This window comes from Sphingomonas natans (genome assembly GCF_030546695.1).
GTDB lineage: Bacteria > Pseudomonadota > Alphaproteobacteria > Sphingomonadales > Sphingomonadaceae > Sphingomonas_I > Sphingomonas_I natans.
Genome location: NZ_JAUOTP010000005.1, coordinates 229,929 through 287,599, shown reverse-complemented (window position 1 = coordinate 287,599; position 57,671 = coordinate 229,929). Strand labels below are relative to the sequence as shown.

At 61.6% G+C, this 57,671-nt stretch carries 52 protein-coding genes (2 of these 52 cut by a window edge); 29 read left to right on the top strand and 23 right to left on the bottom strand.

The window, feature by feature from the left end; all coding sequences use genetic code 11:
* The 8 genes from Q4F19_RS13070 to pcaF all read left to right on the top strand — a co-directional run.
* Positions 1–685 carry the 3' portion of a Rieske 2Fe-2S domain-containing protein gene (locus Q4F19_RS13070; RefSeq protein WP_303543226.1) on the top strand. The gene continues 698 nt to the left of window position 1, outside the view, so the window shows 685 of its 1,383 coding nt (coding positions 699–1,383); the start codon falls outside the window, past its left edge; its stop codon occupies positions 683–685.
* A complete protein-coding gene (gene benB, locus Q4F19_RS13065; protein WP_303543225.1) occupies positions 682–1,170 on the top strand; it encodes a benzoate 1,2-dioxygenase small subunit in 489 nt (162 codons plus the stop codon). Before Q4F19_RS13070 ends, benB begins: the two co-directional genes overlap by 4 nt.
* A gap of 21 nt (positions 1,171–1,191) precedes the next feature.
* Entirely contained in the window at positions 1,192–2,226 is a 1,035-nt protein-coding gene (gene benC, locus Q4F19_RS13060; RefSeq protein ID WP_303543223.1) for a benzoate 1,2-dioxygenase electron transfer component BenC, read from the top strand.
* Positions 2,223–2,999: a benzoate diol dehydrogenase BenD gene (gene benD / locus Q4F19_RS13055; RefSeq protein ID WP_303543221.1), complete on the top strand. Its 777-nt coding sequence runs from the start codon at positions 2,223–2,225 to the stop codon at positions 2,997–2,999. Before benC ends, benD begins: the two co-directional genes overlap by 4 nt.
* A 124-nt stretch (positions 3,000–3,123) precedes the next feature.
* Positions 3,124–3,834, top strand: a complete 711-nt coding sequence (locus Q4F19_RS13050) for a CoA transferase subunit A (protein ID WP_303543219.1) — start codon at positions 3,124–3,126, stop codon at positions 3,832–3,834.
* The gene (locus Q4F19_RS13045; RefSeq protein WP_303543218.1) at positions 3,834–4,487 is read left to right on the top strand and encodes a 3-oxoacid CoA-transferase subunit B; all 654 of its coding nucleotides are present in this window, start codon (positions 3,834–3,836) and stop codon (positions 4,485–4,487) included. The genes Q4F19_RS13050 and Q4F19_RS13045 overlap by 1 nt, the downstream gene beginning before the upstream one ends.
* Positions 4,487–5,266 carry a 3-oxoadipate enol-lactonase gene (gene pcaD / locus Q4F19_RS13040; protein WP_303543216.1) on the top strand — a complete coding sequence of 260 codons (780 nt, stop codon included), beginning with the start codon at positions 4,487–4,489 and terminating at the stop codon, positions 5,264–5,266. Before Q4F19_RS13045 ends, pcaD begins: the two co-directional genes overlap by 1 nt.
* Positions 5,267–5,272: 6 nt before the next feature.
* Positions 5,273–6,475, top strand: a complete 1,203-nt coding sequence (gene pcaF, locus Q4F19_RS13035; RefSeq protein WP_303543214.1) for a 3-oxoadipyl-CoA thiolase — start codon at positions 5,273–5,275, stop codon at positions 6,473–6,475.
* A 128-nt stretch (positions 6,476–6,603) separates the two neighbouring features.
* On the opposite strand, the gene Q4F19_RS13030 is transcribed toward pcaF, so the two are convergent.
* The 4 genes from Q4F19_RS13030 to Q4F19_RS13015 all read right to left on the bottom strand — a co-directional run bounded on the left by Q4F19_RS13030 (position 6,604) and on the right by Q4F19_RS13015 (position 12,146).
* Complete coding sequence (locus Q4F19_RS13030; protein WP_303543398.1) at positions 6,604–7,443, bottom strand: DMT family transporter; 840 nt, start codon at positions 7,441–7,443, stop codon at positions 6,604–6,606.
* Between the two features lie 67 nt (positions 7,444–7,510).
* Positions 7,511–10,027 carry a TonB-dependent receptor gene (locus tag Q4F19_RS13025; protein ID WP_303543212.1) on the bottom strand — a complete coding sequence of 839 codons (2,517 nt, stop codon included), beginning with the start codon at positions 10,025–10,027 and terminating at the stop codon, positions 7,511–7,513.
* Between the two features lie 908 nt (positions 10,028–10,935).
* Complete coding sequence (locus Q4F19_RS13020; RefSeq protein ID WP_303543210.1) at positions 10,936–11,622, bottom strand: SDR family NAD(P)-dependent oxidoreductase; 687 nt, start codon at positions 11,620–11,622, stop codon at positions 10,936–10,938.
* Positions 11,623–11,792: 170 nt separating this feature from the next.
* Positions 11,793–12,146, bottom strand: a complete 354-nt coding sequence (locus Q4F19_RS13015) for a putative quinol monooxygenase (protein WP_303543208.1) — start codon at positions 12,144–12,146, stop codon at positions 11,793–11,795.
* A gap of 98 nt (positions 12,147–12,244) precedes the next feature.
* Between Q4F19_RS13015 and Q4F19_RS13010 the strand changes: the two genes are divergently transcribed.
* Positions 12,245–13,153: a LysR family transcriptional regulator gene (locus Q4F19_RS13010; RefSeq protein WP_303543207.1), complete on the top strand. Its 909-nt coding sequence runs from the start codon at positions 12,245–12,247 to the stop codon at positions 13,151–13,153.
* A gap of 12 nt (positions 13,154–13,165) precedes the next feature.
* Here the strand turns inward: Q4F19_RS13010 and fghA are convergent, their stop codons facing one another.
* Genes fghA through Q4F19_RS12995 form a run of 3 tightly spaced genes read right to left on the bottom strand, consistent with a single transcriptional unit; the run spans position 13,166 to position 15,739 of the window.
* Entirely contained in the window at positions 13,166–14,029 is an 864-nt protein-coding gene (gene fghA, locus Q4F19_RS13005) for an S-formylglutathione hydrolase (RefSeq protein WP_303543206.1), read from the bottom strand.
* A 1-nt stretch (position 14,030) separates the two neighbouring features.
* Positions 14,031–14,597 (bottom strand): S-(hydroxymethyl)glutathione synthase, encoded by a 567-nt coding sequence (gfa, locus tag Q4F19_RS13000; protein WP_303543203.1) that lies wholly within the window; start codon positions 14,595–14,597, stop codon positions 14,031–14,033.
* 32 nt (positions 14,598–14,629) lie between these two features.
* Positions 14,630–15,739: an S-(hydroxymethyl)glutathione dehydrogenase/class III alcohol dehydrogenase gene (locus tag Q4F19_RS12995; protein ID WP_303543201.1), complete on the bottom strand. Its 1,110-nt coding sequence runs from the start codon at positions 15,737–15,739 to the stop codon at positions 14,630–14,632.
* A 95-nt stretch (positions 15,740–15,834) separates the two neighbouring features.
* Between Q4F19_RS12995 and Q4F19_RS12990 the strand changes: the two genes are divergently transcribed.
* Positions 15,835–16,722: a LysR family transcriptional regulator gene (locus tag Q4F19_RS12990; protein ID WP_303543199.1), complete on the top strand. Its 888-nt coding sequence runs from the start codon at positions 15,835–15,837 to the stop codon at positions 16,720–16,722.
* A gap of 65 nt (positions 16,723–16,787) precedes the next feature.
* Here the strand turns inward: Q4F19_RS12990 and Q4F19_RS12985 are convergent, their stop codons facing one another.
* Together Q4F19_RS12985 and Q4F19_RS12980 are read right to left on the bottom strand one after the other, a co-directional pair.
* The gene (locus Q4F19_RS12985; protein ID WP_303543197.1) at positions 16,788–17,354 is read right to left on the bottom strand and encodes an NADPH-dependent FMN reductase; all 567 of its coding nucleotides are present in this window, start codon (positions 17,352–17,354) and stop codon (positions 16,788–16,790) included.
* 21 nt (positions 17,355–17,375) lie between these two features.
* Entirely contained in the window at positions 17,376–18,167 is a 792-nt protein-coding gene (locus Q4F19_RS12980; protein WP_303543195.1) for a DODA-type extradiol aromatic ring-opening family dioxygenase, read from the bottom strand.
* Positions 18,168–18,258: 91 nt separating this feature from the next.
* On the opposite strand from Q4F19_RS12980, the gene Q4F19_RS12975 reads away from it, so the two are divergent.
* The 7 genes from Q4F19_RS12975 to Q4F19_RS12945 all read left to right on the top strand — a co-directional run bounded on the left by Q4F19_RS12975 (position 18,259) and on the right by Q4F19_RS12945 (position 25,883).
* Positions 18,259–19,167 (top strand): LysR family transcriptional regulator, encoded by a 909-nt coding sequence (locus Q4F19_RS12975; protein ID WP_303543193.1) that lies wholly within the window; start codon positions 18,259–18,261, stop codon positions 19,165–19,167.
* A 57-nt stretch (positions 19,168–19,224) separates the two neighbouring features.
* Positions 19,225–19,926, top strand: a complete 702-nt coding sequence (locus tag Q4F19_RS12970; protein ID WP_303543192.1) for a YceI family protein — start codon at positions 19,225–19,227, stop codon at positions 19,924–19,926.
* A gap of 206 nt (positions 19,927–20,132) precedes the next feature.
* Positions 20,133–21,116, top strand: coding sequence for a glutathione S-transferase family protein (locus Q4F19_RS12965; RefSeq protein WP_303543190.1), 984 nt, complete (start codon positions 20,133–20,135; stop codon positions 21,114–21,116).
* Positions 21,113–21,730 (top strand): alpha/beta hydrolase, encoded by a 618-nt coding sequence (locus Q4F19_RS12960; RefSeq protein ID WP_303543188.1) that lies wholly within the window; start codon positions 21,113–21,115, stop codon positions 21,728–21,730. Before Q4F19_RS12965 ends, Q4F19_RS12960 begins: the two co-directional genes overlap by 4 nt.
* Before the next feature lie 831 nt (positions 21,731–22,561).
* Positions 22,562–23,371, top strand: a complete 810-nt coding sequence (locus Q4F19_RS12955; RefSeq protein ID WP_303543187.1) for a hypothetical protein — start codon at positions 22,562–22,564, stop codon at positions 23,369–23,371.
* Between the two features lie 11 nt (positions 23,372–23,382).
* Entirely contained in the window at positions 23,383–24,306 is a 924-nt protein-coding gene (locus tag Q4F19_RS12950) for a Nif3-like dinuclear metal center hexameric protein (protein WP_303543185.1), read from the top strand.
* On the top strand, positions 24,303–25,883 hold the full coding sequence (locus Q4F19_RS12945; protein WP_341850186.1) for a carboxylesterase/lipase family protein: 1,581 nt from the start codon (positions 24,303–24,305) through the stop codon (positions 25,881–25,883). The genes Q4F19_RS12950 and Q4F19_RS12945 overlap by 4 nt, the downstream gene beginning before the upstream one ends.
* A gap of 493 nt (positions 25,884–26,376) precedes the next feature.
* Here the strand turns inward: Q4F19_RS12945 and Q4F19_RS12940 are convergent, their stop codons facing one another.
* A complete protein-coding gene (locus Q4F19_RS12940; protein WP_303543182.1) occupies positions 26,377–27,828 on the bottom strand; it encodes an aldehyde dehydrogenase in 1,452 nt (483 codons plus the stop codon).
* A 161-nt stretch (positions 27,829–27,989) separates the two neighbouring features.
* On the opposite strand from Q4F19_RS12940, the gene Q4F19_RS12935 reads away from it, so the two are divergent.
* Together Q4F19_RS12935 and Q4F19_RS12930 are read left to right on the top strand one after the other, a co-directional pair.
* On the top strand, positions 27,990–29,117 hold the full coding sequence (locus tag Q4F19_RS12935; RefSeq protein WP_303543180.1) for an NAD(P)-dependent alcohol dehydrogenase: 1,128 nt from the start codon (positions 27,990–27,992) through the stop codon (positions 29,115–29,117).
* Between the two features lie 63 nt (positions 29,118–29,180).
* Entirely contained in the window at positions 29,181–30,254 is a 1,074-nt protein-coding gene (locus Q4F19_RS12930) for a serine hydrolase domain-containing protein (protein WP_303543179.1), read from the top strand.
* 27 nt (positions 30,255–30,281) lie between these two features.
* On the opposite strand, the gene maiA is transcribed toward Q4F19_RS12930, so the two are convergent.
* From maiA to Q4F19_RS12900, 6 genes are read right to left on the bottom strand one after another with little or no spacing between them, the layout of a single operon-like run.
* The gene (maiA, locus tag Q4F19_RS12925) at positions 30,282–30,908 is read right to left on the bottom strand and encodes a maleylacetoacetate isomerase (protein ID WP_303543177.1); all 627 of its coding nucleotides are present in this window, start codon (positions 30,906–30,908) and stop codon (positions 30,282–30,284) included.
* A 56-nt stretch (positions 30,909–30,964) separates the two neighbouring features.
* Positions 30,965–31,663, bottom strand: a complete 699-nt coding sequence (locus Q4F19_RS12920) for a fumarylacetoacetate hydrolase family protein (RefSeq protein WP_303543176.1) — start codon at positions 31,661–31,663, stop codon at positions 30,965–30,967.
* A complete protein-coding gene (gene gtdA / locus Q4F19_RS12915) occupies positions 31,660–32,712 on the bottom strand; it encodes a gentisate 1,2-dioxygenase (RefSeq protein WP_303543174.1) in 1,053 nt (350 codons plus the stop codon). The genes Q4F19_RS12920 and gtdA overlap by 4 nt, the downstream gene beginning before the upstream one ends.
* Before the next feature lie 36 nt (positions 32,713–32,748).
* Positions 32,749–33,066, bottom strand: coding sequence for a 2Fe-2S iron-sulfur cluster-binding family protein (locus Q4F19_RS12910; RefSeq protein ID WP_303543173.1), 318 nt, complete (start codon positions 33,064–33,066; stop codon positions 32,749–32,751).
* A gap of 33 nt (positions 33,067–33,099) precedes the next feature.
* On the bottom strand, positions 33,100–33,573 hold the full coding sequence (locus Q4F19_RS12905) for an aromatic-ring-hydroxylating dioxygenase subunit beta (protein WP_303543171.1): 474 nt from the start codon (positions 33,571–33,573) through the stop codon (positions 33,100–33,102).
* Positions 33,573–34,829 carry an aromatic ring-hydroxylating dioxygenase subunit alpha gene (locus Q4F19_RS12900; RefSeq protein WP_303543170.1) on the bottom strand — a complete coding sequence of 419 codons (1,257 nt, stop codon included), beginning with the start codon at positions 34,827–34,829 and terminating at the stop codon, positions 33,573–33,575. The genes Q4F19_RS12905 and Q4F19_RS12900 overlap by 1 nt, the downstream gene beginning before the upstream one ends.
* A 401-nt stretch (positions 34,830–35,230) precedes the next feature.
* Between Q4F19_RS12900 and Q4F19_RS12895 the strand changes: the two genes are divergently transcribed.
* Positions 35,231–37,807: a TonB-dependent receptor gene (locus Q4F19_RS12895; protein ID WP_303543168.1), complete on the top strand. Its 2,577-nt coding sequence runs from the start codon at positions 35,231–35,233 to the stop codon at positions 37,805–37,807.
* A gap of 300 nt (positions 37,808–38,107) precedes the next feature.
* Here Q4F19_RS12895 and Q4F19_RS12890 read toward each other — a convergent pair whose 3' ends face one another.
* Positions 38,108–38,908, bottom strand: coding sequence for an IclR family transcriptional regulator (locus Q4F19_RS12890; protein WP_303543166.1), 801 nt, complete (start codon positions 38,906–38,908; stop codon positions 38,108–38,110).
* 368 nt (positions 38,909–39,276) lie between these two features.
* On the opposite strand from Q4F19_RS12890, the gene Q4F19_RS12885 reads away from it, so the two are divergent.
* The 4 genes from Q4F19_RS12885 (at position 39,277) to Q4F19_RS12870 (ending at position 43,515) form a co-directional block, all read left to right on the top strand.
* Entirely contained in the window at positions 39,277–40,029 is a 753-nt protein-coding gene (locus Q4F19_RS12885; protein ID WP_303543164.1) for an HTD2 family dehydratase, read from the top strand.
* Positions 40,026–41,225: a CaiB/BaiF CoA transferase family protein gene (locus Q4F19_RS12880; protein ID WP_303543163.1), complete on the top strand. Its 1,200-nt coding sequence runs from the start codon at positions 40,026–40,028 to the stop codon at positions 41,223–41,225. The genes Q4F19_RS12885 and Q4F19_RS12880 overlap by 4 nt, the downstream gene beginning before the upstream one ends.
* 81 nt (positions 41,226–41,306) lie before the next feature.
* Entirely contained in the window at positions 41,307–42,818 is a 1,512-nt protein-coding gene (locus Q4F19_RS12875; protein ID WP_303543162.1) for a 3-hydroxyacyl-CoA dehydrogenase, read from the top strand.
* Between the two features lie 274 nt (positions 42,819–43,092).
* Positions 43,093–43,515 (top strand): VOC family protein, encoded by a 423-nt coding sequence (locus Q4F19_RS12870; RefSeq protein ID WP_303543160.1) that lies wholly within the window; start codon positions 43,093–43,095, stop codon positions 43,513–43,515.
* 131 nt (positions 43,516–43,646) lie between these two features.
* Here the strand turns inward: Q4F19_RS12870 and Q4F19_RS12865 are convergent, their stop codons facing one another.
* The 3 genes from Q4F19_RS12865 to Q4F19_RS12855 all read right to left on the bottom strand — a co-directional run bounded on the left by Q4F19_RS12865 (position 43,647) and on the right by Q4F19_RS12855 (position 47,826).
* Positions 43,647–44,411 (bottom strand): SDR family NAD(P)-dependent oxidoreductase, encoded by a 765-nt coding sequence (locus Q4F19_RS12865; RefSeq protein WP_303543159.1) that lies wholly within the window; start codon positions 44,409–44,411, stop codon positions 43,647–43,649.
* A 359-nt stretch (positions 44,412–44,770) separates the two neighbouring features.
* Positions 44,771–45,958 carry a hypothetical protein gene (locus Q4F19_RS12860; RefSeq protein ID WP_303543157.1) on the bottom strand — a complete coding sequence of 396 codons (1,188 nt, stop codon included), beginning with the start codon at positions 45,956–45,958 and terminating at the stop codon, positions 44,771–44,773.
* A gap of 530 nt (positions 45,959–46,488) precedes the next feature.
* Complete coding sequence (locus Q4F19_RS12855) at positions 46,489–47,826, bottom strand: MFS transporter (protein ID WP_303543155.1); 1,338 nt, start codon at positions 47,824–47,826, stop codon at positions 46,489–46,491.
* A 180-nt stretch (positions 47,827–48,006) separates the two neighbouring features.
* On the opposite strand from Q4F19_RS12855, the gene Q4F19_RS12850 reads away from it, so the two are divergent.
* The 5 genes from Q4F19_RS12850 (at position 48,007) to Q4F19_RS12830 (ending at position 53,735) form a co-directional block, all read left to right on the top strand.
* Entirely contained in the window at positions 48,007–48,606 is a 600-nt protein-coding gene (locus Q4F19_RS12850) for a nuclear transport factor 2 family protein (protein WP_303543153.1), read from the top strand.
* Positions 48,607–48,638: 32 nt separating this feature from the next.
* Positions 48,639–49,175: a nuclear transport factor 2 family protein gene (locus tag Q4F19_RS12845; protein ID WP_303543152.1), complete on the top strand. Its 537-nt coding sequence runs from the start codon at positions 48,639–48,641 to the stop codon at positions 49,173–49,175.
* A gap of 147 nt (positions 49,176–49,322) precedes the next feature.
* Entirely contained in the window at positions 49,323–49,685 is a 363-nt protein-coding gene (locus Q4F19_RS12840) for a nuclear transport factor 2 family protein (RefSeq protein WP_303543151.1), read from the top strand.
* Between the two features lie 256 nt (positions 49,686–49,941).
* A complete protein-coding gene (locus tag Q4F19_RS12835) occupies positions 49,942–52,224 on the top strand; it encodes a TonB-dependent receptor (protein ID WP_303543149.1) in 2,283 nt (760 codons plus the stop codon).
* An 80-nt stretch (positions 52,225–52,304) separates the two neighbouring features.
* Entirely contained in the window at positions 52,305–53,735 is a 1,431-nt protein-coding gene (locus tag Q4F19_RS12830; protein WP_303543147.1) for an alpha/beta hydrolase domain-containing protein, read from the top strand.
* Between the two features lie 378 nt (positions 53,736–54,113).
* Here the strand turns inward: Q4F19_RS12830 and Q4F19_RS12825 are convergent, their stop codons facing one another.
* The 3 genes from Q4F19_RS12825 to Q4F19_RS12815 all read right to left on the bottom strand — a co-directional run.
* Entirely contained in the window at positions 54,114–54,902 is a 789-nt protein-coding gene (locus Q4F19_RS12825) for an IclR family transcriptional regulator (RefSeq protein WP_303543146.1), read from the bottom strand.
* A 97-nt stretch (positions 54,903–54,999) separates the two neighbouring features.
* The gene (locus Q4F19_RS12820) at positions 55,000–57,195 is read right to left on the bottom strand and encodes a beta-glucosidase (protein ID WP_303543144.1); all 2,196 of its coding nucleotides are present in this window, start codon (positions 57,193–57,195) and stop codon (positions 55,000–55,002) included.
* A gap of 388 nt (positions 57,196–57,583) precedes the next feature.
* Positions 57,584–57,671, bottom strand: the 3' end of a protein-coding gene (locus Q4F19_RS12815; RefSeq protein WP_303543143.1) for a carboxylesterase/lipase family protein. The gene runs 1,331 nt beyond the window's last position; 88 of the gene's 1,419 nt are visible here — the last part of the coding sequence; the start codon falls outside the window, past its right edge — the gene reads right to left on this strand; its stop codon occupies positions 57,584–57,586.

The following is a 57,671-nucleotide window of genomic DNA, read 5'->3' as shown; positions in this document are numbered from 1 at the left end:
TTATGAAGCCGCTGGCACGCCCACGGTTGATGCCAACGGATGGTCGAAGAGCGTCGGCGGCGTTTACGCGTTCGATCATGGCCATATTCTGCTGTGGACCAACGTACTCAATCCGGAAGTGCGCCCCAACTATCCCCACCGCGCGGAAATGGCCGCCCGGCTGGGTCAGGAGCGTGCCGATCGCATTCTCGGTCAAACCCGCAATCTCGGTCTGTATCCCAACGTCTATCTGATGGATCAGTTTTCGACACAGATCCGTGTCGTCCGGCCCATCAGCGTCAATCAGACCGAGGTCACGATCTACTGTTTCGCACCGAAAAACGAGGCCGCGTCGGAGCGCGCGCTGCGGATCCGGCAATATGAGGATTTCTTCAACGTCAGCGGCATGGGGACGCCAGACGACCTGGAGGAATTCCGCGCCTGCCAGGTCGCGTATGAAGGTGCCGGCGACTTGTGGAACGATCTCAGCCGTGGCGCCGGACACTGGCTCCCGGGCCCGGATGACAATGCCAGGGCGCAGGGCCTCGAGCCACGTCTGAGCGGCTCGCGCAGCGAAGACGAGGGTCTTTTCGTCCGGCAGCACGAATATTGGGCGAGGGCCTTGCTGGCCGCCATCGATCGGAATGGGGGCGACAATGGCGGGAATGCCGTCCGGCCCGGCGGTGGGCTGAAGGTGGCCGCATGAAGCCGTCCTATCAGCAAATCGTCGATTTCCTGTATCGCGAGGCCCGGTTGCTTGATGATCGGGATTGGGAAGCGTGGCTGGACTGCTACGCGCCAACCGCTGTCTTCTGGATGCCGGCGTGGGATGATGACGATCGGATCGTGGAGGATCCGCAGCGGGAAATCTCGCTGATCTATTACCCGAACCGCGACGGGCTTGAAGATCGGGTGTTTCGCATCAAAACAGAGCGTTCAAGCGCGAGCATGCCCGAGCCGCGTACCAACCACCATGTCACGAACATCGAGGTGCTTGGCGAGCAGGGAGACGCGATCAATGTGCGCTTCAACTGGCACACTCTCAGCCACCGCTACAAGGAAACGCACAGTTTTTTCGGCACATCCTTCTACGCGATCGACGCTAGCGGCGATACGCTGCTAATCACTAACAAGAAGATCGTGTTAAAGAACGATTACATTCACCAGGTTATCGACGTTTATCACGTCTGATCGTCTGGTCGAGAGGTCGCCATGAGTTTTCGTATTGCTTTGAATTTTGAGGATGGTGCAACTCGCTTCATCGACTGCAACGCAGGCGAGAAAGTGCTGGACGCAGCATTTCGCAATAAGATCAACCTGCCGATGGACTGCTCGGATGGCGTATGCGGCACCTGCAAATGCCGCTGCGAGCAGGGCGAATATGAACTCGGCGATGAGTATATCGATGATGCCCTGACGGCAGCCGAGGCCGCCGAGGGCCTTGTGCTCACCTGTCAGATGGAGGTCTCCTCCGATTGCGTCATCGCCGTACCCGTGCCGTCCGGGGCGTTGAAGCTGAAGGCCGAGGATATTGCGGTCGAGATCGTTGCGGTCGATCAGCTTTCGAACCGCCGTCTCGGTCTGGCGGTCCGCGCGGCAAGCGGAAGCTTGCCGGACTTTCTGGCCGGTCAATATGTGAACATTGCGGTGCCGGGGGCCGCTGATGAGACGCGGTCCTACTCGTTTAGTTCGCGGCCCGGCGCCGATACTGGCACATTTGTGATCGGGAACGTCGCGGGTGGATTGATGAGCCGCCATCTGGAGAAGATGGCGAAGGCTGGCGACCGGCTGACGTTGCGCGGCCCGCTCGGCAGTTTCTACCTGCGTGCGCCGCAGCGGCCATTGCTGTTCGTCGCAGGGGGAACAGGCATTGCGCCGATCCTGTCGATGCTGGAGGTGCTGGCCGCTGAAGGGACCGCTGGGCACCCGGTCACCCTGATCTACGGCGTACGTAACGTAACCGATCTGGTCGGGATGGAGCAGATCGCCAGGCTTGCAACGCGCATCCCGGACCTCACCATCATCACGACCTGCTCTGGCCTGGGTGAGGTCCACACCCGCACCGGCCGGGTGATTGCGCATCTCGACGCAATGCATCTGGCCGAGGGCAACGTCGACATCTACCTGTGTGGGCCGCCCGAGATGGTAGAAACCGTTCGGCTGCATGTTGCGGAGCTCGGCGTCACGCCGGCAAACTTCTATTACGAGAAGTTCATCCCCGCACAGCCGAAGGTGGAGGTCGCATGATCTTTTCTGACCGGTTCACCGGGAAAGTCATCGTGGTCACCGGGGCGGCGCAGGGCATTGGCCGCGGCGTCGCTTTGCGCGCTTCCGCCGAGGGGGCTCACGTGCTCCTCGTCGACAAAGCTGGGTTCGTATCCGACGTTGCGGCCGAAGCCGGCCCGCGGGCCGCGTCGTTCTCTTGTGACCTTGAGGAAAGCGAGGGCGCGGCCGCCGCCATGCGCGAGGCCGTGGCGACATTCGGCCGGATCGACATTCTCATCAACAATGTCGGGGGAGCCATCCGGATGCGTCCCTTCGCCGAATTCACACCCGCGCAGATCGAGGACGAGATCCGGCGCTCGCTGATGCCGACCTTATGGGCGTGTCACGCGGTCCTGCCGATCATGATCAGCCAAGGCGGCGGGACGATCGTCAACGTCTCGTCCAACGCGACACGTGGCATCCGGCGCGTGCCATATTCAGCAGCAAAAGGCGGAATCAACGCGGTCACCCAGAGCCTGGCGATGGAATATGCCCAGCACGGCATCCGGGTCGTGGCGACTGCGCCCGGTGGAACGACCGCCCCGGCCCGCCGGGTGCCGCGAAATCCCGAAGGCGACAATGCCCGCGAGCAGGCCTGGATGGCGGAAGCGGTCGAACAGGTAACGAACTCGACCTTCGTCAAACGATACGCCACCCTCGACGAACAAGTCGCCCCGATCCTTTTTCTGGCCTCGGACGAGGCGTCCTACATCACCGGGTCGGTCCTGCCCGTGGCCGGCGGCGATCTCGGTTGACAGAGGGCGATGACAACCATCCCCGGACCGCGGCGGCCCCGCTGCTTCTCGGCGCAAGCCTGCTCGGGATAGTGCCGGTCAATCAATTATTCGTCGCCTTCCAAGGCGCGCGCGAGGACAAGCCATGAAGAAGAAGACCTATGACAGCCCGGCAGCGGCGCTTGAAGGCGTGCTTTTCGATGGCATGACGATCATGTCCGGGGGGTTCGGCTTGTCGGGCAATCCGGAGAGTCTCATCCCGGAAATCCGGGCAAGCGGCGTCAAAGATCTGACCGTGATTTCGAACAATGCCGGGGCGGACGGCTTCGGCCTCTGGATGCTCCTCGAAACCCGACAGATCCGCAAAATGATCTCGTCCTACGTCGGCGAGAACAAACTGTTCGAACAGCAATATCTATCGGGCGATCTCGAACTCGAACTCACGCCACAAGGCACGCTCGCCGAGCGCATCCGGGCTGGCGGCGCAGGTATCCCGGCTTTCTATACCAAGACCGGCGTCGGGACGCTGGTGGCAGAGGGCAAACCGGTCGAGACGTTCGACGGCGAGGACTATGTCCGCGAAACCTGGTTGCGTGCTGACCTCGCAATCGTGAAGGCGTGGCGCGCCGATCCGGCCGGCAATCTGATGTTCCGGAAGACAGCCCGCAATTTCAATCCGAACATGGCCACGGCTGGGCGCGTAACCGTCGCCGAGGTTGAGGAGATCGTCGAGGCCGGAAGCTTTGACCCCGACTGCATTCATACGCCAGGCATCTATGTCGATCGGGTTGTGTTGAGTACGATCAATGAAAAACGGATCGAGAAACTGACCGTACGTCAGCGGGAAGCCGCCTGATGCCATGGACACGCGAACAGATGGCGGCCCGCGCTGCCACTGAGTTGCAAGACGGGTTTTACGTCAATCTGGGGATTGGCATTCCGACCCTCGTCGCCAATTACGTGCCGGCGGGGTTGGACGTCACGCTCCAGTCGGAAAACGGAATGCTGGGGATCGGGCCGTTTCCGGACCGCGAGGCCGTCGATCCGGACTTGATCAATGCGGGCAAGCAGACGATCACGGCGTTGCCGACTTCGAGTTTCTTCTCGTCGGCGGACAGCTTCGCGATGATCCGCGGCGGGCATATCGACATGGCGGTACTGGGGGCGATGGAGGTCAGCGAGGCAGGCGATATCGCCAATTGGACCATCCCCGGGAAGATGGTGAAGGGGATGGGGGGTGCCATGGACCTGGTCGCGGGCGTGAAACGCGTGGTCGTCGTCATGGATCATGCCAACAAAGCGGGCGACCCGAAGATCCTTGCGCAGTGCACGTTGCCGTTGACGGGCAAGGCGTGCGTCGATCTCATCATCACGGATTTGTGCGTCATGGCGTGCGACAAGCCGGGTCTGCGGCTTCTCGAGCTCGCCCCTGGCGTGTCGCTCCAGGAGGTGCGCACGAAGACCGGCGTGGCCTTCGCGGCAGAGCCTGTTCCGGCGGACTCGGCCTGATGCCCTTCGTTCGCTCGCAGGGCGCAAATATCTACTGGAAGGTCGAGGGCGATCCGCAAAAGCGGCCCTTGGTCCTGCTCAATTCGATCGGAACCGACATGGATCTCTGGGCGGAGGCCCTGGTCCCGCTTCGGCGCGAATTCTCGCTCCTCCGCATCGATACACGCGGACACGGTGCCTCGGACGTGTCGATGTGCGATTACGAGCTGGCTCTGCTGGCGGCGGACGTGCGGGCAGCAATGGATGCGGCGGATGTGCGCGCCGGCGCTATCGCGGGCGTTTCTCTGGGCGGCATGATCGCGATGCAGCTTGCCCTCGACGTGCCAGGTCGGGTTACCAGCCTCGTTCTCGTCTGCACCTCGTCAACCATGGACAGATTCGCGTGGACAGCGCGGGTCGATAAGGTCCGCGCCGAGGGAATGGCCGGGATCGCGGATCTCGCAATGTCGCGCTTCCTGTCGCCGGACTTTGCAGCCGAGCGACCGGACGTCGCCGCGACGGTCCTGCGCGGACTGCTCAATATGGATCCGGCCGGCTACGCCGGGTGCGCGGCCGCCATTCGCGACATGAACCTGGCTGCCCGGCTCGCGAATATCCAGGTCCCGACGCTGACCGTGACCGGTCGGAAAGATTCCTCGACCCCGCATGACGGACATGGCGAACATCTGATCGCCGCGATTGACGGGGCGGTGCATGTCGCGCTGGATGCCGCACATCTGGCACCGCTCGAAGCACCGGACGATCTTGCCGCTGCGATAATCGATTTTCTAAAACCCTGAGGTTTCATGGCAGACGCCTTCATTTGTGACGCGATCCGGACGCCTATCGGCAAGCTCAACGGCGCGCTCTCGTCGGTAAGGGCTGACGATCTGGCGGCAATCCCGATCCGCGCCTTGATGGCGCGTAACCCCGATGTCGACTGGGCTGCCCTCGATGACACGCTGCTCGGCTGTGCGAACCAGGCGGGCGAAGACAATCGCAACGTAGCGCGAATGGCGGTTCTGCTCAGTGGACTGCCCGAGGCAGTCCCGGGCGCGACGGTGAACCGGCTCTGTGCTTCGGGCCTCAACGCCGTCGGGATCGCCGCCCAGGCCATTCGCTCGGGCGATGCGACCTTTCTGATCGCCGGCGGCGTGGAGAGCATGACGCGGGCGCCCTATGTGATGGGCAAGGCGTCGGCACCCTTCGATCGCACACAGACGATCGAGGACACCACACTCGGTTGGCGGTTCGTCAATCCGGCCATGCGTGCGGCCTATGGCGTCGATACGATGCCCCAGACGGGTGAGAATGTCGCCGAGCTGTGGCGGGTGAGCCGGGACGACCAGGATCGCTTTGCGCTTGCCAGCCAGGAAAAGGCGGCGCGCGCGATTGCCAGCGGGCGCATGGCTGCGGAGATTGTGTCCGTCACGCTCGCCCAGAAACGCGGCGATCCGATCATCTTCGACACAGACGAGCATCCGCGCGCGACGAGCGCTGAGGCGTTGGCGAGACTCAAGCCGGTCATACGCAGTGATGGAACCGTCACCGCGGGCAACGCCTCGGGTTTGAATGACGGTTCAGCCGCGATGCTGATTGCCTCGGAAAGCGCGGCCGCCAAGCAGGGCTTGAGCCCGCGAGCGCGTATCTTGGGGATGGCGGCCGCCGGCGTGGCGCCCAGAATTATGGGGGTCGGACCAATCGAGGCGGCACGCAAGCTGTCCCACCGCACCGGCATTGGCATCGACAAGCTCGACGTGATCGAGCTCAACGAGGCGTTCGCCAGTCAGGCGATTGCGACGCTACGTGACTTGGGCGTCGAGCAGGATGATCCCCGCGTCAATCGCAACGGCGGCGCGATCGCGCTCGGTCATCCGCTTGGAATGTCCGGTGCGAGGATTGCCATGACCGCAGTCGAAGAGCTGCACCGTAGCGGCGGGCGCTATGCGCTGGCCTTCATGTGCATCGGTGTCGGCCAGGGGCTCGCGCTCATGCTGGAGCGGGTCTGATCCACCCGCTGTCGGTCGTCCGCATCGCTGCGAGCGCCTCCGGCAGATCGAAGCTGTGGATCTGATCGAAGCGGTAGGAAAATTCCGTTATCACGCGCTGCTTCGCTGCTGAGGCCTGTCGCTGTGACTTATACGCGAGTCGCAACCGCAACCCCGATGGCCGCCGTCACGAGACCGCAGATCTGCAGGATGGTCAGGGCTTCGCCGAAGATCGCGAAGGCAATAATCGCGACGACCGGAGGGACAAGGTAGAACATCGACGCGACAGACGAGACCGCGCTGCGTCCGATCATGAGGAGCAGCAACGTCATGCCGCCGACAGACAGGCCGGCGACCGACCAGCCGAGCCCGACGATGGCCTGCCATGTCATGTCGAAGCGGCCCACCTCGGTCAGAGCAGCCAGCGCTCCCACGATGACCGCCGATGCACCAAATTGGATCGCGGCGCCGGCGCGAAGGTCGATCCGGCTGCCCGTATGCTTTTGCCAGATCGTGCCCAAGGTGATGGCGACCGTCGCGATGCCGGCGAGCGCGATCGTAATCGGCGCTGCAGAGTGAAGGGACGAGGCAAATTGCGGCACTAAGACCAAGCCTGCACCGACGAAGCCGATCAGGATGCCGAGCCATTGCTTGCGCGTGACGCGCTCGCCGAGCAGGGGCTCCGCCAAAGCGGCCGTCAGCAGCGGCTGCAGGCCGGTGATCAGCGCGCAGACAGCTGCAGGCAATCCATGGCTCACCGACCAAAAGACGCCCGCAAGATAGACACCCTGCATGAGGGCTCCGGCGAGGGCACAATCACGCCAAACCCTCGGCGACCTTGGCCAGGATATGCCCGCGGCCATCGTCAGCGCTACGAAGATGCAGGCCGTAAGCGCGAAGCGAATCGTCAGAAACGTCAACGGGTCGGCGTGTCCGCCGATGAGCCGTGCGACCAAAAAGCCGGTCGCCCAGATGCTAACGAACAGCATCGGGGCGGCCGTCTCGAGGCAGTGCGACGGCGAGGCTGGCCTCGTCGTCACCTGGAGGGAGATGTCTTCAGAAATTATAAGTGCCTTCCACCGTGAACATCCGCGGTGGGCCGTAAGTGACTTCGGCATAGCCGGAGGAGGCGGTGAGAGAGGAGTTGCCGCTGCCCCGATACGCCTTATCGGTCAGGTTTGTGATGCCGGCCGCCACGCTGAACCGATTTTCGGGTGCTTGATAGCGAATGCTGATATTGACCAGCGCGTATTTGCCCTGAGCGATCTGCTCGGTATTCGGCGCATCGAAGTAGGTCTTGCTCCGGAACGCGACGTCGGCCCGAGGCGTGATCGCGCCTTGCCCGACAGGGACGCGGTACGCGACGCCGCCGTTTAGGCTCCAATCCGGCGAATAAGCCTGCTTGTCATCGAGATCGACGACGCCCAGCGCATGCGGCGCCAACCCGATCTGACCGGCAAGGAGCGCGGGCGTAAAGCTGTCATATTCGAAATGCGTATAGCCGACGCCGAAGTTGATCAGCATCGGTGATATGGGGCTGAATGTGCCTTCGACCTCGAAGCCATTGATCGTTGCCTTGCCAGCGTTGCGTACCACGGGTGCGACACCCTCACGAACAACGATCTGGATATCGTCATATTTCGAGTGGAATCCGGCCACCGAGAGCCGCAACGTCCGACCGACCAACAATTTGCCGCCGAGCTCGTAGGTTGCGACCCTTTCCGGGTCAAACTCCGGCAGGAATTCGCGCCCGGTCGGCGCGTTCGCCGAAATCACAGGCTGAACGATACGCGTGTTGAACCCGCCGCTTTTGAAGCCCTGCGAATAGCTCGCATAAGTCATAAGCTCGGGTGTCCACTGATATTGCAGCGTCGCGGCAGGCGTCACCTTGCTGCTCGTCTTGGAGTTCAACACCGGATTGAACAGATAGATGTTTGACCCCCTGCAGGCGGCGGCCGGCGCACCGGTGCGCGGAGCGCCTAGGCATACCATCTGGGCATTTAACGGGGCGGGGTAGGCGACGTTGTAGCCGACATTCGTATAGCCGTAACCCGAGCCGGCAGCGGTCTCGTACGGAGTCGCCTCCTTTTTGTCCCGCGTGTAGCGCAGGCCGACCGTTACGTTCAGCTTATCCGTGACCGCGAACGACTCCTGAGTGAATAGCGCGATCGACTGGTTCTTGATAGAAGCGTTGTTGTTGAGGCCGCCGACCCGCAATTCCTCGCCGGTCGTGGCACTGATTTGGGAAGGCAGGAAGACCGGGTAGAACTGATAGTCAGTCTCGCGGAAATAATATGCACCAAATAGATACTTAAGGCGGCTGTTTGCAGTTTCTCCCACAAACTGAACTTCTTGCGTAAACTGCTTGATATTATCCTTGTTAACCGTCTCTAGGATCAGGAGTGGCGTATTGTCGGCATCTCGAATTGAAAAGGGCTTCGTCTTTCGATAGGCCGTTATGGACTTGACGCTTATCCAGTCCGCGGGCTCATATTTGAGTGTCAGCCCGGCGCCGTACATTTCGAGCTGTGACTTGCTGGGCGCCTCGGATGCGACCTTGTACGGCCCAAGCGCCAGATACTGGTTGTTGGCGCAACGGCGGTCATTATTCTCGGGGACGAGGGTGACAGGTGTCGTCAGCGCGAAACCGGGGCAGCCGGCGATTGCAGACGCAAACCGGACGAAGGCGGCGCTCGTGTTGATGCCGCCGAACACGGTCGGTGATCCGTTGACACTGTCGCGGGTATAGTCCCCGATGAGCAGGGCTTCGAATTTGTCGCTGGGCTTCCACAGGAGACTTGCGCGGCCGGCGAAGGTATCGACGTCGCCAAGATGGCGACCGCTCAAGATATTGGTCACGTAGCCTTTGCGATCACGCTTGGTTGCTGCGAAACGGAGCGCCAACGTATCGGTGATCGGAAGATTCAACACGCCCTTGACATCGCGCCGACTATAATCGCCCAGAGTAGCTCCGATGTTTCCCGACACGCCGTTGAAATTGGGGCGAGCCGAGAAAATCTGGATGGCGCCGCCGACGGTGTTGCGGCCGAACAATGTTCCCTGCGGGCCACGCAGAACTTCGACGCGGTCTACATCCAACAGCGAGATAGCTGTCCCACTCGCGCGGGCGAAATAGACTCCGTCAACATAGAAACCCACGCCTGGATCAGTTGAAGCGAGGAAGTCGGTTTGCCCCACGCCGCGGATGAAGATTGCGGACGAGGAGCTGTTGCCGGAGGCGGGGGCGACAGCGCTGAACTGCACGTTCGGCGCGAGTTGCGTGAGCTTATCGGCGGAATCAATCTGGCGCTCGGCAAGCGTATTGCCGCCAAAAGCAGCAACTGAGATCGGCACATTCTGAATACTTTCCTCGCGGCGCCGTGCCGTTACGATGATGTCGCCGATGCCACCGGCAGGACTGCCGTCCGTCGCGGCTGCAGGTGGCAGCGTCGCGGTCACGTCGGGAGCGCTTTGCGCCGATGCCACGGTTGGAGTACAGCCCAATGCGATGGCGAGCGAAGTTGCTGACGCTGTGCGTTGCAGCCGGGTCGCAAGGTTCGGCTTTTGGATCATTCTTCCCTCCTTTTCGCCCGGCCTGCGCTCAAGATGATGCGCGGCGCGGGGCGTTATTGTTGTGATGTTTTCGGATTGGCCGACCCAATACTGGAAGTCAGAGTAGACAACGTCCCGGCACAACGCCGACGCGCGTACAAGAGTGACGATCCTCTATTCGAAGGTTCGTCCGCGTGCCAATTTTCGTGAGACTGGATATCCAGTTGTTGTGGTCAGCCGATCGCCTCCTCTCCATTACTTACGATGTTGGTCATCGTGATATTGCGACCGACTTTGGACGGTTCAGCATTGGGGAAGGTAACGGGGGCCGTGAAATGCCGTCCAATACAGATCCCGTATGCGGCCGATACCTTCAAAGTGTCGATCGACGAGGACGGGGCGGGCGATGACGCCACTTGCCATCAGTAAATCCGGGGCAGCCGTCGGGTAAACGGTGCTGCAAAACATGGAGAGGTCGCGCCGGCTTTCGACACTGTTCGGTAAAAAAACTGCCGCTTTCGGGTCACGAATATCTCTCGCTCCGCGGCACGCGATCGGTTTTGAGCGACGTCGGTTCCGCCGGGTCTGAAACCGGCCAGATCAGCAACCCGATACCGGCAGGGTTGCTGCATTTGACGGAGCTCACATAGTACGATGCCGCGACGGCGCCCTCGGGCGGGCCGGACGCAACGCCTTGTTGGATGCGCAGCGGCGCCGCCCCGACCGAACTGGCCCAGCCCCCGGTTCAAACACGCGGCCCCGGGGCATAGATACCGCGCAGCTTCCGTTCGCTCATTGCGGCACGACATGTGTAGAGACGAGGGCGCGAGCGATCGCCACCTCCGCACGTCGGACCGGCCCGAATGACCGGCCCAAGGAGCAGGGCTACACCCGCCAGGCGCGGCGCATCGCGTTGGATTTGCCGGCTGTCACCACGGCAGAACGCTGTTCTGATAATCGATGAAGCAGCTGCCGCGGCTGCCGGCCCGAGCCTCGATCGCGTCCGCGATGCCGCGGACGCTCGTCTCGACCTCGAGCGGTGCCTGGTCGCCGCCCATGTCTGTCTTCACCCAGCCGGGCATAATCGCGAGCACGGCGCGATCACCACCAGCGCGGACCGCGTAGCCGCGCAAAAGGCGGTTCAGCGCGGCCTTGCTAGCGCCGTAGAGCTCGTAGCTGACGGCCGGTTCGACGGAGATGCTTCCGAGCGCTGACGTCATTGCGGCGATAGTCCCGTTTGGCCTCACACGATCGCTCAACTGTTCGATGACTCGCATTGGCCCCAGCGCGTTGGTGCGCATCACCCGGTCGAATTCTTCCGTGGTGACCTCTCCGATGGGCGTCGTGGGATCGTCGCTTACGCCGGCGTTCACAAACAAGAGATCGAGGCTCGTCGCCGACAGGCGCCCGGCGAGCGACGCGATGCTGGCCTCTTCATTGATGTCGAGCGCTTCGACGCGCAGTGCGTCACAAGCGAGCGCCGCCAGGTCTGCCGAAGCACCCGGCTGCCGTTCGGTCGCGACGACAGTCCAGCCGCGGCTCAGATACTCCCGGACAAGGCCCAGGCCGATCCCGCGTGATGCCCCCGCGACGAGGGCGGTCTTGAAATTGCTCATCCATTGTTCCTTTGTCTCGCAGAGTGTCGGCCGCAGGACGATAGCGCGACGACGATTCCACTGATGATGATGTTGGCGTGCCGGGCGTGCGCTGCTGCGACCTAAAGTTGATGTAGGTCATTGATCGGCTGCTGTGATCACGCAGCTTCCGCATTTGTAATTGCGGGATCCTATTTGGTGAAACCTGCGAACGGCGCAAAATAGATGGCTCCGAAACCATCGAGCTTCTTGCGGATCTCAGCGGTCGGCTCCCCGTAAACGAAGAGATAGTCGATCGTGGCAAACGCCAGGAATTCCGCAGCGTAGGGAGCGAACGTCTCTTCCACATGCGGCAGTACGCCGGCCATACGATAGCGCTCGACGATATGTACCGCCGTGCGGTCAGCGTTGACGACATATTCGTAGGTCAGGGTGTCCGGCTCCTCATGCGAGGCGGCGACAATCTTGTCGATCAAAGCCTTGAACTGATCGAATTCCTCCGGCCGGGTCGAGAGATGGTAGATGGAGAGAATCTCGTTTTGCATGGGGGTTATCCTATCTGAAGCTATGTTCGCCGCTTTACCGTAGAGCAGGGATCGTTAAAGCCGTGCGCGGGCGACAAATAGTATACCAGCGAGATACAATGGCTGATATTGATCCGTTAACCGGCGTTTCGGTTTTTGTTGCCGCAGCGCGGCTCGGCAGTTTCACGCTAGCAGCCGAGCGGTTGGGCGTGACGAAGTCAGCGGTCGGCAAAACCGTCGCGCGGCTCGAGGACCGTCTGGGGGTGAAGCTGTTCAACCGAACAACGCGCTCATTTCGGCTGACGGCCGACGGCGAGGCCTATCTTGCGGCGTGCTCGACGGCACTCGAGGAAATCAACGCCGCGCAGGAGGCACTTTCAACGAGCAGCCGGGTCTTGAGCGGTCGCCTCCATATCGACATGCCCGTCGCATTCGGACGGGCCGTGCTGCTTCCGATCCTGATCGATTTGACCCGAGCGCATCCGGAATTGACCCTAACGCTGAACTTCACGGACGCCACCAGCGACATTCTTCAGGACGATGTAGATCTCGCGATCCGCTTCGGTGTGCTCAGGGACAGTACCAACCTGGTCGCGCGGCATCTTGTGAGCCAGCCTCGCATCATCTGCGCCTCTCCGGCCTATCTGGCTCGCCACGGAGTCCCGACCAGCCTCGCCGATCTTCGTCACCACCGGTGCGTTCTGGGGGCGGCGAAGGGGCCACCCCTTGCATGGTTCGTAATAGAAGCCGGCGAGGAGAAGCGCATCAGCCCGCCTGTCACCCACCAGCTGAGTGACGGGCAGGCGATGGTCGACGCGGCGACCGCCGGATTGGGCATCTGTCAGGTCCCGGTGTCGATCGTTCGCAACCAGTTGGCGCGCGGGGAGCTGCAGCCGGTTCTTGAAGCCTTCGCAGGCGCCCTCGTCGACGTCCATGCGGTTTGGCCGCGCCGGGCTAGACTCAGCCCGCGCGTGCGCTATGTCGTCGACGAGCTGATCCAGCAAGCCGCGCTCGGGCATCTCGGGTGAGATGTCCGCTGTTCATGCGGGCGCGGCATTCAAACTCTTATCCAGCCGCTTCGCGTGCCACCGCAGATGATCGGTCATGAAGGTCGAAATGAAATAATAACTATGGTCATAATGCGGGCGGCGCGTGAGCGTGAGCGTGATCCCAGCGGACGCGCATGCGGCTTCCAACAGCTCCGGTCGCAGCTGCTGCTCTAGAAACGGGTCGGCCAACCCTTGGTCGACGAGGATGGCTTCAGCCCGCGCGCCATCCTCGATAAGCGCAACCGCATCATGGCGGCGCCATGTCTCTCGATCGCCCCCCAAGTAGCCCCCCAATGCCTTTTCGCCCCAGGGTACTTGGCTTGGGGCAACGATCGGAGCGAACGCTGAAATCGCGCGGAAGCGCTCAGGAAAGGTCAGCCCGATTGTCAGCGCACCGTGACCGCCCATCGAATGACCCATGATCGACTGCATCGCCGGGTCGGCCGGAAAATGTGCGAAAATAAGCGCTGGCAGTTCCTCCGTGACATAGGTCCACATTCGATATTGGCGGGCAAAAGGGGGTTCGGTGGCATCCACGTAGAAGCCGGCACTCAAGCCGAAATCATAAGCTCCTGCCGGGTCGTCCGGGACCGACTCACCACGAGGGCTGGTGTCGGGCGCCACGAAAATCAGCCCGAGTGCGGCGCAGGCCGCTCGGAACTCCCCCTTTTCCGTCACATTGGCGTGGGTGCAGGAAAGCCCCGAAAGAAACCAGACGACCGGCAGTTTCTGTCCGGGCTGATGCGGCGGCACGTAGACCGAGAAGGTCATCTCCGAACCCGTCGCGGTGGACGCGTGGCGGTAGACGCTTTGGGTGCCGCCGTGGGCCCGATTGGTCGAAATCGTCTCGAGCATCTCAGGCGGCGTGCCGCTGCCTGAAGGCATGCGTCGCGAGCGTATCCATCAGCACGGGATCGAGACAATCATAGGGCTCGAGACCGAGCCGCCTGATCTGTTCGCGCACGGCGTTCATCTCGCCCGGGTCGACGCCGCCCTCGATGATTGACGAGACGAAGGCGGCAAAGCCAGGAGGGGGTACTTCGCTTCCGTCAAGCAGTTCCGCATGGACGAAGTCGAGGCCGAAAAAAGCGTGGCTGGGGTCTTCGATTCGACCATACATATGCACGCCGCACGCGCGGCAGGCATGGCGCTGGATGGTCATCTTCTGGTCGACAATGGTCAACTTTTCTTGCCCCGCAACGACGGTTACCCCGTCGCGAGGGACGACGCCGATGACCGCGAAGACGGCGCCCTGCGGCTTCCAGCATTTGGTGCAACCACATGCATGGTTGTGGGCGATCGCGCTGTCGATTGTGACGCGTACCGGGTCGGCCTGGCAGTGGCAGCTTAACGCGCCGCCGGTGAACGCCGTAGGATGAAACGACAGATCCGCGTCGAGCGCGGGATGTAGTGCGATGGTCATGATAGGCTCCAAACTCTGCGTGGCGCGCTTAATCAGTAAACGACGACCGAGCGGATGCTCTCGCCGGCATGCATGAGGTCGAACCCCTTGTTGATTTCATCCAAGGTGAGGACGTGCGTGATCATCGGGTCGATCTCGATTTTCCCGTTCATGTACCAGTCGACAATCTTGGGAACGTCCGTGCGCCCCTTTGCTCCGCCAAACGCGCTGCCCTGCCACACCCGGCCGGTGACTAGCTGGAAGGGGCGCGTCGATATCTCCTTGCCCGCCTCCGCGACGCCGATGACCGTTGAGACACCCCATCCCCGATGGCAGGCCTCGAGCGCCTGACGCATAACCGTGGTGTTGCCGGTGCAGTCGAACGTGTAGTCAGCGCCGCCGTCGGTGAGCGAGACCAGGTGCTGGACGATATCGCCATCGATCTTGGCGGGATTGACGAAATGGGTCATTCCGAAACGGCGACCCCACGCTTCCTTATCGTCGTTGAGATCGACCCCGACGATCATGTCGGCACCGACCATCCGGGCGCCTTGAATGACGTTGAGACCGATGCCGCCCAGTCCGAAGACGATGACCGTATTGCCGACCTGAACTTTGGCGCTGTTGACGACCGCACCGACGCCGGTGGTGACACCGCAACCAATGTAACAGCTCTTGTCGAACGGAGCGTCCTCGCGAATTTTTGCGACCGCGATCTCGGGCAAGACGGTGAAGTTCGAGAAGGTCGAACAGCCCATGTAGTGAAATATCGGCTGGCCCTTGTAACTGAACCGCGTCGTGCCGTCGGGCATCACACCCTTGCCCTGAGTGGCCCGGATCGCCGTACACAGGTTGGTTTTTCCACTGAGGCACGACTTACACTGCCGGCATTCGGGTGTGTACAGGGGGATGACATGATCGCCCGGTTTTACCGAGCGGACGCCGGGGCCGACCTCACGGACAATACCGGCGCCCTCGTGACCGAGAATGCTTGGAAACAGTCCTTCGGAATCGAGCCCTCCGAGCGTGTAGGCATCGGTGTGACAAATCCCGGTCGCCATGATCTCGACGAGGACCTCGCCTGCCTTGGGGCCTTCGAGATCCACCTCAATGATCTCGAGCGGCCTTTTTGGCTCGAAAGCGACTGCGGCACGCGTTTTCATTTCAGTCTCCAATATCACCTGATGCGCTACATAAGCTCTGGCTCAGAACGGGATAACACCCCCAGAAAGCAATTCATTCGTGCTATGCGGGGACAATGACGAACTGGGATGGTATCGAGGAAGTGGTGGCTGTGGAGGCGGCGGGATCGTTCGCCGGCGCTGCTGCCGCGCTTGGCCTTTCGAGTTCGCATGTGAGCCGTGCCGTCGCCCGTCTCGAAGCGCAGCTTCAGGTGCAGATCTTCTATCGCACGACACGGCGCGTGGTTTTGACCGACGATGGCCGGACCCTTGTTGAAGGTCTCAAGCGCGTCATTGAGGATCGCGATGAAGCGTTCGCCCGCATGTCCGGCGCCGGCGATCCCCGCGGAGAAGTCAGGCTTACCTGCTCCATGGCGCTCGGCGAACGGTTCGTGGTCCCGATCGTTCGCAGCTTTGCGGCATCGCATCCCGGCATTAGCGTCCGGATCGAGCTCACCAATCGCCTCGTGGATCTTGTCGGCGAGGGCTTCGATGTTGCGATCCGGACCGGCGATCTAGCCGACAGCCGCCTCATTGCCACACGCCTGGCGTCGCGCAGGCTGCACGTCTGTGCTGCCCCTGGCTATCTGGCGCGGCACTCGCCGCCGCGCGAGATTCATGACCTTAAAGACCACGAGTGCCTGATCGGGACCAATGACGTCTGGACCTTCTCGGCAAAGGGCAAGGAAATCACGCATCGCGTGAAAGGCCGCTGGCGCTGTAACAGCGGTCTTTCGGTCATGGAGGCGGCCCTCGATGGCATGGGAATCTGCCAGCTCCCGGACTTTTACGTCCGCAGAGCGATCAAGGAAGGACGCCTGATGCTCCTCCTCGAAAGTTTCGAGGCCGGCAATGAGCCGATATGGGCCGTCTACCCTCAGCATCGCCAGCAACTCGCGCGCGTGCGGCTTTTGGTCGATCGCCTCAAGGCTCACCTGCAGGGCGCGCTCGACGCGGCCGAGTGAAGCGCGAGCCCCCATTGCGGCAAACAGATCCAGGCGGGCCGTGAGGCGAGCGGCGAGACAACCGCTCAGCCGTGGCGACGGATGAATTCCGCGAATGTGGCGATCTGGCCCGCCACAAAGTCGCGCGTCGGAGCGTCCGTCAGCATCGCGGGATCGCCGGCCACTTTGGTCGCCACCTGGCCGATCATGACTTCGGGCTTGTTGAGCATCATCGCGTCGAGAAAGATGAAGACCTGGCGAAGCTGATACTGGGCCCGCGAACCGCCCAGCAGGCCGGGCGAAGAGCTTTGCAGCGCGACCGGCTTTCGGGCAAATGGTGACGGCGAGACCCGCGATAGCCAATCGAGCGCGTTCTTTAGAACACCGGGGAACGAGTAATTATATTCTGGCGTCACGATGATGACGCCATCGGCGCCTTGGATCGCTTCAGCCATGGCGAGAACCGCTGCCGGAAATCCATCCGCCTGGGTGTCCGCATTATAGTGGGGAAGATCGCCGATCGATGCCAATGGCTCGATCACCACGTCGTCCGGAGCAAGCGCGGCGAGCGTTCGCGCGATCGCTGCGCTGTAGGAGCCTTGGCGCAGGCTGCCGACCATCGTTACGAGGCGGAGTGTTGGCTGCTCGATCATATGAGTTCCTCAAGTGAAGGATTATTGGAATCGATATCCGGAGAGCGCGGTTTGCATCACGCGCTCGGTATACACGCGCTCCCCCGGACCGTCGGCTGCGCCTGCGGCAACGAGCAGCGGCAAGAGATGTTCTTCGCGGGGATGAGACAGGCGCGCGGCAGGCGCTCCTTCCCATTCAATAAGTCGCGCGGTCCGCTCGGCCGGCGCCATCGCAACCGTTTCGCCCAGCCAGGCGTCGAAATCTTCTGACGGATGAGTGAAACGCGGATCGCCATAGCCGCGCATGTTGTGAAAGCTCATGCCAGCACCGATGATCAGCACGCCTTCATCGCGCAATGGCGCGAGCGCGCGTCCGAGCGCCAGATGACGGCTCGGGTCCAAACCGCGCTCAATCGACATCTCGACGATGGGAACCGCCGCATCCGGCCACATGACCTTGAGGGGTACGAAGACTCCATGATCGAGGCCGCGCTGCGGGTCCACCTTAGCAGAAAGACCGGCGGCGTTCACCAAGGCCGCGGCGCGCTCCGCAAGCGACGGCGCACCCGGTGCGTCGTAGCGCAGGGCATAGGTATGTGCCGGGAAGCCTGAATAATCGAAGATCAACTCCGGCCGTGAACGACCGGTAAACGCGAAACCTCCGTGCGTTTCCCAATGTCCAGACACGATCAGGATCGCCAACGGGGCCTCGCCGAGCGTGGCGGGCAAAGCGCGCAGAAACTGCGCCATCCCCGTCCAGGTTCCCTGTGGATCGTCCATGAAAAAGCATGGGCCGCCGCCGTGCGGAATGAAGAATGTGGGTTGGCGCTGCATCGGACTTCCTCTCCGCAGCGATATGGCGTGTTGATCCCTGACCGATAATAGCGCTTCTGAGACTATGCCCTTCAACCAGCAGTAGGAAGTCATGGCCGATCGATTGACCGGGATCGAAGTGTTCGCGCTCGCCGTGCGGCTCGGCAGCCTGTCCGCCGCGGCACGCAGTATGGGGATGTCGGCGGCCATGGCCGCCAAGCATCTGGGAGCACTCGAAGCGCGGCTGGGCGCGACGCTGGTCAATCGTACCACGCGTCGGCTGTCCCTGACTGAGGCAGGCGTGAGCTATCTCGACAGAGCCGAGCGTATCCTGGTCGATCTGCGGGAAGCGGAAAGTGACGTGTCCGCCCGGTCGATCACGATCGAAGGAACCCTACGGGTGAGCGCGCCCGCTTCGTTCGGCGTCATGCATCTCGCGCCTCTCATCGCGGAGTTCTGCGCCCGCCAACCGGGTGTGACCATCGAACTGGGCTTGAATGACCGTTATGTCGATCTGCTAGAGGAGCGATGGGATGTCGCCATTCGCATAGGGCGTCTGGCCGACAGCTCGCTCATCGCGCGCAAGCTGGCCTCCGCCCGCTTGAGCGTCTGTGCTGCGCCTGGTTATCTAGCGCGGCGCGGGACGCCGGGGTCGATTGATGAACTCGGTCAGCACAATTGCCTTGGCTACACGCTGGCGCCTTTGGTCGGAGCGACCCATTGGGGCTTCGAGCGCGATGGCAGCGTCAAGATACCGATCCGCGGCACGCTAAACGCCAACAATGGCGAAGCGCTCGTCAGCGCTGCGCAAGCAGGTCAGGGGATTGTCTACGCGCCCCGTTTCATGACGGCCGGTTTCATCGCGGCAGGTGATCTGGTCGAGCTGGAGATTGGCATGCCCTTGCTCGATCTCGGTGCGATCTACGCGGTCACGCACGCGACGCGGCGTCCTGCTGCAAAAACGCGCGCGTGGATCGACTTCCTCGCCGAGCGGATGCCGGACCTCGCCAAAGACTGGTGAGTTTAAACACTCCTGGTTGAAAGACATGCGCATAAAGCGCGGATTATCGCATCGCAGGTGAAATGCCATATCGGGCTCCACCCGGTCGGACGACGGCCTTCTCGTGAGCCTGTTGCTCACGGTCTGTCGGCCCGCTTTTGTCAGGAGCCAACCATGAAATCGATACCATTCGCCGCCATCGCCCTGAGCGCTGTGGCCTTGCCGACTTCTCTTCTCGCCGCACCGATCGCGCCGCAGGCGGTTCAAGCCGGCACGTACAAGGTCGAGACGAACCACACGCTGGCCGAATTCACGGTCAATCATTTTGGATTTACCGATTTCTTCGGCATCATCCCGCGTGCGACTGGGACGTTGGTGCTCGACCCGAAGGCGCTCTCGGGCACCAAGCTTGACGTCTCGCTTCCCGTGAACGGGATTTCGACGACCAATGCGACGCTCGACGGTGAACTGAAAAGCGCGGATTGGTTCGACGCCGCGAAATATCCAACGATCCGCTTTGTATCGCAAAAAGTCGTCGCGACCGGCGCGCGGACCGCCCGTATTTCAGGCACAATCACGATGCACGGCGTCACCAAGCCGATGGTGCTCGAAGCCACCCTCGGCGGTGCCGGCATCAACATGATGGACAAGGCCTACACGGTCGGGTTCAGCGCCGTGGGCACGCTCAAACGCTCGGACTTCGGAATCACGAAGTACGTCCCGGCGGTCTCCGACGAGGTGACGCTCAAGATCAGCGCGGCTTTCGAGAAGACCAACTGAACGGCGCCCGACGACGCGGCGGAAGGCCACCGCATCGTCGGTCCGCGCTGCACTACGAACAGAGGGCGGCCGCCATCGCGTTGGCAATCCCATCCGCGGGCGGGCGCCCTTCTCCGCTGGCTTTCCCCGCGATTGGGGGCTCGCCATCAATATCGACGCTCAGCCGCGGTCACACGGCCGAGCCGGATCGGGTCAGGAGTTTTTTGATGCTCGTAAACGGCAAGTGGAGTGCCGATTGGCAGCCTGTTCAGGCGACCGACGACAAAGGAGGCTTCGTCCGTCAGACTTCCGGCTTCCGCAACTGGGTGACACCGGATGGGCATGCGGGACCGACCGGGGAAGGGGGCTTCAAGGCCGAAGCAGGTCGTTATCATCTGTATGTCGCTTTGATCTGCCCATGGGCATCGCGCACCTTGATGGCCCGCAAACTCAAGGGCCTCGATGATGCGATCTCAGTGACCGTTGTCGAACCGACCTTGACCGACGAAGGCTGGCAATTTGGCGACTATCCCGGTTCCGGCAGAGATCCGATCCATGCCGCTCAGTATATGCACGAGCTCTACACGCGCGCCGATCCGACCTACACGGGTCGTGCCACGGTGCCGGTGCTGTGGGACAAGCAGACGGATCGCCCGGTAAACAACGAATCCGCGGACATCGTCAGGATGCTCAACGCAGGCTTTGGCGCGATCGCGCGGTCCGATCTCGATCTGTATCCGTTCGAGCTGCGCGACCAGATCGACGCGCTGAACGCCGAAATTTATCCGCGGTTGAATAACGGCGTTTATCGGGCTGGGTTCGCGACCACGCAGATCGCGTATGAAGAAGCCTATCGCGACGTTTTTGGTATGCTTGACGAACTCGAGCGGCGCCTGGGGCAGGATGGCCCTTTCTTATTCGGTGAGCGCTTCACCGAGGCCGATATCCGCCTGTTCGTAACCCTCGTGCGGTTTGATGCAGCCTATTTCGGTCTGTTCAAATGCAACCAGAAGCGCGTGCGGGACTATCCGGCGCTTCAGGCTTATGCACTCCGTGTGATGAGCCTACCTGGGGTCGTCGAGACTGTCAGCATCGATCACATCAAGCGCGGCTATTATTCCATCAAAGCGCTCAATCCGAGCGGCATCGTTCCCTTGGGACCCGATCTGTTGACGCTCGATCCGGCCGCCTTCGGCGCTGCCGCATCGTGAGCAATTCGCTGATCATCTTCCTTCACGGCGTTGGCAGTCAAGGCGCCGATCTCGGTGCGCTGGCCGGACAATGGCGCCGCCTGTTGCCGGACAGCCACTTCGTCGCTCCGGACGGTCCGGCGCCGTTCGATATGGGACCCGCCGGGCACCAATGGTTCAGCGTGAACGGGGTTACGCGTGCAAACCGAGCGGATCGTATCGTGAGCGCGCGCGCCGCCTTCGACGCGACACTCAGCGCGATCATCACCCGACACGGGTTTGAAGGGCGGCTCGACCGCATCGCGTTCGTGGGCTTCTCACAAGGCTCAATCATGGCGCTCGATGCTGTCGTCTCGGGTCGCTGGCCGGTAGCTGGAATTGTCGCCTTTTCCGGCCGCCTCGCGACATCCGCCGAGCGACACCCGCACGTCCCCACGCAGATTCTAATGGTGCATGGTGCGGAGGACGCGATCATTGGGGTGGAAGAGGCACGCGAGGCGCGCGATGCGCTCACCCGCCATGGAATCTCGGTGCGCCTTCACGAGCTGCCCGCGCTGGGACACTCGATCTCCTCGGCCGGCGCGACGATGGCCTGCCAGTTTCTCACAGATCTGCTAATTCCCAAGCCTGACTGATAGGACGAGCGCAAGCATTGGCGATGCCGCTGCAGTCGCTTCTGGATCAGGTCGCGCGCGGCTCGCTGGCGGTGCAAATTGGACGGGTCTTTACGATGACGAAATCCTCGAAGGTCGTCGGCTGATAGAGAGCAATCGGGCGACGGGCAAAATCGTGATGGTCACGAGCACGGCAAAAGATAGATGAAAAGTCGGGATCTCACTTCAAACACGTTTGCGCTCGCCGCACTGTTCGGTGCTGCCGCCGCGCCCGCGAGCCGGCCGTCGTGATTGTCACTTATGCGGCCTTGGTTGGCTAGCCGCTCTCTGTCCCGGTCCCTGGCGCGCAAGAGTAACTATGGGGCGCTCGGAACACTGATCACTGCGCACGTCAAATGGGTCGCGCCGGATCAACCATTTGGCAGCGCTGGCCCGCTTACCTCGCAGGCAGTCTGTTAGTGCGGCGGCAAGCACGGCTGCGGTGGAAGATAGCCCCTCAGCGACCGGACGGCTCCAGTTGCTGTTGCCTGGCAGCATAACGGAGACGGGGTGCGCTGGGATGCACGTTCAGGCGCTTTCGCGATTGCGACAACGCTACTGCCACCGTCTTGTACAAGTAGGCTCGAGGCCGGTGCCGCTACCACCAGCGGATCGAGAGGCGGCTCCAAGGTGTTGGCGAGCTCCCAGCTGCACGAGCACGGTTTCCCGCAAACGGCGTCGGGCACAAGTCACCCGGACCTGTTGATTTTCGCGTTGAGTGGCACGTCTCGATCGATACCGCAGCGATCCGGTGCATGGACACGCCACATCGCTCTGTGCATAATGGATTTTATATAGGATAATAATCTGGAGATGGCGATGTTGGTGAAGGAGGCGGTCGCGCAGCTTTACGCCTCATTAGGTGGCCCGGCTGACATGGCACTCGAAGGGCTGGTGGCGGGCGCCGAGAATTGCCAGATTGCGTCCATCGCCGCCTGTACGGTGCCATCCATGAATGTGCTGAAAGCCGCAGCGGCGACAGGCGCCAACCTGATCTTGTGCGACGGCCATCCCTTCCATCTGTACGATGCTGTGTGGAGTACCCAGATCTCCAAGCCGGAAATCGTGCTCAATGCGCCGGCAACGGTGGCCAAGCGGGCGTTCATCGCCGAACATGGGATCAATATCGTGCGGATCCGCAGCGCCTGGGAAAGCAGGCATCCGCTTTCGGCATCGCTCGCCTTCGCTTCGCAGTTGCACCTGGGATCGCCGGAACCGCGAGCCGACCATGTCGTCTGCTCCGTTCCCGGAACGACTTCGCTGGCACTGGCCGCCTCGCTTGTGCCGCGCGGCTTTAATGGATTGCGGGTCGTGGGCGCGCCGACTACCCGCGCCACGCGGATTGGCGTGAAGGCGGGGATGTTGGCACCCGCCACGCTCGCGGGGATCTTGCGTGATCCGACGATAGACATGGTCATCGCCGGCGACGCGATCGAGTGGGAAGCCACGCCGTACATGGAAGACGTTGTCGCGACAGGCCGCAGTGCCGCGTTGATGCTCGCCGGCTTCGATGCGTCGATGGCGCCGCTCGGGGCGCACGTGGCAGCGTGGGCGCGCACGATCTTCCCGGACTATCCCGTGCTGTGGCTTTCGCAGCCCGATCTCGTCCGCGACGCGGCGTGAGGAGGATGGCTGTGTCCGATGCCGCCTTTCTCTCTCGTCGCGGGTTCAGCCTCGGCATCGCCGCCAGCGCTGCCACGCTCGCTATGCCCGCCATCGGGGCAGTGCGCGCCCCGACAGTCGACCAGGTGCTGGCCAGCATCCGTGCCAGTTGCGCCGCAGAGGGCATCGCATGGTCGGCGCAAACCGTCGACACGCTGAAGGCGGGTGACCAGGACATGCCGGTCCGCGCGATCGCTGTGACCTTCATGTCCACGCTCAGCTTGTTGCGAAAGGCGGTGGGATCGGGGGCCAATTTGATCATCTCGCACGAGCCCACCTTCTGGAGCCACGGCGATACCACGGTCGAGTGGGTGAACGACCCGGTCTACCGCGCGAAGATGGACTTCATCGATCGCAACAAGCTCGCGATCTTCCGGTTTCACGATCATTGGCATCAGACCAAGCCGGAACCGATGAGCGCCGCGACGCGTGCCCGGCTGGGGTGGGAGCGCTATCTCATTGAGGGCGGCGCCTCCGGCTTCGAAGCACGATATCGTCGCCCGGTGATGCCCCTGTCCGCGCTCCTGAGCGAACTACGCGACCGGTTGCCAAGCCGCAGCCTCCGCGTGATCGGCCGGGACGACATCGCCGTATCCAGGATCGGGTTCGGCGGACACAATCTCGACAGCGTGGTGCTCGGGCTGGAAAGCAACGACGTGCTGATCGTACCCGAAGTGCGCGAATTCGACACGGGCAGCTATCTCCGCGATCTTGTCGAAAGCGGCGCGCCCAAGGCTCTGATCCTGATGGCGCACGAGCGCGGCGAGGCAGATGGCATGGATGCCTGTGCGCACTGGCTGCGTCGCCATGTCCGCGACGTACCAGTTCGATATATTCCCTCGGGCGAGCCGTTCTGGACGCCGACGGCCTCAACCGATCCAGCGAGGACAGCATGAATCACCGGAGAACAACACTTCGCCTCGCAACGTTGATCGCGATTGCTGCTGCTCCGCCTGCCTCCGCAAAATTGGGTATGGTCAATGTCGAGCAGGGGGCCGTTCGGGGCGCCGTCACACACGAGGTCGCTCGTTTCCTGGGAATCCCTTTCGCGGCCGCACCGACCGGAGCGATGCGGTGGCGGGCACCGCAGCCCGCGGCTGCGTGGAAGGGTGTACGCGCTGCGACCGGCTTTGGCGCAAGCTGCCAGCAGGATGCCCCACCGCCCAATGGGTTCGGACCGTGGACGCACGAATACAACATCACCGGCCCGATCAGCGAGGACTGCCTCTATCTGAACGTCTGGACGCCTGCGAAGCGCTCTACGGCGCGCCTGCCGGTGATGGTATGGATCCACGGCGGGGGATTTAACAGCGGCGGCGCTTCGGTCGCAATCTATGACGCGGCTGCGATGGCGATGCGGGGCGTGGTAGTGATCAGCATCAACTATCGTCTCGGCATCTATGGTTTTCTCGCGCATCCCGAGTTGGCCGGACAGCCGGGGGGCGGCAACGGCAATTTCGGGTTGCTCGATCAGATCGCGGCGCTTCGCTGGGTGCAGCGCAACGCCGCGGCCTTCGGCGGGGATCCCGCCCAAGTGACGATCGCCGGCCAATCCGCAGGCGCAATGTCGGTCAACGATCTGATCCTGTCGCCGCTCGCCAAGGGCTTGTTCCAGCGGGCGATCGCACAGAGCGGATCGGGGATGGGGCTCCCGCCGATAACGCTTGCCGCGGCGGAAACGGATGGGAAGGCCATCCTTGCGGCATCGGGCGCTCGTTCGATCGCGGACCTGCGCGCGCTGACGACGGCGCAGATCAAGATCGCGCTGACGAAATCGGCCAGGCCCGGAGCAGGCATGCTGCGCTTTGCACCGATCGCTGATGGCACCGTTCTGCCGACCGATCCCGACAAGGCGTTGGACGAGGGCAGGTATAATGACACGCCGATCCTGACCGGGCTCAACGCCGATGAGGGTAGCGGCTTCATGCCAATCTACCGCCCGACGGATGCGCAAGCGTATGGAGATATCCTCAATCAACGGTTCGGAGCCGACGCCGCAAGCTTCGCCACACTTTACCCGGCTTCCCAACCGACATCATCGCTGCCGGCGATGCAGCGGGACCGCGGGATCGCCGGGCTGCTTTTCTGGTCCGAGGCGCGCGCGAAGACGAGCCGCTTTCCGATCTGGCGCTACCTGTTCACCCGTGCCGAGCCAGGCCCGGAGCGCGCGAAATACGGTGCCTTCCATTCGAGCGAGATCCCTTATGTGTTGGGAACGCTGGACAAGGCACCGGAGCGCTCCGTCACGCCTGAAGATGAACGCGTCTCGGAGGCGATGGGACAATATTGGGCTAGCTTCATCAAAACCGGCAACCCCAACGCGGCGGGCCTCGTTTCCTGGCCGCGCAATGACTCTCCAAACCAGTTGATGGAACTGGGTGCGGCGTTCGGCGCGCGGCCGGCGATGCGCCCGGAGGCGCTCAATCATTTTCGCGCCTATGTCGCGAAGGGCGGGGCGGTGTCGATATTCTGACGCGGCGGTAGATAAGGTCGGCGCTACGGCTTCAGGGCGCCTGGCGAAGCGTCGCAGCAGGCCCGCGACAAAATCGCGCACGAGCGAGGTTTCTTGGCCCCCAGACGGAATGCCCCGACGCCCGGCGTGAGGCGTTGCCAGAAGGTCCGCTCTGGCTAGCCGATCGCAAGCCCGCCAGGCTTCTCCTACCCCGACGGCCGGATCATGCTCGCACGAACCAGCAGATTCCCGCCGGAACGCTCGGCTGCGCGATGTCGGGCTCGCCCCGCCGCCCGGCAAAGGCCATGAGCGCCCCACCGGGCCAACGACCTGACACGATCAGCCCGTCAGCATGCGGGGCGACACGGCGCATTGAGGTCATCTTCGGTGTCAACGCCGTGCGTGGCGCAGCCGGCTTTATCCGCTTATGCGTGTCGGCTGCCCGGCAGCTTAAGGCGAGGGGGGCATGAAACTGCCCCCCTCGGGCCAGGTCCCCAAGCCTCCGCCGACGGCTTCAAATCGGATAGGGCTGATCGGCCGGCTCGAGCGTAACCCACTTCAGCTCGGTAAATTCATCGATCACGGCACGGCCGTCGAAACGGCCATAGCCGCTGCTTTTCATGCCGCCGTAGGGCGCTTGCGGTTCATTTTGGACTGTTGCGCCGTTGACGTGGACATGGCCGGCATCGATCTGTTTGGCGACTTCCAGTGCACGCAGCACATCTCGCCCGAAGACGGCGGCCGCGAGCCCATATTCGGTATCGTTGGCGACGCGGATCGCCTCGTCCACGCCGCTGACGCGCACGATGGTGGTCACCGGACCGAAGGTCTCCTCGGCGTAGATCGTCATGCCCGGCTTGACGTGATCGACGATCGTGGCCTCCATGGACACGCCATCAGCCGGCCCACCGACGACGATCTTCGCGCCTTTCGCCACGGCGTCTTCGATCATCGAATTGATGCGCTTGCCCGCGCCCGCGTCGATCATCGGCCCAATCACGCAGGCCGGATTGGACATCGGATCGCCCGCGACCAGTTGTGCCGCCCGTTCGGCGAACTTCGCGACGAACGCATCGGCGACCGCTTCGTCGACGACAAAGCGCTCCGTCGACATGCAAATCTGCCCTTGATAAAGAAAGGCGCCGAAGATCGCCGCATTGACCGCGGCATCGACGTCGGCGTCATCCAGAACGACGAAGGGTGCCTTGCCGCCCAATTCCAGAAGGCAGCGCTTCAGATTGCGAGCCGCCGTTTCCGCGATGATCCTGCCCACGCGCGTGGACCCCGTGAAATTGATCCGACGTACCGCGGGATGCGAGATAAGCGCCTCGATGATTTCCGGCGCGGTCTCCGGCGCATTGGCGATGAAGTTGAGCACTCCGGCGGGGAGGCCTGCCTCATAAAACGCCTCGGCGATCAGAGCGTGGGTCGCCGGGCTCATCTCCGAAGCGCGGAAGATAACCGAATTGCCGCACGCGATAGGATAGGCGATCGCACGCGCCGCCAGGATGACCGGTCCGTTCCACGGCACGATGCTCAGCACGACGCCCACCGGCTGACGCAACGTCATGGACAAAGCCCCCGGCTTGTCCGTGGGGATCGTCTCGCCCTGGATCTGGGTCGTCAGGGACGCCGCCTCGCGGATCAGGCCGGCGGCAGCGAACACGTTGAACCCGCCCCAGAGCCCGGAGGCGCCGACCTCCGCCGCCATGGCGGCGCTGATGTCCTGAACCTTGGCTTCCAACTTGTCGGCGGCTCCGAGCAAGATTTTTCGCCGCTCGGTAGGCCCGGTTCGCGACCAGAGCTTGAACGCCTCTTGGGCCGATGCCGCAGCGCGCCGCGCATCTTCGACAGTGGCGGCGGCGGCCTTCGTGACCGTGCTCCCGCTCAAAGGATTCCGCCGTTCGAATATGGCGCCATCGCTTGCGCCGATATGCTCGTTATCGATGACCAGACGAACGTCCAAGATCCTCTCCCTCGTAATCGCGATGCGCTTTTCCGACCCGATCGGATTTCGCATTCGTGCAATGTATTGCCTTAAATCAAACGATCTGTCACCTGTCGATCTTGGCAGCAGCAACGCTAGAGTGCGCCCGAAAGATGGATCGACAGGTTCAAGGAGAGAGTATGGCTGAGGTATCCAGGCGACAGATGAAGGCAGCCGTCGTGCGGCAGGCGGGCCAACCACTGCAAATCGAGGATGTCACGCTGGAACAGCCTCGACGCGACGAGGTCCTCGTCCGGGTCGTGGCGACGGGCATCTGTCACACCGACATCGTGGTCCGCGATCAGGGCTATAACTCACCGCTGCCGGCGGTCTTCGGGCACGAGGGCGCTGGGGTCGTCGAGGCGGTCGGCGCGGACGTCACCAAGGTGGCGCCGGGCGATCATGTCGTGATGAGCTATGCTTTTTGCGGCAAGTGCCGTTCCTGCGAAACCGGGCATCCCGCGCATTGCGTCAATGTCTTTCCCATCTGCTTCGGCGGCAGCCGGCTGGATGGTTCGATCTCCATCGAGGACGCAGAGGGCAAGCCGCTCCACGATCACTTCTTCGGCCAATCTTCGTTCGCCCAGTTGTCGCTGGCGAACGAGAATAACGTGATCAGGGTCCCTTCGGACCTGCCGCTCGAGATGCTGGCTCCGTTGGGCTGTGGCCTCCAGACCGGTTCGGGCGCGGTGCTCAATGCACTGAAGGTTCGTCCCGGTTCGACGTTCGTCGCCTTCGGCGCGGGCGCCGTCGGGCTCGCCGCAATCATGGCCGGCAAGATCGCCGGCGCGACGAAGGTTATCGCGGTAGACGTCAACCCCGAGCGCCTGAAACTCGCCGAGGAGCTCGGCGCGACGCATGTGATCAATTCGCGCGATGGCGATCCAGTCGCGAAGATCATGGAAATTACGGGCATAGGAGCGGATTTCGCCCTGGAATGCAGCGGGCGCCCCGAAGTGCTTCGCCAGGCGGTCGACTGCTTGGGCTTTTTCGGCACGTGCGGAATTGTCGGCGCTCAGCCTATCGGCAGCGAAGTCCCAATCGACGTGAATGGCGTGATGATCCCCGGCAAGCGGATCATGGGCATCGTTCAAGGCGACGTTATCTCCGACATATTCATTCCGACGCTGATCGAATATTATCGGCAGGGGCGCTTTCCGTTCGATCGCCTGATCAAATACTACGATTTCGCCGATATCAACCAGGCGATGGAAGATAGCGAAAGCGGGCGTACCATAAAGCCCGTGCTGCGGATCGGCACGGTCTGACGGGATCGCGGCCGGGCTCGATGCGTCCGGCCGTCTTCTCGGCGCGACAGAGGGGACGTTGGCATGAGATACACGTATCTGGCCGGGCCGCTTGCGGTGGTCGCCATTGCAGCGGGTTCTTGCGGTGCAAGGGCGGCAGAACTGCGCCCTCTGCCCGCAAAGGCGCGCCAGGCGGCGGGCGCCATCGTCGCGAAGGGCGTGCCGGGCGTGACGGTTGTCGTGGGACGCCAGGGACGCGGGATCGCGCAGGAAAGCTTCGGCAAGATCGACGCCGCGGCGCAACTGCCGATCGCGTCTGCATCCAAATGGCTCACCGCTGCGGTCGTGATGCAGCTGGTCGGCGAGGGCAAGCTGTCGCTCGACAAGCCGATCTCGACGTGGCTGCCGTCGCTCGCGCCTGATGCGGGCGCGATCACGCTGCGCCAGTTGCTGTCGCAGACCTCGGGACTCGGCATGGCGGGCGCCGAGATGAAACAGGATTACCGGATCACGCTCGCGCAATCGGCCAAGGAAGTCACCGACGCTCCGCTCGCGCATCGGCCCGGCACGGTGTTCGTCTATGGCGGCCCCGGCTTCCAGGTCGCGGGGGCGGTGGTCGAAGCGGTGACCGGCAAGCGCTGGCAGGACGTCTTCCAGGAACGGATCGGCGGCCCGCTGGCGATGCGCCGCACCTTCTGGACGCATATCGGCTCCACCGAGCCTGCGGAGGTCGCGCAGACGCGGAACCCGGTGCTGCAGGGCGGCGCGTTCAGCACCACCGAGGACTATATGCATTTCCTCGCGATGCTTGCCGGCGACGGCATTTACGAGGGGCGGCGCGTGCTGACGCATGCCGCGGTCGAAACGATGCTGACCGACCAGACCGCCGCTGCGACGATGACACCGGCCGGCGTACCGATGCTGGCCAACGCCCATTATGCACTGGGCAATTGGTGTGAGACCTGGGGCGGCGATGGACGCTGCACCCGCAGTTCGAGCCTTGGCGCCTGGGGCGTCTTTCCGTGGATCGACCGACCTTCGGGCCTATATGGGATGGTGTTCCTGTACGAGAAGAACGACGCGTTCCGGCTGTTGCCCGAGACGAGCATGATCGTGCGCGAGGTGATTGCCGCCGACAGCCCGCCTCCCCGAAAATAGGCAGGCGAGCGCCCTCATGCCACAGCGCTATTCTGCGTCGGCCTGATTCTCGGGTTTCGCTCGGTCGAACGCATCGAGCGCAAGGCAGCGCGCTTCGATCTCTATCAGCCGCGGCCAGACAAGCTCGACGCCGAAGCGCCGGGCGTTGACGAGCTGTGCGACGAGACAGATGTCAGCCAGCCCCGGCGTGGCGCCGAAGCAATAGGGATCGTCACGATCGGCAATCAGCGCGGCGCACGCGGCCAGCCCCTCGACGATTGCGGTGTGCGCCCATTCGACGACGTGAGACTCGTCCATCCCCAGCGCGCGGAGCCGGGCGAGGATCTTGAGATTCTGCACCGGATGAACGTCGCAGGCGATGACCTGCGCGAAGGCGCGCGCGCGCGCACGCAGCACAGGATCGGCGGGCAGCAACGGCGGCTGGGGCACCGTTTCCTCGAGATATTCGCAGATCGCCAGCGACTGGGTGAGAAAGCCGAAATCCCCCTCCAGCGACGGGAGCAACCCCTGTGGGTTGATCGTCAGATAAGAGGGTGCATTCTGCTCGTTCTTGCGCAGATGGTGGAAAACGTCACTGTAGGCGACGCCCTTGAGATTGAGCGCGATCCGCACGCGATAGGATGCGGTCGAGCGATAATAGCCATGCAGCTTCAACGATCAGCTCCCAATATCGAGGCAGGCGCCGGCGGGGCGGCGCCTGCCTGCGACGATCAATCCTGCGGCGGACCACCGATGGTGATGGTGGTCGGCTCGAGCCCGGCGATCTCGACCACGATCACGTCGCCCGTCACCACGGGCCCGACGCCCGCCGGGGTGCCCGTATAGATCAGATCGCCGGGTTCGATCCGGTATAGGCCGCTCAGGAAAGAGATGACGTCGGAGACCGGCCAGATCAGATCGGCGAGATCGGCTTCCTGTTTCGTCTGCCCATTCACGGTCAGGGTGATGGCTCCGGTGGCCGGATGCCCGACTTCCGCCACGCTGTGAATGAGGCCCAGTGGCGAGGATTGCTCGACATTCTTGCCCGTATCCCACGGGCGGCCCTGTCCGCGCGCGGCGAGCTGAAGGTCACGCCGCGTCATGTCCAGCCCGGTTGCATAGCCGTAGACATGCTCCAGCGCATGCTCGACGGCGATATTTCGTCCACCCTTGCCGATCGCAACGACGAGTTCGGCCTCATACTGGAAGTCTTGGGTTTCCTGCGGGTAGGCGATGGTCGACCCGGTCGGCACGACGGTTTCAGCCCATTTGGTGAAGAAGAAGGGCGGTTCGCGATCCGGATCGCGGCCCATTTCGCGGGCGTGCGCGGCATAGTTGCGGCCGACGCAGAAAACGCGGCGCACGGGAAATCCGGTCCCATCCGAACTCGCGGCAACCGGGGCACTCGGGATCTCAAACGACAGGCTCACGCCAACTCCTCCTTGTATAAATTGAGCTTTTCCTGGGATGCCCTGTCCGAAAAGCCGAACAGGACCAATTTGGTGTCCGCCCGAAGGCGCAACGGCCGCCAGGAGGGCACCACAAGCACGTCATGGTGCTCAAGCGCGATACTGGTTTCGCCGATGAGGGCCGTGCCCTGTCCCTCCACAACGACGAAAATGGTCCCGTCGGAACTGCGCCGCTCGCGTGTCTCGAAGCCCGACGGTAGCAGGCGCACATGAGCTGCGATCGTCGGCATCACGGGCCCGCCATCGGCGGGGTTCAGGAATTCGAGCGCATGGCCTAGGTGAGGATCGATCTCGGCATTCGCCGCCAAGGTTTCCAGCGCGGGCCGCCAATCCGCAAAGCGGTAGTGAAAGAGCGGCTGGTGCGAGGGGCGCCTATCGGCGGTCCCACCCCGCATGGGCCGCATATTGTGGCCATATCGCGCCAGAGTATCCCCCGGGGGAACGGTTTCCGGATGGACGGACTCGGACAGCTTCTCCGCGAAGCCCGCATCGAAATGACGAACCGTGGGTATGTCGAGGCCATCGAGCCAGATCATGGGCTGGGACGTCGGATTGCCGTGATCGTGCCACTGCCCCCCCGGAGTTAGGACAAGATCATAGCGCTCCATGACCGCCTTCTCGCCATCCACCGCTGTATAGGCGCCGCTGCCCTCCATCACGAAACGCAGCGCACATTGGGAATGGCGATGGCACGGCGCGACCTCGCCGGGTAATATCATCTGGAGCCCGGCATATAGGCTGGGGGTGATCGACGAGAGCCCCTGCAGACCGGGATTCTCCAAGATTAGCACCCTGCGCTCTGCCTGCTCCGCCGAGATGAGGTCACCCGCGCGCAGCAGATAGTCGCGTGCGGACGAATATCGCCAACGATGCACCGTGGCAGGGCTTTCTGGCGTTTTCGGCACCAACGCACTCAGCACTTCCCACAGAGGCGTAAGCCCTTCCGGCGCCATGTCCGCGTACAGCGCCTGCAACTGCGCACGCTGGTCATTGTCTAGACGCTCGCTCACAGCGCTTCTCTCCTGATCTTTGTCTGGATCATCGCGTCATTCCTCAGGCGCGATCGTTACGCGCCAAAGGGGTGTGTCGGCGAAAATGGGAACCTGGCACGACAGCCGGGATCGCTCGTTTCGGAACCGCAAAGCGGACAGAAGGTCGCGCTCTTCCTCCCCTGCAGGCGAAAGCCGGCCTTCGCTCGTGGGTCCGATATAAACGTGGCACGTGGCGCAAGAGAGGCAGCCACCGCAGGTCGCGAAGGTTTCGCTCGCGACCGAGCGGCAAATGGCGTCCATCAGGCTCCCGCCGACCTGGCCGTTGGCAGACGATGCATTGCCCTGGCGGTCGGTAATCTCGATGAAAACCATAGAGCTTTCCCTTCCTGATCCAGCCGAGGACATTCAGATCGGATAAATCAGGGAGTTCGGTATCAATTCGCTGTCGAATACACAGAACTTCTGCCTGAACTTCAGTCCCTGCTGTGTAGTCACGACCGTATCGAGGTAGCGCCCCGCGTTGAACACCTCGCTCGGCTGATCTCGCTTGGTCCGGATCACCAAATAGTTGGCCTCGACGGCGATTTCGTCATCGGAATAATCAAGGATGCGGGGAATGCCTATGATGTGACGCTGGTAATAAGGTGCGTGGAAAAGCGTGCTTTCGACACCGTAGACACGGTCCCGAAGCATGCCGGTTCCGTGCAACTCCATCGTGCTCAGCGGAAGATCGTGGTCGTAATTCTCTCTCGGAACGACCCGGTAATGACAATCCTCCACGAAGAGATCGGGCCACTCGCCGAAGCGGCCGTCATCGAGACAGGCGGCATAAGCAGAATACAGATCCAGCAGTTCGGCGCGGCGTTCAACCGGAAGCATCACAGTTCCATCACTTTGCGCCAGTAGCGATACATACCCCTGATCAAGGTCTCCGTGACCATGTGATCGGTGTCGCCGACGTCCGTTCCACCCAACTCGCAAAGCGTCTCGAAGGCAGGGTCTTGCCTGAAGCCATCCTGGCTGAACTCGATCACCTCCCCGTCATCCGCCGAAACGAAACCGGCCGGACCAAAGAGATTGGCCTGACGCAAGCGCCGCTCCGTCATCGCGGCATCGTCATCCTCAAAGCCGAAGTGCGTCCAGACGAAATCGAATTTGTCGGGACTGACCGGGATGATCTGCCGGGTCGAAAGCGAATTGACCTGCTGCTGCAAAACGACACTTGGAAAGATCGTCGTCATGCAGACCGTGGGCTGGCCCCACCAAGGCTCGTGGACGATGTCGAGCAGGCGCATGTCATTAAGCTTCATATTCTCACGAAAGCTCGAGACGCCCTGGGTTACATCCTTGTCCAGCGTCTCGCTGCGACGGGAAATCATGCAGGCATGACGACCCTCCGCGTCCATCTTCAGCTCGGATTTGTTGTCCGCCCGCCAGAGGCCGAAGGTCACGAACCAGGTGTGGAGAAGGCCCGGATGGTAGGGGTCCTTGATGTTCTCCATCATCAGCTTCCAATTTCCAGGAATGCGCTGACGCGAGTAACCGTGAACCCTGAGCTTGCGACCGTCGAATGTTCGATCGAAATACTTCAGGACCTCGTCGCCGACATACGCCTCGAACGGCTCGACGTCGCTTGCGAAGCTGGCAAAAACGATCCCGTTTCGAACCGCGACCTGAAGCTTGTTCAGGGATCGATCCTCCAGCGCGAAGTCGGTGGGCATTCCGCCCTGTCCCTTCACGCCGCGCTGGAAGGGCACGCCCAGCAGCTTGCCATCGTAATTGTAGTTCCACTGGTGGTACGGACAGACCAGCGTTTTGACCTTGCCCGAGCGCTCCTGGCAAAACTGCATCGCACGATGTGCGCAGCGATTCTCCAGGACGTTGATCTCACCCTTGCGATTTCGGATCATGATCACGGATCGTTCGCCAATCGCGGTGCGCTTGAACGAACCCGCGTCCGGAACTTCCGCCTCCAGCCCGACATAGCTCCAATGCCGACCGTAAAAAATGCGCTCCAGCTCGCGCGCGTAGATATGCGGGTCCGTATAGACTCTGGCGGGGATACGGCTGCAGCCGTCGTTCGCCCACGGGGTCACGGGATCCGCGCCAACCGGTGTCACCTGCGCCACGTTCATGAACAACCTCTCGTCCGTTCGCCTTCGCCCCGCTGCGCGGGCTTTCTCAGACCGGAATGGATTGTACACTGAGTAATTTTCTAATCAAGAGGGACGACGTTCGGAAGAGCCTTCCCGCGCTCGCCGGACTAGCTGATCGGCAGCTGTGAAGCACGATCCGGCGCGACGCACGGCAACCAACCGCGAATGAGGGATACGAAGTCGCACAGTCGACGCGGTGTTAGTCGAGGCGGAATCGATTTGACATAGAGAAACTCCAGCCATAGCTTGTCCATGCGACCGGCAAAGGGCTGGTCTGTGCGAGTGAATGAACGTTGCCAGAAGGCGCGTTGTCACTGCGTGTCGGCAAGTCAAAAACATAAACTAAGAAGATCAAGCAGCGTCCTTTGGGGAGGATATCGATGGCTAAATTGTTTCCCACATGCGGGGGCGTGTCCGCGCTTGTCTGTTGCTTCAGCGCCTCAGTAGCATTTGCTCAGGGTAGTGCGCCTTCTCCCGCCGGCATTACACCGAACGATGAGGAAGGCGGTGTCCACGAAATCGTCGTTACTGCACAAAAGCGTGCCGAGAGCGTGCAGCGTGTGCCAATTTCGATTTCTGCTTTCGATGGCGCTTCGCTCCAGGAACGCGCGATCGCAAGCGTCAGCCAACTCACCGCCGTCTCGCCCAACGTGACTCTGGATTCCGGCGTGGCCTTCACGGCCTCGTCCGCGGTTCTCGCCGCCTCGATTCGCGGCATCGGCGCCAGCGATTTCGCCTTCAACATCGATCCAGCGGTCGGCATCTACGTGGATGGTGTGTATCTCGCCCGCTCGGTCGGCGCGAACCAGGACCTCCTCGACGTCCAACGGATCGAGATCCTGAAGGGGCCGCAAGGCACGCTGTTTGGCCGGAACACCGTGGGCGGCGCCGTGTCGATCGTGACGCGCGACCCTGCCAAGACGTTCCAGGTTCGCGGCGACCTCACGTTCGGCCGGTTCGATCTTGTCCAAGGCCGAGTGGCGGTCGACATGCCGGTCACAAGCGACATTTCCACACTCTTCACGGCCGACGTGAAGACGCGCAACGGCTATGGCAGGCGTCTCGCTTATCCGAGCGCTCTCGTGCCCAATTCGCGTCCTTATACCGCTTACCCTGCCGCTGCTTACGAGTCCCCGAGCCGCGAAGGAGACGAGAGTACGCGCACGCTGCGCGGGAAGATCAAATATGATGGTGAAGCCCTCCGGATCACGGCGGGCGGCGACTATCAATATTCAGACGGTGCCGCTCCCACCAAGCTGTTGCTCACCACCGAGAATGTCGCCGGATCGTTTGCCGGGCTCTACAATGCCTGTATCGGACTTCCGCAAGCGGCGTTGGCCGGCGCCGGCCTTGCCAACGTGTGCAGTTCGTACGGAACCCAGTTCCCGTCCCAGGTCCACGATCAACGCTTCGCGGTCAATCGGCTTGCCGGCTTCGGGAGCGTCAACGTGGACGGCAATCCCGGCAACAATCTGCTCCCGTATGACAGCCGATTTGTGACCGGCTCGAAGGACACGAGCTACGCGACGGGAAACAATTTCTCCAAGCTGCGCAATTGGGGCCTGACCGCGAATGGTGAATATGATCTCGCCGACACGCTCCTCTTGAAATCGATCACAGCGTATCGACGCAGCCGGTGGAACAGCGGATTGGATGGCGACGGTTCGCCGATCAATATGTCGAACTACAGTTTCAACCAGCGTCAGAGCCAATTCAGCCAAGAGTTTCAGCTTGTCGGCAATGCGCTGAACCACAAGCTTAACTACGTACTCGGAGCCTATTATTTCGAGGAAAAGGGATTTCTGCGGGACTATGTCGAATCGGGTGAGGGTATCTACGTCATCGACGGACCGAACTGGTTCAAGACGAGGAATTACGCCGTCTTCGGCCAAGCCGATTACCGGCTCTCCGATCTCATCGGGATCACGGTCGGTGGCCGCTATACCGACGAGAAGAAGCGGTTCGAGGGCGGGCAGCAAGAACTGAACGGGCTGTTTTACAAGCTCGCGGGTTCGCCTTGCTCCGATGCAGCCGGCAATATATTCCCCAATGCCGTGCTGCCGAACGGGCAAACGTGCCGTGTCGCCAACAACCATCCCGATCCCAACAATCCGCTGCGCTTGTATCCGGGCGGGATCAATCACCTCTCGTTCAACAACTTCTCCCCGAAGGCGGGCTTGCAGCTATATCCGAGCGACCAGGTGATGGCGTATGCGTCCTGGTCAAAAGGTTACAAGACGGGTGGCTGGACGACGCGATACTCGACGCCGCAAACAACGGTAAGCAGCTTCGATCCGGAGAAGGCCACAACCTACGAGATAGGCGTGAAATCGACGCTGTTCGATCGGAAGCTGTTGGTGAACGGCGCGCTTTTCCTGACGAACTACAAGGGTATTCAGCTCAACTACCAGGTCGGTGGCTCGCCGACGATAGCCAATGTCGGCGATGGGCGCATCAAGGGCGGTGAACTGGAGATCGTGGCACGTCCGATGCGGCCACTCACCATCAACATGGCGCTCGGCTACACGGACGCATATTATACGGATCTGGATGCGGCGGTGGCTGTGGTAAGCGGGCCCAACGCGCTGCAGGCCGGTGCCTTCGTCGGTGCGCCGCTTCCCAAGACTCCTAAGTGGAAGGTCAACATCAGTCCGAAGCTGGACGTGCCGTTGGGCGAGCACGGGGCGATAACGCTCCTGGCCGATTATACTTACATCGGGTCGATGGATAATAATGTCGAGCGCACATATGTGCTGCATCGGCCAAGCGTGTCGCTTGTGAATGCGAGCATTACTTGGAAAGATCCTTCGGATCATTACACGATCTCCGCTGGCGGCACCAATCTGACCAACAAGCGCTACTTGATCTCGGGGAGCGCCATTCCGGCGTTCGGCGCGATCATCGGAACCTATAATCGTCCAGTCGAGTGGTATGTCCGCGCCGGCTTCAAGTTCTGATGTCGGCGCGGCTGCACCCTTGATTTGGCCGGAGCGGGTGGGATCCGGCGCCACACCGCTGCCGTTGGCCTAGCCGTGCGACACACGGTTAGGCGCGGCGCCTCTCCGTTATACGGCACCTGTGCAGCCGTCATGCGCAGTGCCGAGCGACCGCTAACGTGCAGAAGAGTTGGTCGCAGCGTTCGCAGGCGTGTACGCTCGATCTGAGCTGGAACCGGGGCGCCTGATATGCGGTAGGTCCCGGCCAGAGCGCGGCTGCCCTAAGGCCGCAACTCGGCGTCGGTACTGCGAGCGGAGGGCCTATCCGCCGATGAGAGCCGACAGATGCTTCGCCGCCTTTCCCAAGGTGTTTTCGACGTCCGCGATCGTCTTGCGGTCGGGGAGGTCGATCCTCTCGGCATAAGGAACCGTTAGTGCGGCGACGGCATGGCCTTGCGAATCCATGATCGGGAAGCTGACGGCGTACAGGCCCCGGACCTGGACGCTGGATGCAGATTCGAACCCCCGCTCCCTGATCTTGTCGAGCAAAGTGACGATCAGCGTATTGGCATGCTCGGGAGAACGGGCAACGGCTTCGGCGATGCGCAACTTCTGCGTGGCTCCGTCCTGGAACGCTAGCAATATTCGGCCAGAGACGGAGACGATAAGATCCAATTCAGCGCCCACGCGGACGCTGAACCCCATGCCATTAGGAACATCTACCTTCGCAATGACTACCTGCTTGCCTTGCCCATACACGGTGAGATGGCACGACTGGCCGAGCGCTGTCGACAAGGCCTGCATGATCGGCCGTGCTTCCACCAGCAAGCGTTGCGTCGGGGGATTTCGATGCGCGAGCTCGAACAATTTTGTGGTGAGATGGTAATTCTCGTTAACGAGCGAAATATATTTTCGGTCAACCAACCGAGCGAGCATGCGATATATCTCGCCGACACTTCGACCAAGGCGCTTCGCGATTTCACGTTGGCTTAGAGTGGTTTCCACCTCAGCCAGCAATTCCAAAATATCGAGCCCCTTGTCGAGAGCTGGCGCCGAATAGGTCCGGCTAGCGGCAGACTCTGTAACGCTCTTTGGATCTGTCTTCTTGGTTATCACGTTCATCCCGTCGTCTTGCACACGCGAACATTTTGCCATTTTGCGCTGTCTTCGTTTTATATGCAAAACTGAGAATGGCACAAGCGGCGCGCATGAAACCAACCGGATCATGCGCATTCGCAAGTCTGGACGGCCGCGGTTCGAAAGACATTGGCAATGCGCGTTGTGAGTGTCTATGAAATGCGTAATTCGCAGATAAAAGAGGGCGCCGTGAGGATCGGCAATGATTTGCACCCCACGTCCCGCCTGTCCGATGGGCGCCCGCCTCCCATGATCCGGCGTGCAAGCGAGCTAGGGTCATGACGGGAGCCGCTGCGCCTGCGACGGTCAGTCAGGAAGTGCTCGGCCACTCGCTGGTGAAGCGCATTGCTGCTATGCTGGACATCGATCCCTCGACGGTCGCTCACGGCTCAATTCTGCCGCGGGGATGGCATTTTCCGTTGATGCCCGCGATCATTCGCCGTTCGGACCTGCGCACGGACGGTTTTCCAGGGCTCGGCGTCGTCATGCCGGATCTCGGTCTCCCCAGGCTGATGCTCGGCGGCCGGACGGTTTCCTATCATCAGGATCTGATCGTCGGCGATATCGTCGAGCGGCGAAGCACACTTCTGGACATTGTCAGGAAGGGCGACGGGGAAAGAGCTCTCGCCGTCGTAACTGTCGGCCACGACCTCATCCGGGCGGGTGAGACATCGCCTGCGGTGAGCGAGGAGCAGCGCTACGTCATGCTGGCCGGCACGCGTCGCTTCCAGTCGGTCGAGCGCTTGGCGACGCCCGTGCTTGCGGAGCATGTCGATACGCTTGTGCCCGATGCCACCATGCTGTTCCAATATTCAGCGTTGGCGTTCAATTCGCACAAAATCCATCTCGACCGGGCATATGCTCGCGAGGTCGAGGGTTTCCCCGATCTTGTGGTGAACGGAGGTTTGACGACGCTGCTCCTGACCGAGTTTGCGCGCCTCAAGCTGGGCCTGTCGCTCAAGAGCCTAACGATGACAAATAAGGTCCCGCTGTTCTGCGACCGCGTGATGACCTTCGCCGCCTCCCGCAGCGGCGACGTGTGGGAAATGCGCGCTCACGACGATCTGGGGCAGGTAGCAGCGACGGCGGAGGTGATAGCTTCATGACATTCAGGCCATTGGCAGGATTGCGCGTGCTTGATCTCACCAGCGTCGTAGTCGGACCCGTTTGCACCGGGCGGCTTGCCCAATATGGCGCCGAAGTCATAAAACTTGAGAGCCCCGAGGGCGATCTTATGCGCGGCCTGGGGGGGATTTCGCCGACTGGGGAACATTCGGGCACCTACCTCCATCTCAACCGCGGCAAGCGCAACATCTGCTGCGATCTCAAGAATGCCGCCAGCCTGCGCCTGATCGACAAGCTGGTCGAACGAAGCGACGTTATCGTTGCCAACATGCGCCCGCAGGCGCTCGCAAGGCTTGGGCTCGACGCCGATTCCATCCGGTCCCGCTGGCCCGGCAAGATCTATTGCCTCATCTCAGGCTACGGGACGGACGGTCCCTATGCCGGCGATCCGACCTATGACAGCGTTGTGCAAGCCGTATCCGGCATCACCGGTCTGACGCTCGCGCGCGACGGCCGGCCGGCCTATGTGCCGATGCTGATCTGCGATCATGTCGTGGGGGAGATCACGGCGGGGGCTATCCTCGCTGCCGTCCTGCAGCAGCGGACGTCGGGCGAAGGCGCATCCATCGAGGTGCCGATGTTCGAGACGATGGCCGCCTTCGTGCTCCAGGAGCATCTCGCCCAGCAGAGCTTCGTCCCGCCCGTGGGGCCGCCCGGCGACCGACGCCTGCTGAGCCCGCACAACAAGCCGGTGGAGACGGCCGACGGCTGGATCTCCTTCACAATCAACACCGACAAGCAGGTGAAGGCATTCCTGCGTGCCGTTGGCAGGGACGACCTGCTCGACGATCCTCGCTTCGCCAGCGTCGCGACCCGCGCGATGAATGTTGATAGTTGGTTTGCAATCCGCGGGGCGCCGCTGACCAGCAAGAGTACGACCGAGTGGCTCGACATCTTCCAGCGCGCGGACATCGCCAGCAAGCCCTGTCACACGCTGGAGACGATCGTCGACGATCCGCACCTCAACGCGGTCAGCTTCTTCGTTCCTGACGATCACCCCACGGAAGGAGCTACGATCGCGATGCGCTCCGCGTTCCGCGTCGACGGCGCGCCCCTCGACCTGCAATCGTTCGCGCAGCCTAAGGGGTGGGAGACAAAGGCGATCCTCGCCGATCTGGGCTATGGCGAGCGTGAGATCGACGAGCTCATCCAGGGCAAGGCGGTGGTGGCGGTATGACGGCGCTGGCTGTGCGGCAGCGGGCGTCTCTCGATGGGCACGGCGGCGCGATGCGCGCATACCCCTTCCGGGCACGCTGAGGTGGCGCGCGCCATCGCAACGCTCGGCATCGTCGGGACGGGCGTTATGGGAGTCGGGATCGCGCAGATCGCGTCGACCGCGGGCCTGAAGGTTCGCTTGTTCGATGCGCGCGATGGCGCAGCGACGGACGCCAAGGAGCGGCTGCGAGCGACCTTCGCGACGCTTGTCGCCAAACAGAAGATCGAACAGGGCGTGGCCGATGACGCGCTGTCGCGGCTGGTGCCCGCGACGGACATCGCCGATCTGGCCGATTGCGACCTCGTCATCGAAGCCATTCTGGAAGATCTCGCGGCGAAGCGTCAGCTGATCGCCGATCTGGAAAACATCGTTGCCCCCGATGCCGTGCTCGCTACCAACACCTCCTCGCTGTCGGTGACGGCGATCGCGCGCGCCTGTCGCAAGCCTGAGCGCTTCGCAGGATTCCACTTCTTCAATCCCGTACCGCTGATGCGTGTGATCGAGGTCATTCCCGGCTTTCACACCTCGGCCGAAGTGACGACAGCGCTGCTCTCCCTTGCCGAGCGCTGCGGCCATCGAGGCGTTCTTGCGAAGGATACGCCCGGCTTCATCATCAACCATGCCGGCCGCGCCTTCGGCACCGAAGCGTTGCGGCTCGTGGAGGAGGGGGTCGCCGATTTCGCGGCGATCGACCGCATCCTGCGAGAGGGCGCCGGCTTCCGGATGGGGCCATTCGAACTGTTCGACCTGACCGGCCTGGACGTGTCGCACCCCGCAACCGAGGCGATCTTTGAGCAATTCTACGGCGATCCCCGCTATCGGCCGTCCTATCTCGCCCAGCAGCGTGTCGTCGCCAGCCAGCTGGGCCGCAAGACAGGGCAGGGCTTTTACAATTACGGGCAGGGTTCGCCAATGGCGAAGGCTCGGGACGCGCTCCCGCCCATGCCAATTCCGCCAGTGTGGATCGGTCGTAGCGCGCATTTCGATACGGCTGCGTTGATCCGGCTGGTGAAAACGCTGGGCGGGCGGATCGATGAGGGCGCTGCGAGTTCGGAAGGGTCGCTGATCCTCGTCGCGCCGCTGGGCGACGATGCGACGACGGTTGCGTACGGCGCGAGGCTCGACGCGCGGCGTGTCGTGGCGATCGATCTGCTCACAGCGAGCGATCGCCACCGCACGCTGATGACGACACCCGCGACGGACCCAGCTTTTGCCGCGGCGGCGCTGACCCTCTTCTCCGGCGACGCCGCGGGCGCCACGCTCATCCGCGACAGCATGGGCTTCGTCGCGCAGCGCGTCGTGGCGATGGTCGTCAATCTCGCGTCGGACATCGCGCAGCAGCGGATCGCGAGCCCGGCCGACATCGACGATGCCGTGCGGATCGGTCTCGGCTACCCGATGGGGCCGCTGAGCTGGGGCGACAGTCTCGGTCCGGCGACGATCCTCAGACTATTGGAGCGGCTCAACGCGCTTTCGGGGGATCCTCGCTATCGGCCGAGCGCCTGGCTGCGGCGGCGGGCCCAACTGGGGCTTTCGCTGCTGGCCGAGGGCTGAGCCCCCGAAGCGCGCGATCGGGCCGGCGAGACATGGACGATTTTCTCTGCAAGCGCGCTATCCCGAGCTTGATCGCGCCGCGATCGAGGATCTCTTCTACGGCTGCGCCAAACAGGCCGACGAGGACTTTATGCCCGCTCCCGCGTGAAAATCATCACGTCCGCGTATTTTACATGTGAATTGTTACTTTCAGAAAGTTGCGTGTGGCGGCCGTGCGGGCTATGGCGGACCTCGTACTGATGCGAGCAAATCGGACATTTCGAAGGAGGACGATATGAAGTTCAAGTTCCACCACATGAATTTATGCTCGGACAATCTCCCTAGACTGACGAACTTCTATAAATCGCTCTTTGAACTCGGCGCCATTACCGATGACGAGCACACCGTGATCAGCCGGCAGCGCGAAGATCGCGCCTATACCGGCAAGGTCGACTTTCTGACCGACGGCGATATCGAGTTTCACTGGGCCGAGCGTGATCTGGATACTGGCTTCAAGATGAAGCAGGCCGTCAATCCGATGGGCCATGGCCATTTTTGCTTCCGCACCGACGACATAAAAGGCTTCATGCGTCGCTGCGACGAGCTGGGCATTCGCTATTCCGATTACGGCTGCTGGGCGATCCCCGGCTGGTATCAGGTCTTTCTGCAGGATCCGGACGGTCATGTGATCGAGGTGCATCAGCCCGGCATGTTCTGATCCTCACCGGGAAGAGCGGGCCGCGTGGCTCGCTCTCCCTGGGATACTTTCCGGGACACGCGTTCGATGGTGACACATGCGTCGTCACTGCAGCGAGCATTGCGCGCGCCACCACCGGATGGCCGGCCCCCTCAGTGAATATGCGTCCCGCCGTTCACGTCGATCGTGGCGCCGGTGATGAACCCTGAAAAATCGGACGCCAGGAACAGGCAGGTACCGGCCAGTTCCTCCGGCGTGCCCAAGCGCCGCAGCGGTATGGCCTCGACAATGCTCTTCTGCTGTTCTTCGTTCACGCCGTTGAGCATGTCGGTCTCGATCATGGCCGGGCAAATCACGTTGGCCCGGATGCCCCGGGGGCCGAACTCCCTGGCGATCGCGCGCGTCAGGCTGATGACGCCTCCCTTCGAGGCCGCATAATGCGCGGCGCCGACCAGGCCGCCGCCGCGCTGCGCGGCGGCTGAAGAAATATTGACGATGACGCCGCTGCGGTTTGCGTTGAACACGCGCAAAGCGGCCTTGCAGAGATTGAATGATCCCTTGAGATTCACCGTCGACATGCGATCGAACATGGCATCGTCGATTTCCAGAAAAGGCCGTCCGTCTACGATGCCGGCGCTGTTGATCAGGCAATCGAACCGGCCGAACCGCGCGACGACATCATCCATCATCGCCTCGCACTGGACATAATCGGTGATGTCGCAGCGAATGCCCACGGGAGCGGGGGCGGCAGGATCGCCGATCTCCTCTCGCAGGCCGTCGACGAGGCCGTCTGTCATGACGATATCGGTCAACACGACGATCGCGCCATGCTGGCTGAACAGCTTAGCCGTTGCATAGCCAATGCCACGGGGAGATCCGGCCCCTGCAATAACGCAGACTTTCCCGTCCAGACGCATGATAAACGATCTCCGGATCAAATGCGGGATTTTCGGGCATCTGCCGGGCGGTGCCTATAACCGCCAACCGATCGGCGGGCAACTCCTGAAACCACAAGTTCATATGTAAAATGGCGCAGGGTCGTCGCGCACCGTCGAAGCGGCGATCCGGAGCCTCTCATGACGCCGCGATCCCAGCAGGCAGTGGTGGCGATCGCCCGCACTGCCCGTGCCCGACATGACGTCCGCATCGATGGAGTGCGCGGCTCTCACCTGCTGCCGATTTTGTGTTGTCGCCTTTAGAAAGAACGCCAACTCCTTCATGCCAACGGGACTGTGGAAGGATGGCCGTCTAATCGAGCACCATCCTCCTAAATGCCTCAAGGACGCGCGAACAAACCCGCGCCGACTTTGGCGGCATCTGACCCTGCGACCGGTGCCAGGTAGTCGCGTTTTGACTGATCTGTTTCAAATTCAATCGGCATATTCGTGACCTTTGTATTTTCCATTTGCAGAAAAGCCGGATCAAGGTCGATATAACCCAATCGAGCGCCCGTTCCGGACCCGGCCATATGCCGGTTCGCGGCGAAATAGCTGCTAGCGACCTTGTAACGGCTGGTCACGACTTCCGGGGTCGCCGCGGGCGGCGGCGCAGCGCCGGCGCCTGTTGGAACGCGCGTGACGTCTCCCGTCGCGGTACGCGCGTTCTGCCATGTCCACACATAGTTCGAATTCGCGATAACGTTGTTATGGAAGACATATCGATCGTCGATCGACGAGGTCCAAACCCCGCTGCCATAGGCACCGTTAACCACGCAATTCGTCATGGAATGGCCCGTGGTCTCGGGTTGCCAATACACCACCGTGATTTTGACGCCGTGGAAGATACAATGGTGCACATTAACTTCATTGCCGCGAGCGATTATGCATACGTGAAAGGGACTGGTGACAATGTCGCCTGCAAAGACGCAATGCCCGATCTCGAGATCTTCGTGGTTCTTGCCGAACCGACTGATGCCGTAGACGCGTTGCAATAGCTTAGCTCTCGGTGTCTCGACGACGGGCAGCCCTAGAAACCGCAAACCCATGACAGAGACATGGCTCATCTCAACAAGGATCCCGTCGACAGTCCCGCCGGCACCGTCGAATCGGCCGTCCCACACTTTTTTCAACGGAAGCGTGTGAATCAATGTCGGCATACGGCCCATATCCCACTGCGGATCATCCGGGAGGATCTCAGCTCGGATCGTCAATCGATCGGTCTTGGAAAACAGGCGTCCTTCGGGATGAAGCCGCGCCGTTTCCTCGATCGCGTAAACTCCCTCCTTGAGTATTATCGTCACGGGTCCCGGGGCGGTGATCATATTCACGCGCCTCGCCGCTTCGGCCAACGATCGCAGCGGCGAGGTCTTCGCTCCGGAATAACTATCGTTGCCACTTTCCGGGTCGAGATAAAGGGTCGTCAAGTTGGGCCATGTCTGAACACCTTGGGCCTCCGCTCTCAATGCCGGCAACGTCGCGACGCCGACGCCCACGGATGCCACTGTCATGAAATCTCTGCGGTTCATCTCGCTCTCCTATTGTTGATTTAGTGGCGCGCGGCGAAGGATTGTCATTCGGCGGCAATCAGCTCGCGGAAATTATTAATGGTCGCTCGGACTAGGTTCGGAACTATCAATATTTGTCGCTGCGATAGGGCAGCGCTAGTTTCGTCGCGGACTCGAAGCTGCTCAACCGGGCGTTCGCACACGCTCCTGCGCAATGGACATTGTCGAGCATTGTCGGAATCATATTAGCTTGGCCAGTCGCAGGCATTCGCGGGCCTCGACAATACAAACTCTTAGGCAAACGAAATGCAGAAAGGCGCCAGAACGCCAACAGCAAGCCTGCATAAGCAGATGGTTTGTGGAGTCGCGAACGCCCCTCTCCAGTCGTCGTTACTTATGAACGCTTGTGCGATCGCAGCATGTTTTCACATGAAGGAGCGACGGTCAAGGCGTATTGCACAATGTGCAATGCCTTAGACGAACAAACCTTGGGGCAGCAGCAAAAATACTCAGCAAACGCCTTCATCGTTGAGCATATTTAGTTCAAGGGGTCACTCCGGGGCGTCTACATCCACAAAGCGCGTCTCCGGGCTGATCATTAATGCCAGGAGCGAGGCTGAAACCAACCCGACGCATATGGCCGTCACGCCTGCCGTGCTTCCTTCGGACCGTTGCGTGACCCATGCGGCGACGAACGGTGTCGGGCTAGCAAACAGGAGGTTCGCGCCCGTATAGGCCAATGCGGAGCCTGCGTAGCGCGCCGACGTCGGGAACTGTTCCGAGAAGAACGACGGCAAAATGCCGCTTTGCGCCTGAATGCTGCCGGCGAACAAGCTCATCGCGACGATAGTAAGCACGACGCTGCCGGTCTCCAGCAACCTGAAGTACAGACAGCTTGTCACCAGCATTACGATCGATGCGACGATCAGAGGGGGCTTGCGTCCGAAGCGGTCCGTCGCCGCTCCACCCAGTATAGTTGTCCCGACGGCTACGACGCTTGCTGACATCAAACAAAGGAAAGTCGCTCGAGTCGACAATAGGCCGTGCTTCACGATGAATGTGATGGAGAAAACGGTGACGACATAATAGCAGGAGGCGGGGCCTCCCCAGAATATCAGCAGGCGAAGGATCGTGCGCCAATGATCCCGCACGCGGACCTTGGGTTTGCCTACGGCCGAGCCGGCAACTTCAACCTGACGAGCCTTCAGTGCTTCGAATGCCGGCGTTTCGGAAACGCGGCTGCGCAGGTACAGGCCGAGGAGGATCAGGAGGACGCTCATCAAAAACGGGATGCGCCAACCGAACTGCAGGAACGCCCGATCATCCAGCACCGAAGAGATTGCGACGAGCATACCGTTGGCCAGGACCTGGCTTGCCGGGGCGGCCATATTGACGAACGATCCGTAGAGACCGCGCCGGCCTGCAGGGGCATGTTCCATTGCGAACAACTGGGCGCCCGTGGATTCGCCGCCGAGGGCAAAGCCTTGCACGAAGCGCAGCAAGACGATGAGAGCCGGGGCCCAGATGCCGATGGAAGAATAAGGGGGCATCAACCCGATAAGCATCGAAGAGACGCCCATCAGGGCGAAGGTGACAAGCAGTACGTTCTTTCGGCCGACCCGATCACCGAGCAGGCCGAATACGATCCCTCCCGCCGGTCTTGCGCAAAAGCCGACACCGAAGGTCGCGAACGAGGCGAGGATGGCAGTATTTGCGTCCAAGGTCGGGAAAAACAGCCTAGGTAGAACCGTCGCTGAAACAGCGCCGTAAGCCGTAAAATCTAGCCATTCGAGCGCGGAGCCGACTGCACTGCCGATGGCAGCCCTTCGAGCCATCGTCGACCGGCCAACAGATATTGCCGATTCTTCGGTCGAGGATCGATCCCTCATCAGTCAACTCTCCCGTCGCCAACTCTTGCGGATGGCGCGCATATCGTCGGCGGCGATGCTGACCGGCTTCAGAATTTCGATCTTGTAAGCCTTCCGCGATACTGTCAATCATTCACCAGTGGATTTTGTATTGCACCGGCGTAAGCTGGGCGCGTGCATCGCGAGGCGGGACGGGGGCGTATGGACAGGAGGCAAGTTCTAGTCGGGGCCGCAAAGGCGGCTGTACTCGGAGCGGCGGTCGATGCGGCGCTCGCGGAGCCTGCGGGAGGAGCGGCCGGCAAGTCTCAATCAGCGACGGGGCCGGACTCGAGCCAGCTCGCTGATTTGATGGTCATTCAGAACCTGCTGGCGGGCAGCGCTTGGAGCGCCGACGTGGGCGAGACGGCGTTTCAAACGAATTTGTATGCCGAAGACGCCGTTATGGACCTCGGTGGAGAGCGGGGAGCGGTGCGCGGTCGCGCGGCGGTCGTGGGCATGATCGTCAACGATGGTCATAAGTCGGCGAGGGCCGACGGTATGACGCACGTAGCGGCGCAGCCCTTCATCCGGATAAGCGGCGATAAGGCGGTTGCCGTCGGGTACATTCAGATCATCGTCACTGATCCCGCGAGCCCCGAACGCTCATTGGCGGGCTCGCCCGCGGCCCATCCGCTGATTACGGTCCGCATGACCGCGAACCGCTGGGAGTTCGCGCGGCGTGAGGGGCGGTGGCAGATCACTCGCCGGACGATCCGCGCCGCGCCGTCGCCAGAAGCGTTGGCACTGCTGCGCGATGACTGATCGAATGGATGAGGCCGGCAAAAATTCGATGCATGGTCGGAGCCGATACAACAATCAGAAGCAGGAGGCCGACCGTGCAAAATGTCTGTGGTCGCATTGGCGGCATGTTGGGAATTCTCATCTTCATCCTCCCCTCGGCCGCGCGATCCCAGGATGAAGGTCTGGCTCGCAAGTCGGCATCGACTCAGGAGAGAGTGGTACTCGCCCTTGAGCATAGCCTGCTTCAGGCGCGCGTTAGTACGGACATCTCGGCGCACACTGCAGGTTTCAGCGACGACGGCACTTACATGCACAGCAGTGGGCGGCTTCAAGATAAGGCCGAGGTTCTTAAGATGGTTGTCGGAAGCCCGTGGGTTAGCTGGTCGAAATCCGAAGAGGAGGTCCGGCTATATGGAGACCTTGCGGTGACGCATTCCCTGTTATCCGTTCGCTTGACCGACAAACGTACGGAAACAGTGCGGACGACAGGGGTGTATATCAGCCGCTCCGGCAAGTGGCGGCAAGTCTCGTGGCAATCGTCGGAAGGGCGATTTTCCGGCAGCCAGGATCGTGCCAATTCCGGGAAATAGTTTGTCAAAGACTTTTCGAGACTTTTGCAGGAGCGCGCGGTGGCTCGATCGTACACATGTTTAGTCTCCGCCTTGCTGGGCGTTCTTCTGCTACCGCCCATTGCAGGCGCTGCTCAGCCAGCGACGGCCACGGAAGAAAGAGCAATTTTGAGTGTCGAAGATCGGTTCCTGCAGTCGCATGTCACCGGGGATTTGTCGGGCGCCCGATCCAGTCTCGCCGATAATAGCATCGTAATCTATGAAAATGGCGATGAACGAACGAGAGACGCTTTTATCGGAGATCTTGAGCGTAATTCGTATTGGAGCGGGCTGACTAGCCATGACCGGGTCATTCATATCTACGACGACGCCGCCGTCACGCACGCTATTTTGATGATCAAGCTCGGCGGCGGGCAGAGCGACATTGTTCGAACGACGGGCGTGTATGCAAAGCAGGCCGGCGCGTGGCGCATCGTCTCTTGGCAGACGACGCCCTTGGGCGACGCTGCGAAAGCACTGAGCCCTCACTAAATTCTTTGCCTTCCGCGCTGCGGCGCCCGAGATAGAGTGCCGCATCGTTCCCGGCAGTTTCGCGCATCCACGGACAAGCGCTCGCAGCTAGGCGAGCAACTCTGCTCCCGGGTCCTAAAGCGCGCCACCCAAAGTTTCGTGTCGCGCAATCGATTGCCCATAATGTAATTCACTTGACGTGCCAGCAACACTGTGGAAACGTCGCGCCATAATAGACGTGCGCCTGAACGGGGCCACGCATACAGGGAGAGAAGAGATGCGCAGTACGGCGAAGCTGTATCTCTGCGGAGTGGCCATCTGTGTGACAATGCCCAGCGCTGTCCACGCCCAACAAGATCCTCGGCCGATGTCGGAGAGCGTGTCCCAAACAACTGGTGCTGCAGATGCGACCGATACGACGGTAGGCGAAATCATCGTTACCGCACAAAAGCGGTCCGAAAACGTCCGCGACATTCCGATCTCGATCGTTGCCCTGGATCAATCGCGGCTTCAGGACAGTCGCGTGACAAACATCGTGGCTCTGCAGACGGTGGTGTCGGGTCTGGCGTTCGCCACAAATCGCGAGGGAACACCCGCCTATGCTATACGCGGGGTCAGCAGCAACGTCGGCGTCGAGTCAGGGGTCGCGGTCCATTTGGACGGCACCTATCTCGGGTCCAAGCCCGACCAGTCGATCCCGTTCTACGATGTGGCTCGGGTCGAGGTGCTTCGGGGGCCTCAAGGGACCTTATATGGTCGCAACGCGACCGGCGGATCGATCAACATCATTACGAACGATCCAACGAGCGAGCCGATGGCGGATGTGCAAGCGACGTTCGGGAACTATCGATTGGCGGAAGCGCAGGGCGCTGTGAGTGGACCCATCGCAGGCGATAACCTTCTTGGGCGGATCGCGTTCAAGACGACGAGTCTGCCGGGATATGGCCGCAACCTATCGAACAATAGCCGCGTCAACGGCGCGCGAACGACCAGTATCCGCGCGAAACTGGCGTGGGAGCCGTCAAACAATCTGAAGGTACTGCTCTCCGGAGATTACACGGATACCTATTCGACGTTCGTCGATCAGCTCACGGCGATCTTTCCCACACCGGTCGTGCGCGGCGGTCGCACGATCGGCGGCGAATTGACGACCAATTTGCTCGCGCCCATCCTTGGGCCCGAGTATCGCGAAGCGCTCGGTTACGACTCAAATCGAAACCTCCCGAATGATCGCGAATCCCGCACGGGAGGCGGCGCGCTGCGGATCACCTGGGATGCAGACTGGGCCATCCTTACGTCGTCGACCAGCTATCGCGCCGCGAATAACCATGACCGCAACGATTTCATCGGCACGAAGAGCGATGCGGCATATTACAAGTATAACGACTTCAAGCAACAGCAATTCTCGCAGGAGCTCAACCTGAATTCGGCGGCATCGAGCAAGCTCAAATGGACGACGGGTTTATTCTATTATAACGTCCATCGGACGTCGCACTATCAGGCACCGCTGGACACCTCGGTCGATGCGGTGCTGGGCCTGCCTACGATCAAGGCGGACTTTCAGACTGCGGTGCCAAAATATGAGACGAACTCCTACGCCATATATGGCCAAGCCAGCTATCCACTGCTTGAGCGTCTTTCGCTGACCGTCGGCGGGCGATATTCCAAGGAACGCGTTTTCGATTCCGAGTGGCAATTCATCACGCCGCTCGTGCCCTATTCCAGCTTCGAGAAAAAAGCCCATTTTAATGCTTTTACACCGAAGGCGGCTTTGGAATGGAAGGTCAGTTCGGAATTGAATGTTTACGCGACGGCCTCCCGAGGATTCAAATCCGGCGGTTTCAGTCCGGGCTCATTCGTATCGCAAGGATTCGCGCCAGAGCATGTCAACAATTACGAGTTGGGCGCCAAGGCAAGTCTGGCCGGAGGACGCATGCGCTTCAATGCTGCGGTTTTCCAGATGGATTATACGAACCTGCAGGTGAACACGAATATCTTGAGTGCGGGCGGAACACCTCAACTCCTCGTCACGAATGCGGCGAAAGCGCGTATTCGCGGCGTCGAGGGCGACTATGCGCTTCGGCTGACGCCGTGGTTTTCGGTCGACGGGAACGCGACCTATCTGGACGCCAAATATCTCGAATTCCTGGCGGCCTATGGTCTCGGGATCGTCGGGTTCAACATCGACGCGGCGGGGAATAGATTGCCGGGAGCGCCGGCATTTTCGGCGAACCTGGGCGCCAACATTAAAATACCGCTCGGGGATTGGACCGCCGATCTGCGCGGGGAGTTCAATCATCAGTCTCGCATATACTATACGGCCTTCGAAAACCTCGACGGCATCAGCCGGCCTGCCGCAAATGTCGAAAACGCATCACTTCATTTCGCCAGTCCGAACAGCGGCTGGTCTTCAACGCTATGGATCCGCAATATCGGCAACAAGCGTATCATCTCGAATACCCAGGAAAATTACGACAACGTTCTCTATACCGGCTATTTCCGCAGCACGACGTTCCAGCCGCCTCGAACCTTCGGTCTGACCGTCGAGCGTAAGTTCTAGATCGGATGCCTAGAGATCGATCGGTTTATTGCCGATGGTTATGATCCGCCGCTTGGCGGTTCGCTTATCAGGAGTGTTGCATGATGAAGCGGGATCCATCTCTTGGGGGCGGCGCCCTGCGGCGCGTCGTCACAGCGACGCTCCTGATACTGGCGGGGTCGGGTGTCGCCGCGGCGGAAGTGCCGATCGTCACGCGAGCACCGGCGGTCGGCAAGATGTTCCTTGCCGCGCCGATCTCGCTCGATACCGCCGGTTACACCGAAAAAGAACTGTTCATGTCTGGCGTTGCCAACCGTTATCGTTTTGCCAACAGTCTTGCGAATGCGGACGTCATGGATTCGGGTCATCCGTACAAGACCCGCCTTATCGTTAGGGCGCCGAAGGATCCCACGAAGTTCAACGGGATCGTGGTTGTCGAATGGCTGAACGTCACGACCAAACAGGACGGTGATTTCGTATTTGGCCCGGCGCATGATTATTTGCTCCGCGACGGCTATGCCTATGTTGGGGTCACGGTGCAGCGCACCGGTATAGCGGCGCTTCACCGGATGAACGGCCCGCGCTATGCCGGTCTCAGCCTGGACGCGCCCAATACGGATACAGACGGCAAGATCATCGATCCGGAAAACTTCGGCAGCCTGGGCGGCGATGTCCTGTCTTGGGATGTCTGGACGCAGGTGGGAGAGCAGATCAAGGCCGGCAAAATCCTCGGCGGGCTCAAGATCAAACAGATGATCGCGAGCGGGCAATCCCAGTCGGCTGGTAAGCTCACTACCTATTATAACAGCATTCATCCGCTCAAACCTGTATACGATGCCTTCATTTTTTATGACCGGGCTGGGCCGCTGCGGACAGATATCGATACCAAGTCGATTGCCGTGGGGACCGAATTCTTCAGCAATTTCCAGGGCACGCCGCCCGCGGATACCGCGACCCACCGTTGGTGGGAAATCGCCGGGGCATCGCACAACTCGTATCGCGAAATTGCGGATTATGTCGATCTAAGTTTCCGGCAAGACGCCGCCAATCGCGATCCCAATGGTAAACCGCTCAGCCTGTCCGACATTATTGTTGCTGGGCAATGCGTGTCGATGCCGATCTGGAGCCGCGTGCCGAACGGCTTCGTGCTGTCGGCTGCATTCGAGGCCATCAAGAACTGGCTCACCTCCGGCAAGGCACCGCCCGCTCGCGATCGGTTGGTGATGGACGCGAATGGCAAGACCAAGCGCGATGCCAATGGGCTGGTCGACGGCGGTATCCGTACGGCGACTTACACGGTGCCGAATGGGATCAATGTCGGTGTGAATACGGGCGGCGGTTTCTGCATGCTGGCTGGCTCGCACAAGGACTTCACCGAAAAGCAGATGTGCGAGCGTTACATGAGCCAAGGGAATTATGTGGCTCAGTTTGCCGGAGCGCTCGACGCCGACGTGGCGCGCGGCGTTCTATTGCGGCCCGACGCCGATACGCTGTTGACCGAAGCCAAGGCGGTCAAGTTCCAATGCTCCTGAAACGCGGAGAGTCGAGCAAAGCATCCGCTTATGCCGACGCATATTTGCCACCAGCGTTTGGCCGGGGTCGCCAATGTCCATAATCTGTTTGCGCGCACGATATGCCGCTCGAATGTATACGAGCAGGGGAGAGGCCAGGCGCTGGTGATCTCAAGACCCACGCCGGTTCGGGCAAACACCGGCTTTCCAGTTTATTCGAACGGTTTGTCCGCGCCGGCTTCAAATTCAGACGTTGGCGCGGCCGCGCCATTGTTTTTGCCCGCCCGGGGGGGGGGGGGGGCACCCAGCGATCGGCGGGCCATATGCGCAGGGAAGGCAAGAAACGCGCGCGGTCGGTTGGCCCGCGGACGCTACCTGATCACCGGCGGACAATGCGGCTCAGGAAGAATGCGTATCGCTCCAACCGAGCTGTAAACTAACCTCCCGACAGACTTGCGCGAGATCCTCTATCGATGCGCTCCGGGCCGGATCCGTCCGTTCCGCTGGCCAAAGCAGCGTCGCTGTGAGGATGACCGAGCCCTGCAGATTAAAGATCGGAAACGCCACCGCGTTCAATCCCGGAATAACCGACCCGCTGACGGTAGCTCTGCCCCGGCTGCGCACCTCGTCCAGCGTGGCTTTCAGATCCGACTTCTTGATCGGAGCGCGCTTAAGCTCCTTCGCAGCCAAAGATGCGGTTTCTGTGTCTTGGGCGAAGCACATGAAAACACGACCGGTGGCGGAATGCAGCAGCGACAGGACCGACCCCACGGTCAGCGACGTCGTCACCCCCGGGCTTCCGGAATACCATCTGACAATCGTGGGACCGAGAGGACCAAGCGCCGCAATCTGCACGGTTTCTCCACGCTCGAGGACGAACGCGCTGACGAAGCGATCCACAAGCTTGAAGGCGTCGGTCCGCGCCAGGCTGGCGAGCCCGATCTTGATCGCCGCCGGGCCCAGATCATATCGCCCGGTACCCGGGTCCTGCAGCGCCATGCCGGTGGCGATGAGGCTTTGAAGATACCGGTGCGCTTGCGGGGGCGCCATATCGGAGGCCTGCGAGATGGCGGTCAAGGTCGACGGGCCGCCCAACCCATTAAGCGCCTGCAGGACGTTCAGCCCGATCTCGACGGATTGGATGCCTCGGCGGCGCTCGACTACCTTTTCGCTCGTCACTTTTTTCATGGGGCCGATCTTTATACCGAATTGGAGCTCTGGCGACATCCTTATTCTGATGCGTGCCGGCAGACCGCAACCCTTCGAAAGACCGTCGTACTTGCCGTCATGGGGCCCAGCTTGAAGTTGGCAGCCGGACTGTTTGCGTCGGGCCGAGCTTCTCGGCATTCTCGCCCAAGGCGAACGCATACGCCCCCGGGCGCACGTTCCATTTCGAGTTCGCCCAATCGGCGATCACCCGCCGTTCGATCGGCACCGTGACCAGACGACGTTCTCCAGCGGCGAGTTCGACCTTCTGGAACGCGACAAGCCTTTCCTTTTTGCCGTCTGGTCGGCGCGTCAGATAAACCTGGGCCACCGTCGCACCGGCTCGTTTGCCGCTGTTCCGGACCGTGAAAGTGGCGCGTACGCCATCCGTCTTGAAATCCGAATATTCAAAGCTCGTAAAGCTCAGGCCGAAACCGAGCGGAAACAGCGAGGTGAAGTTCTTCCGCGCATTCCAGCGATACCCGACATCGGACCCCTCAATGTCGTAATCGACCGTCAACGTCTGTCCGGGGGTGCCGAGCCCCAGGAAGTTCGGTTCGACGCTGTCGCTGCCATCCAGTTTCGGTCGCGGAAGCTGGTTGAGGCTTGCGGGGAAGGTGATCGGCAGGCGGCCGCTCGGATTGACATCCCCGAATAGGACGGAGGCGATTGCCTGACCGCCGCGCCCGCCGGGATACCAGGCTTCGATGACCGCGGCGGTGCGCTCCAGCCACGGCATCGCCACGGCGCTTCCCGTCTGCAAAACCACGATCGTCTTCGGGTTGGCAGCCGCGACCGCCTCGATCAGGGCGTCCTGGCCCCGCGGAAGCGTCAGGTCCGGCAAATCGATGCCTTCGGTCTGCCATTGGTTGGCGAACACGATGACGATGTCGGCGTTTCGCGCTTGCTCGACCGCCTCGCCGATATAATCGCCGCTGCGAAACGTGACCTGCGCGTCCGGCGCCATGGCGCGTATCGCATCCAGAGGCGGCAGCGCGCGTAGGTACTGCTCCGTGAGAAGGGACGCGAACGGGCTTAGCCCCCCGTGCGAAACCACCGCACTGGCGCCGCCTTCCAGATGCACCTGGCTCGATCCGCCACCCGAGAGAATACCGGTGTCGGCATATCCGCCGATCACCGCGATCCGCTTGGCGCTCTTGGCGAGAGGCAGAACGCCGTCGTGATTTCGGAGAAGGACGATGCTTTCCCGCGCTACCTGTTCGGCAACGCGCGCATTCGCGGCCTTGTCGATCAGGCCGCCCGGTTTGACGGGAAAGGCATCGAGCCTGTTGGCGTAGATAGCATACAGGATGCGGCGGTTCATGTCGGCAAGCCGGGCGCGATAGAGCGGGTCCGTTGCGGCGAGGCTCTGGAGATCCGCACCGAAGAAAGGCTTCGGATCGAGCTGGACGCCCGACTGTTGATCCAATCCCTTCAAGGCAAAATCGATAGCGTTGACCGCGCCCCAGTCGGACATCACGAAGCCCTTGTAGCGCCAGTCGGTCTTCAGCACTTTGTTGAGCAGGTACTCGTTCCCGCAGGCTTGCGCGCCGTTCACCTTGTTATATCCGCACATGACTGCGCCGGGCTGCCCGTTTTCGATCGCGATCTGAAACGCAAGCAGGTCGCTCTCGCGCGCGGCGGCGTCCGAGATGCGCGAGTTCAGGAAATGTCGGCCGGTCTCCTGGCCGTTCAGGGCAAAATGCTTGATCGTGGAAATGATGTGGTTGGACTGGACACCTGTGATGAGCGCGCCGGCCAAAATTCCCGAATGAAGAGGATCCTCGCCGATATACTCGAAGGTCCGCCCATTGCGGGGATCACGCATCAGGTTCACGCCTCCGGCCAACATGACGTTGAAGCCTTTCGCACGCGCTTCCCCGCCGATCATCGCGCCGCCCCGCCGCACGAGATCGGGATCCCACGTCGCGCCAAGCGCCACGCCGGATGGCAACGGCGTCGCCCCCCCGTCTTTCCGAAATCCACTGGCGTAGGCAACGCCAAGACTTGCGTCTGTTTCGGTCAGGGCGGGGACGCCAAGTCGTGGAATGCCGGGAATGAATCCCGCCCCGTAGAGGGCGCCCGCGGGCAGGTTGACCACCGCGCCATACGGCACCGCCATTATCCCGAGCGTGAGCGTGGCCCGCTCCGCCGGCTTCATCTTCTGCTCGGTTGCCACCGCCTTCGCCCAAGGGGCGGCTTCCATCGAAGCTGCGGAAGAAGAGACCGCGATCGCGGCACAAGCCAGCCCAAATGCGGCGCTGCGAAGTTTCATCATTCCGCCCTTCAAACTATCGACGGACCACACGGTCCTGCTCAAAATGCTATTGCGAACTGGTTATCTCCAAGCGGATCAGCGCTGTCGTGGCACTGGCATGACCGACCGGGGAGGAGTGCCGCGCACGACGGTCCACGCGCATTTCGCGGGCATGTGCCGCGTGGTCCCGGCGATGCAAGCACGAATGGAGCCCATGACGATCCTCTCCGCGGTATCATTGGTGATATCCGATCTCCGGCAGGAATTTCCTAAATCCACAACGGGTTCGATACTAGATAATTCGTGACGTCTTGTCAGGCTGGCCGATTGCCACGCCGCTTACGTCGCGCGCAGCTGGGCGGGCGAGCGCATCGATCGGCATAGCGATCCGTTGGCGATGATCCCGTTATCTTGCGGCATCCAAGGAATCCGCGACCGCTGCAGCCCCGCCGGTGCCGTTCAGGTCGAGCATGGGAGCTCCAGTGCCGGCGTAG

Bases quoted from the DNA above. Each gene is read 5' to 3' on its own strand.
- benB (WP_303543225.1), top strand. From the start codon at position 682: ATGAAGCCGTCCTATCAGCAAATCGTCGATTTCCTGTATCGCGAGGCC.
- benC (WP_303543223.1), top strand. From the start codon at position 1,192: ATGAGTTTTCGTATTGCTTTGAATTTTGAGGATGGTGCAACTCGCTTC.
- benD (WP_303543221.1), top strand. From the start codon at position 2,223: ATGATCTTTTCTGACCGGTTCACCGGGAAAGTCATCGTGGTCACCGGG.
- Q4F19_RS13050 (WP_303543219.1), top strand. From the start codon at position 3,124: ATGAAGAAGAAGACCTATGACAGCCCGGCAGCGGCGCTTGAAGGCGTG.
- Q4F19_RS13045 (WP_303543218.1), top strand. From the start codon at position 3,834: ATGCCATGGACACGCGAACAGATGGCGGCCCGCGCTGCCACTGAGTTG.
- pcaD (WP_303543216.1), top strand. From the start codon at position 4,487: ATGCCCTTCGTTCGCTCGCAGGGCGCAAATATCTACTGGAAGGTCGAG.
- pcaF (WP_303543214.1), top strand. From the start codon at position 5,273: ATGGCAGACGCCTTCATTTGTGACGCGATCCGGACGCCTATCGGCAAG.
- Q4F19_RS13030 (WP_303543398.1), bottom strand. From the start codon at position 7,443: ATGCTGTTCGTTAGCATCTGGGCGACCGGCTTTTTGGTCGCACGGCTC.
- Q4F19_RS13025 (WP_303543212.1), bottom strand. From the start codon at position 10,027: ATGATCCAAAAGCCGAACCTTGCGACCCGGCTGCAACGCACAGCGTCA.
- Q4F19_RS13020 (WP_303543210.1), bottom strand. From the start codon at position 11,622: ATGAGCAATTTCAAGACCGCCCTCGTCGCGGGGGCATCACGCGGGATC.
- Q4F19_RS13015 (WP_303543208.1), bottom strand. From the start codon at position 12,146: ATGCAAAACGAGATTCTCTCCATCTACCATCTCTCGACCCGGCCGGAG.
- Q4F19_RS13010 (WP_303543207.1), top strand. From the start codon at position 12,245: ATGGCTGATATTGATCCGTTAACCGGCGTTTCGGTTTTTGTTGCCGCA.
- fghA (WP_303543206.1), bottom strand. From the start codon at position 14,029: ATGCTCGAGACGATTTCGACCAATCGGGCCCACGGCGGCACCCAAAGC.
- gfa (WP_303543203.1), bottom strand. From the start codon at position 14,597: ATGACCATCGCACTACATCCCGCGCTCGACGCGGATCTGTCGTTTCAT.
- Q4F19_RS12995 (WP_303543201.1), bottom strand. From the start codon at position 15,739: ATGAAAACGCGTGCCGCAGTCGCTTTCGAGCCAAAAAGGCCGCTCGAG.
- Q4F19_RS12990 (WP_303543199.1), top strand. From the start codon at position 15,835: ATGACGAACTGGGATGGTATCGAGGAAGTGGTGGCTGTGGAGGCGGCG.
- Q4F19_RS12985 (WP_303543197.1), bottom strand. From the start codon at position 17,354: ATGATCGAGCAGCCAACACTCCGCCTCGTAACGATGGTCGGCAGCCTG.
- Q4F19_RS12980 (WP_303543195.1), bottom strand. From the start codon at position 18,167: ATGCAGCGCCAACCCACATTCTTCATTCCGCACGGCGGCGGCCCATGC.
- Q4F19_RS12975 (WP_303543193.1), top strand. From the start codon at position 18,259: ATGGCCGATCGATTGACCGGGATCGAAGTGTTCGCGCTCGCCGTGCGG.
- Q4F19_RS12965 (WP_303543190.1), top strand. From the start codon at position 20,133: ATGCTCGTAAACGGCAAGTGGAGTGCCGATTGGCAGCCTGTTCAGGCG.
- Q4F19_RS12955 (WP_303543187.1), top strand. From the start codon at position 22,562: ATGGCGATGTTGGTGAAGGAGGCGGTCGCGCAGCTTTACGCCTCATTA.
- Q4F19_RS12945 (WP_341850186.1), top strand. From the start codon at position 24,303: ATGAATCACCGGAGAACAACACTTCGCCTCGCAACGTTGATCGCGATT.
- Q4F19_RS12935 (WP_303543180.1), top strand. From the start codon at position 27,990: ATGGCTGAGGTATCCAGGCGACAGATGAAGGCAGCCGTCGTGCGGCAG.
- Q4F19_RS12930 (WP_303543179.1), top strand. From the start codon at position 29,181: ATGAGATACACGTATCTGGCCGGGCCGCTTGCGGTGGTCGCCATTGCA.
- Q4F19_RS12910 (WP_303543173.1), bottom strand. From the start codon at position 33,066: ATGGTTTTCATCGAGATTACCGACCGCCAGGGCAATGCATCGTCTGCC.
- Q4F19_RS12905 (WP_303543171.1), bottom strand. From the start codon at position 33,573: ATGCTTCCGGTTGAACGCCGCGCCGAACTGCTGGATCTGTATTCTGCT.
- Q4F19_RS12900 (WP_303543170.1), bottom strand. From the start codon at position 34,829: ATGAACGTGGCGCAGGTGACACCGGTTGGCGCGGATCCCGTGACCCCG.
- Q4F19_RS12895 (WP_303543168.1), top strand. From the start codon at position 35,231: ATGGCTAAATTGTTTCCCACATGCGGGGGCGTGTCCGCGCTTGTCTGT.
- Q4F19_RS12890 (WP_303543166.1), bottom strand. From the start codon at position 38,908: ATGAACGTGATAACCAAGAAGACAGATCCAAAGAGCGTTACAGAGTCT.
- Q4F19_RS12885 (WP_303543164.1), top strand. From the start codon at position 39,277: ATGCTGGACATCGATCCCTCGACGGTCGCTCACGGCTCAATTCTGCCG.
- Q4F19_RS12880 (WP_303543163.1), top strand. From the start codon at position 40,026: ATGACATTCAGGCCATTGGCAGGATTGCGCGTGCTTGATCTCACCAGC.
- Q4F19_RS12870 (WP_303543160.1), top strand. From the start codon at position 43,093: ATGAAGTTCAAGTTCCACCACATGAATTTATGCTCGGACAATCTCCCT.
- Q4F19_RS12865 (WP_303543159.1), bottom strand. From the start codon at position 44,411: ATGCGTCTGGACGGGAAAGTCTGCGTTATTGCAGGGGCCGGATCTCCC.
- Q4F19_RS12860 (WP_303543157.1), bottom strand. From the start codon at position 45,958: ATGAACCGCAGAGATTTCATGACAGTGGCATCCGTGGGCGTCGGCGTC.
- Q4F19_RS12855 (WP_303543155.1), bottom strand. From the start codon at position 47,826: ATGAGGGATCGATCCTCGACCGAAGAATCGGCAATATCTGTTGGCCGG.
- Q4F19_RS12850 (WP_303543153.1), top strand. From the start codon at position 48,007: ATGGACAGGAGGCAAGTTCTAGTCGGGGCCGCAAAGGCGGCTGTACTC.
- Q4F19_RS12845 (WP_303543152.1), top strand. From the start codon at position 48,639: ATGGTCGGAGCCGATACAACAATCAGAAGCAGGAGGCCGACCGTGCAA.
- Q4F19_RS12835 (WP_303543149.1), top strand. From the start codon at position 49,942: ATGCGCAGTACGGCGAAGCTGTATCTCTGCGGAGTGGCCATCTGTGTG.
- Q4F19_RS12830 (WP_303543147.1), top strand. From the start codon at position 52,305: ATGATGAAGCGGGATCCATCTCTTGGGGGCGGCGCCCTGCGGCGCGTC.
- Q4F19_RS12825 (WP_303543146.1), bottom strand. From the start codon at position 54,902: ATGAAAAAAGTGACGAGCGAAAAGGTAGTCGAGCGCCGCCGAGGCATC.
- Q4F19_RS12820 (WP_303543144.1), bottom strand. From the start codon at position 57,195: ATGAAACTTCGCAGCGCCGCATTTGGGCTGGCTTGTGCCGCGATCGCG.